The sequence below is a fragment of the Sphingobacterium sp. SG20118 genome (assembly GCF_044740685.1).
Taxonomy (GTDB): domain Bacteria; phylum Bacteroidota; class Bacteroidia; order Sphingobacteriales; family Sphingobacteriaceae; genus Sphingobacterium.
In genome coordinates this window covers 2,306,861-2,364,531 of the sequence record NZ_CP172826.1, presented here as the reverse complement: position 1 = coordinate 2,364,531, position 57,671 = coordinate 2,306,861, and the positions used below count along the sequence as shown (strand labels likewise).

The following is a 57,671-nucleotide window of genomic DNA, read 5'->3' as shown; positions in this document are numbered from 1 at the left end:
AATAACCAAGCGAGCGATATGTGTACTGCTTAGGCCACTGATAAATAGATTGTTTTTCCACTCGGGCATACGATCTCCTGTATAAAATGTAATTCCACTTGGTGACAAAACAGGGTCCCAGTAATAAACAGGTTGTTCTAATCCTTCTTTTTGTTGAATAGGTTCACCAACTTTTTCTCCGCTGTACTCTAAACCGTAAGTGATAATTGGCCAACCATAGTTTTTACCTGCTTCAATACGGTTCAACTCATCTCCACCTCGAGGGCCAAATTCTGTTTCCCAAAGGTCTCCAGTTTCAGGATGAAGGGCTAATCCTTGTACATTTCGGTGACCATAGCTGTAAATTTCGGGTCTGACATCTGCTTGGTTCGCAAATGGATTTCCGGATGCAGCCTCGCCATTTGTTGTAATTCTGACGATCTTACCCAATCCTGATTTTAGGTCTTGGGCCTGAGGTCTTGTCTCTAGGTCCGAACGCTCTCCGGTACTTACAATTAAGTTACCTGATTTATCAAATAAGATGCGACCTCCGTAATGAAGTTTTCCTTTATATTTAGGTGTCGCACGGTAAATGACCGTTGCATTTTCTATTGTTTTCTCATCATCAGACAATCTCCCTTTACCAACAGCCGTTAAATTACCTTCTGCCGAAGGTTCGGCAAATACATAATAAACCATGCGATTAGTTGCAAAAGCTGGATCAATCGTCAATCCCAATAAACCACCTTGACCATCTGCATCTACTTTAGGAAGTCCTGTAATAGGTTCAGAGACTTTCCCATCTGTTGTTGCAATTCTAAAAGTTCCTTCTTTTTCAGTTATAAGTAAACGTCCATCTGGCAAAGCTGCAATACCCCAAGGCGACTTTAAGGTAGTATTCAATACAACACCTTCAAATGCGGTGTTTGTCTTGACGCCCTGGATACGCGTCTGACCTTCAAATGCGGGTTTGTACTTGGTATTAGCTTCCTTTGTTTCTACTGCAGGATATATGCTATCTACCGCGTTTGCTTCTGCACTATTACTAGTGCCATTTGAACAAGAGTATAGGGCCAGAGAACTAATGAGTATGGTGGCTAGTTTATTTTTCATAGACAAGTCGAATTGTTTCATATCTTATAAAAATATAAATAATTTATCACAAATGATGTATCGGAAAATGTTATCATGAAATAAATCCTTTAACATACTGACGTGTAATCTCATGTTTAGGATTGAGCAGCACATCTTCAGTTTTTCCAAATTCAAGAATCTCACCTCCATAAACAAAAATGATATAATCCGAGACGCGACGCGCTTGCCTTAAAATATGCGTGACCAATACAATGGTATAATCTTTTTTCAATTCAATAAGTAGGTTTTCGATTGTTTGGGTAGAGATGGGATCTAAAGCAGATGTAGACTCATCTCCTAAGATGATTTCGGGCTTCACTGCTAAACCGCGAGCAAGACATAACCGTTGTTGCTGCCCTATGGAAAGTCGTGTTGCAGATTGGTCCAATCGATCTTTCACTTCTTCCCAAAGTCCAACGTTCTTTAATTGTGTTTCCACGATTTCAGAAAGTTCCTTCTTATTCTTAGTTCCATGTATACGTGGTCCATACGCAATATTGTCGTATATGGACATGGGTAAGGGAAACGGCTTTTGCGAGAGCAGACCCATTTTTTTTCGGATATGGGTTACTTCAGCGTTAGGTGCATAGATATCCTCACCGTTGACAAAAACCGAACCGGATACCTGAACACCTTTTGTATCATCAATCAACCGGTTCAACGTCTTGAGTAAAGTCGTTTTTCCACAACCCGATGGACCAATAATTGAGGTGATGCTATTATTGGGTAGTGATAAATTGATGTTTTTTAAAATATGATGACCATCAATATGGATATTTAGATCTTGTATTTGAATATGGGGCTGAAACCATAGGTGCTACAATTTGTGTTTGTTTTGTTTCGATGATAGGATATGGGTGCATATAACTATAATTAAAATGATAAGCGTTAAAATAAGTGCTGATGCGTATGCGCGACCTTGAACTTCTGGAATAGGGCTACTCAATTGAAAAAATATAGCCAATGGTAATGTTGCTGCAGGCTCATCGATGTAACGAGGCAAATTGTCACTGAACCCAGTTGTTAACAAGACTCCGGCAACATCACCTATAGATCGTCCAAAAGCCAGTAGGATTGCTGTAAAAATTCCCTGTTTAATATGTAAAATGAAAACTTTGGCAACCTCCCAATTGGTTGCACCTAAGGATAGTGTAACATGTTTTAAGTCTGTTGGCACGGTTCTGATAAGCTCATCCACCGTTCGGACTACGATGGGAATGGTCAAGAGTGTAATCGTAATGATGCCACCTAGCAAGGATGCACGGATCCCGAAATAAACCATAATTGTAAAACCAACTGCTCCATATACAATGGAAGGGATACCATATAAAATATCGAACATCAATTTTGAATATTGCGCCAATTTTGAGGATGTTTTGATATATATATTTAAAAACAAAGCTATTGGAACTCCAATAATAGTTGCCAATAAGGTTGCCACTCCTGCAAGATAAAGGGAACCAAGAATAGCGTTTAGGATTCCTCCTTCTTTGCCCATATAGAAACCGCCCTTCGGTAACTGGCTTACCATTTCCCATGATAGATAAGGTAATCCCTTATAGAGGATAGTGCCGATGATAAAGAAAAGCGATCCTGTAACCAACATGCCTGAAAGTCGCATGAATCCTTTTGCTATCTTTTCTTTTAAAAGTCTTGTTTTAAGATTATCCATTATGCTTGCCCTCCAGTCTATTGAGTATGATGCGAGAAATTAAGTTAAATCCAAAAATAATGACGAAGAGCAGTAAGGCGGAAAACATAAGTGCCGAATCGTATAAAGGAATAGACATCATCTCTCCAAAATTATTTGCAATTAATGCCGGAATAGGGTAGCCCGCATCAAAAATTGAAGTGGGTATTTTAGGTACATTACCACAAACCATCAAAACGGCTATGGTCTCGCCAAATGCTCTGGATATAGCAAGTACAATCGCAGCTATGATTCCTGGCTTTGCTCTTCGCAGAATTACTTTTTTGGCAGTCTCCCATTTGGTAGCTCCCAAAGATAACGAAGCAGCTTTAAGCTCTGCAGGCACTGTTTTCAACACCTCAACCATAATACTGATCATGATAGGGAAAATCATAACAGACAGAACAATACCCCCAGCTAAAATGGTATAACCTGAGGTAGAAACTCCAAATAGGGGAGCAATGTAGGATTGGATAGCGGGCACAATAAATAACACTCCCCATACACCGTAGAGTACTGGAGGAATAGCGGCCAAGACATTGATGAGTGGCAAAACTATGTTTTTTAATGTGTCTGAGGCGTACTCTGTTAAATATATGGAAGTTAAAATACAAAGTGGACAGGAAATTAACAAAGCCACTAAGGTAACACTCAAGGTGCCCATTATGAAGGGAAGAAAACCAAAACTGCCTTTCATAGGTGCCCAGATATGATTGGTTAATAACTCCCAGATGTTAAATGATTCGAATAGTGGAATAGACTTAATAGTCAAACCAACACCGATAATAAGGACTACAGAAAGTGAAATGAGCAGCAAAACAAAACTTAATTGTTTTGCGATTGAATTTTTGATTAACCTTGTTCGTAACATATTATAGCTTATTCAGTTCTTTATTCATTAATAATTCGGTTAATGGTACATATCCATTTTCTAATAAATAACTTTGCGATTTTTTCTTTAAGATGAATGAGATGAATTCTTTAACAAGTAAATTATTGGGTTTATCCTTTGTAATAAAAGATAGGTCTCTTGATGGCGGACTGGGGTATTGATTATTGCTTACGGCATCTGTCAATTCATCAATAGTTTGATAAAAATTTTCATTTTCACTGATGCGACCGTCCTCATTAAGGTCAATAGGAAGGACATCTATCTGCGGCATCACTTTTTTTGTTTTCAAGTCATACACATAATTGATATTATTGAAGCCTATTGCATTTTTATCGTCTTTAATCGCTTGAGCAATGCCTGGATCTCCAAATATACCGACGCCCTTTAAATCCTCCTGCTTACTCTTAAAGAAGTTGGCCCATGTTTCAGCTGCTCCTGCAGCGTCTGCTCTTGTATAAATGATCACTGGGTCTTTCGTGAAGCGTGAATCAATGTCATTCCAAGTTTTATATTTATCATTAATGAAGATGTTTTTTAATTCACTCTGGGTTAATCCACGTTCTTTAAGAAGACTATAATTTGGATTATTTGCGTTTATTGTACAGATTACCGCGTCTTTTGCAACATGTATTGGGTAAGCTCCTTTTTTTATTTCTTCAGCATGCAGGTCACGAGAAACAAGGCCAATATCAACCATACCTGACAATGCATCAGCGATACCTTTCCCTGCACCTCCGGCAGAAATATTGAAGCGCACATTAGGATTTTCCTTTTTAAAATCTTCACTCCATAATACGACCAATGGGTAGAGTGCAAATGCCCCAGACAATGAAATATTCCCTTCGAAACCTCGCTCTTTAGAATAACCATTTTCAATTTTTGGAGCGCACGAATTAATATTGACAAACAGCAAAGAGCTTATAATAAATGTATTAACCTTGTTTTTTATCATTTTATGTATGTCTATCGGGTTGGTCTACAATAATATTTTTGACAAATATATATTAATTTAATAGATTTTATAGATTATATGGTTTTTTTTTCTACTTTTGGACAATTACTAATAGAGGAAGACCAAATAAATACAATTTCAGCATATGCAAAGTTTCCGTACAGAACTTGAAAACCCTGTGGTTGAACAAGAGATTATTGAGTTAGAGAAAAAAATCAGACTTTTTCAAGAAGGTAAAATTACCGACGAAAAATTTCGTTCACTGCGGCTCGCAAGAGGGGTCTATGGCCAACGTCAGCCCGGTGTACAAATGGTTCGTATCAAATTGCCTTTTGGGAAAGCAACTTTCAAACAAGTGATAAAAATATCAGATGTCTCTGATGAATATGCGATACGCAATTTGCATATCACAACAAGACAGGATATCCAGATTCACTTCGTTAGTTTAGATCGCACACCCGAATTGTGGGCAAAATTGGCGGAAGATGATATTACTTTAAGAGAGGCTTGTGGAAATACGGTCCGAAATGTAACAGCTTCACCTACTGCCGGTATTGACCCTAAAGAACCTTTTGATGTTTCTCCTTATGCTCAAGCTGTTTTCGAATTTTGTTTAAGAAATCCGATATGTGCAGAAATGGGTAGAAAATTTAAGATGTCGTTTTCATCTTCGGATGATGATACTGCTTTTTCTTATATCCATGATCTTGGTTTTATCCCTAAAATTAAAGTTATTGATGGTCAGGAAGTACGTGGTTTCAAAGTGTTGCTGGGAGGCGGATTGGGTGCACAACCTTTTTTGGCTTACTTGGTACACGAGTTTTTGTCCGAAGATCAATTGATTCCTTTCGTTGAATCTTCTTTACGTGTATTTGATCGTTATGGCGAAAGAAATAATAGAAACAAAGCTCGTTTTAAATATTTAATACAAAAATTGGGTATTGATGAGGTGCTCAGATTAATTGCTGAAGAGCGTGTTGCTAATGATTTGAAATCATTTACGATCGATCGTACGACAATCTCTCAACCTGTCATTCCAACGAATAGCGCTATTGCCCCTCTTGATCTTGATTCGGATGCTGCCTATAAGGTGTGGCAAGAAACGAATACTTTTGAACAGAAGCAAAAAGGTTATTATGGTGTTTTTGTGAAGGTTTTAACGGGCGATCTTCCTACCGAAAAAGCAAGGATTTTAGTTGCAGGATTGGAAGGCTTAGTTGCTGACGAGATTCGTTTTACACAAAATCAAGGCTTACTGTTGAAGTATGCAACGGCGGTTTCGTTACCTCATATCTATAAACTATTAACCGAACTAGAGCTTGCTTCTCCTGGATTTGAAAGCACGACTGATGTTACAACTTGTCCTGGGACTGACACCTGTAACCTCGGTATTTCGAATAGCACTGAAATGGCACGGGTCATCGAAACCTATATTCGCGAATTTTATGCTGATTTCGTTTACAATCGTGAATTGAAGATTAAAATATCTGGATGTATGAACTCTTGTGGTCAACATGGTTTGGCTCATTTGGGGTTCCATGGTAGTTCTGTTAAAGCAAATGGTAAAGTAGTACCAGCGGCTCAAGTGATGATTGGCGGTGGTACGGTTGGCGACGGCGTGGGCCGTGTGGCAGAGAGAATTATTAAAGTCCCGACCAAAAGGGTATTGCACGTGGTTGATCTGGTATTGACTGACTATAAAAATAATGTCCAGGAGGGGGAAAATTTTCATGCTTACTACGATCGCCAAACAAAAAGTCACTTTTATACATTGCTGAAGCCATTAGCGGATCTGACAACATTATCTGATGATGAATATATCGACTGGGGACATCAAGATACTTTTGAAACAGCCATTGGAGTTGGTGAGTGTGCGGGTGTCATGATAGATCTTGTAACAACGTTGATTTATGAAGCTGAGGAAAAAAGAGATTGGGCACTTTCAGCTTATTCTGAAGGAAAATATGCCGATGCTATATATCATACCTATAGTTCATTTGTAGGAAGTGCTAAAGCATTATTATTGGATAAGGGTGTCAATGTTAGTACACAGCATGCTGTTATACAGGAGTTTCAAACTCAGTTTGTAGAGCAGGAATTATTTGAGTTAGAAACTCCATTTCCAGAGTTAGTGTTACAAATAAATAAAAATGAACCTTCACAAACATTCGCAGACACGTATATAAAGAGTTTAAATACTTTCTTTGAGACGGTGTATGCCTATAGAAATTTAGTGAAAGTCAATTAATGAGGAGGTTAGAAGATGAATATTAAACCCAAAGTTACCTTGGTCGGAGCTGGCCCTGGAGATCCCGAATTAATCAGTTTAAAAGGAATTAAGGCTATAAAATCTGCTGATGTAATTTTATATGATGCATTGGTGGATGAAAGTTTATTGGATTACGCAAGTGAAACGTGTACAAAAATATATGTTGGAAAACGTGCAGAACAATTGTCTACTTCGCAAGATCAAATCAATCAATTGTTGGTAGATTATGCCTTAACGCATGGACATGTGGTACGCTTGAAAGGTGGGGATCCATTTGTTTTTGGTCGTGGAGGAGAAGAATTAGATTTCGTGAATCATTATGATATTGAAACAGCGGTAGTTCCAGGTATTTCTTCTAGTATAGGATTAACTGGTCTTCAAAAGATTCCTTTGACTTATCGTGGTATTAGTGAAAGTTTTTGGGTAATAACTGGCTCTACGACGTCGGGAAAGCTTTCGGATGACTTATACGCTGCTGTTCAAACGAATGCGACTGTTGTCGTGCTGATGGGTTTTGGTAAGTTGACTGAAATAGTAGACCTATATAAACAGCATGGAAAGGAAAACCTTCCTATTGCCTTAATACAGAATGGTTCTTTGCCCAATGAAAAAATCATCATCGGTACGATAGCTGATATTTTGGATGAAACACAGGAAAAACGTATTGGTGTACCTGCAATTATTATTTTAGGGGAAGTAGTTTCTAAACACCCTAATTTCAAACAGATTGTTCAAAAATTTGCAACGGTTTAAATGAATACACTATTTCCAATTTTTATAAAACCAGATCAAATTCAAATCCTATTGGTAGGAGGCGGCCCTATTGGATTAGAAAAATTTCAAGCCATTATCCAAAATAATGAAAATGCTAACATCACGGTTGTCGCTTCTGAAATATGCAGTGAATTTAAAGCTGTTTTATTACAGTATAGCCATATCATTATTGCCGAACGTGATTTTATCCAAGAGGATCTACAGAGAAAGCATATCGTGATTTTAGCAACAAACAATCATGAACTTAATGATGCGATAAGAGATTTAGCGACAGCACAATGCATACTTTTAAACGCTGCTGATAAACCAGCACTATGCGATTTTTATCTGGGATCAATTGTTAAAAAAGGAAATTTGAAAATTGCGATCTCTACAAATGGAAAATCACCAACAATTGCAAAGAGAGTGAAGGAGTTTCTACAGGAAATGTTACCGAATGAAATTGATGAAACATTGGAATTAATGAATCAATTGCGCGAGCAGCTCAAAGGGGATTTTCAAGAGAAGGTCTCCGCACTGAATAAACATACTAAATCGTTGATTGAGAAAGATGGAAATTACTAAAATTAAAGCGATTTTATCCGGTAAAAATGGTGTAGAATTACTTCAGGCAATTGCGGAGCAATATCCCGGCCAAGTAATTTTTTCGACGTCTTTTGGTATTGAGGACCAAATCATTACGGATTGGATCGGTAATAAAAAGCTGGATATTAAAATATTCACTTTGGATACGGGTCGATTATTTAAAGAGACCTATTCGCTTTGGAGCAGAACTTTGGAACGTTACGGGATCGCGATTGATACGTATTATCCCAATACCGAAGAGATTCAAAAATTTGTATCGCAAAAAGGTCCTAATGCCTTTTACGAATCGGTAGAAAACAGAAAGACATGCTGTTATATCAGAAAGATAGAGCCGCTACAAAGAGCTATAAAAGGTGCGAAAATTTGGATTACAGGTATTAGAGCTGAGCAATCGCTCAATCGTCATGACATGGAGTACATCGAATATGATGAGGTGAACGATATCATCAAGATTCACCCTTTGTTTGATTGGACTTTTGAAATGATAAATAGTTATGTAAAAAGTGAACGTATCCCATATAATGTCTTACATGATAAAGGCTTTCCAAGTATTGGATGTGCCCCTTGCACAAGAGCGATACAAGATGGTGAAGATTTTCGTGCTGGTCGTTGGTGGTGGGAAGACCAAAGTAAAAAGGAGTGTGGATTACATGTGACAACAAAATAAAAGAAGATTAAATGGATTATTTAGATCAACTAGAAGCAGAATCAATTTATATATTACGTGAAGTAGCTGGACAATTTGAGAATCCTGCATTATTATTTTCAGGAGGAAAAGACTCCATTACATTGGTTCACTTGGCTTTAAAAGCATTTAGACCTGGTAAATTCCCTTTTCCCTTAGTACACATAGATACGGGGCATAACTTTCCAGAAACGATTGCATATCGCGACTGGTTGATTGACCAAATCGGGGAACGTCTAATCGTTGGGCATGTGCAGGATAGTATTGATGCGGGTAAGGTCGTAGAGCAAAAGGGGAAAAATGCGAGTAGAAATGCATTACAAACCGTTACACTTTTGGACACTATAGCCGCAAACGGTTTTGACGCATGTATAGGTGGCGCCCGTCGTGACGAGGAGAAGGCAAGGGCAAAAGAACGTGTTTTTTCAGTACGCGATGAATTTGGCCAGTGGGACCCTAAGCGTCAACGTCCGGAGCTCTGGAATATTTTCAATGGTAAAATAAATAAGGGAGAGAATGTACGTGTATTTCCAATATCAAACTGGACAGAACTGGATGTTTGGAATTATATTAAACGTGAAAACATAAAACTGCCCAGTATTTATTTCAGCCACGAACGGGAGGTCATTACAAGAAATGGTCAATTAATGGCAGCGGCATCTTTTTTAAATATGGACGCTGATGATATCATGGAAACTAAATCTGTGCGATTCCGTACTGTAGGTGATATGACTTGTACGGCAGCTGTTGACTCTCAAGCAACTGAACTGGATGATATAATAGCTGAAATAAAAGCTTCTACAGTTAGTGAGCGTGGTGCGCGAATGGATGATAAAGTATCGGAAGCTGCCATGGAAGATCGCAAAAAACAAGGATACTTTTAAGGTAAAGCAGGGATTTGAAAACTATAATTTAGCAAATGAAAATTTTAAAATTTATAACGGCAGGTTCTGTTGATGATGGTAAAAGCACCTTGATCGGCCGTCTCCTATATGATACAGATTCCATATTGGATGATCAGTTAGAGGCTATCAAAAAAGCTAATCGTAAAAATAATGATGGAACTGTTGATTTAGCTATTTTAACAGATGGATTGAAAGCGGAACGTGAACAGGGGATTACCATTGATGTGGCTTATAAATACTTTCAGACAGAGAAACGTAAATTCATCATTGCAGATGCACCTGGTCATATACAATACACGCGCAATATGATTACAGGAGCCTCTAATTCTGATTTAATCATCATATTAGTGGATGCTAGAAGGGGAGTGATCGAACAAACAAAGCGTCATTCTTTTTTGGCAAAACTATTGTCTTTGAAAAAAGTGCTCGTGTGTATCAACAAAATGGATATGGTTGATTATAATGAAGAGGTATTTAATAACATCAAGGCTGACTATCAACTTTTAGCTGACAAATTAGCATTGACCGATGTTGATTTTATGCCTGTTTCGGCCTTGAAAGGTGATAACATTGTATCTCCTTCAGAAAATACGGCCTGGTATACTGGCCCTTCCTTATTGTCTTATCTAGAAACTATTGAATTCCAAGAGTCTGAGGGGCAGGCATGGCGTTTACCCGTACAATGGGTGGTAAGGCCGCAAACTGATGAATTGCATGATTACCGTGGTTATGCCGGTCGTGTAGTAGGCAATGGATTGAAAACTGGAGATGATGTTATGATTTTACCCTCATCTATCAGAAGTAAAATTAAGCGCATAGAATTGGCTGGAGACCATCTAGAAAAAGCTGAAGATGGTCAGTCGGTTATTGTACATTTAACCGATCAGGTGGATATCAGTCGGGGAGATACTATTGTCTCCGTTCAATCCCCTGGGTTTGTGGAAAGAAGTTTTGAAGCGAATATCTGTTGGTTTGATAATAAACCATTGGATACATCTCAGGTTTATTTATTCCAAAATTTTGGACGGATAACAAAAATAAAAATTAATGAAGTTATTCATAAGATAGACATCAATAGCCATGAATATAAATATGGAGATGTGATTGCCTTGAATGACATTGGACGTGTGCACATTAAAGCTGCGGAAGATCTTTCTTTTGATATCTATCAAGAGCATCAAGCAACAGGACGAGGTATCATCATCGATCCACGGACCAATTTAACTGTTGCGGCTATCATGATTGAGTGTGTAGCTTAACTTATTCATAAACAAAAAGGTTCCCTTCTATAAAGAAGGGAACCTTTTTGTTTGTTCATATTATTAATCTTTATTGCCAACCTCCACCTAGCGCTTTGTAAAGCACTAATTGATTTAAGATTTTCTCTTCTAGAATATTCACTTGTTCAATTTGTGCCGCAAGTGACTCTCTTTGACTGGTGATGATTTCTAGGTAATTGATTCGACCAGCTAAAAATAAGTCGTTCGCAGAGTTTACGGATAATTCCAATGCAACTACTTGTTCATTTTTATGTTGAAAACGATCGACAATATGATCTTCGGTCAACAAGGCATTTGAAACCTCGTTGTAGGCCTGCAACACAATCTTTTCATACTGTAAAAAAGAGATCCCGTAGTTACCTTTGTAATGCTCATACTGAGTTTTCAATTCTCTTTGGTTGAAAATAGGCGCTGTTATACCTCCAAACAGACTGTATGTTGCCGATTTGTTAATATCGACCAATTTATCAAGACTGAAGGAATTCAGACCTACAAACGGGGACAATACAATAGTTGGAAGAAAGGCTGCCTTTGCTGCGTGAACCTCTTGTTCTGCAGCTAACATTTGATGTGAAGCTTCACGAATATCTGGCCTTAAGGCTAGCATCATCGCAGGGGTCACCCGAAGCCAACTTATCAAATAAATGCACATCCTCCAAATTAAGCGCCGTACGTTGAATCGGCTCATTGATACGGCCTATTAGGAAGTTAATGTGATTTTCAAGGATACTAATTTCTTGTCTTGTTTTTGAACGATCTGATTTTGAATTTGCTAAAATTGCCTTGAATTGTTGAACAGCCAACTCGGTAGCCCGTCCAGCCTCTTTTTGTACTTCAATAATGGCTAAGGCTTTTTCCTGTAATTTTAAATTTCTTTCAAAAACAGCCAATTGATTATCCAAACTGATGAGCTGATAGTAGGCAGAACTAATATTGGAAACTAATTCTGTTGCTATCAATTGCTTTCCTTCTATCTGCGCTAGGTAATTTTCGTAAGCTGATTTTCTTTGTTTTTTCAATTTTCCCCAAACATCAATCTCCCATGAGCTACGGAGACCAACAAAATAATCTGGTACCGCAGGCGATGGAATTTTTTGGTCTGCTGTTAAATTTTCAGAAAAATTACCATCATAATTTCCAATCCCTTCTTCGGTATAGAAACCATATTTTGTCAAACCTGCACCAACTTCTGCATTTACTTTTGGATAAAGAGCGGCTTTTTTCTGTTTGAAACTTGCTTGTGCCATTTCAATACGTGTAATAGCCATTTGCAGGTCATGATTGTATAATAATGCCGAGTCAATCAGGGCAATGAGTTTTTTATCCTCAAATACTTTTCTCCAAGGAATTTGTGCTATTGATTCTTCAGTCCGCTCTATTTCAGGAGTAAATTTTTCCGGTAAAGTGGATGTCTGTTTTGGTATTAGATTTTTAGGAACAGAACAGCTTGATATGAGAAATAAAGCAATTACAATGGAAGTTACGGTTACTGCTTTTTTCTTATTTATCTTTGGTTTGCGTTTGGAGCAGAGTACATATAATGCAGGTATGATCAATACACCTATTATAGTACCGATTAACATACCCCCAACAGATGCTGTACCAATCGTTCTATTACCAATAGCACTTGCGCCTGACGAGAACATTAATGGAATCAAACCTGCCACAAAAGCAAATGAAGTCATTAAAATTGGTCTTAATCGGGCAATAGCACCATCGATGGCTGAATCTATTATGGACATGCCTTGCTTATGTTTCAGAACGGCATACTCGACAATTAATATGGCATTTTTACCCAATAGACCAATGAGCATAACAAGAGCTACTTGAGCATAGATGTTATTTTCCAAACCTAAAAGCTTCAAGAATATGAATGCACCGAACATACCTGCGGGAATACATAAGATTACAGGTAGGGGCAATAGGAAGCTCTCGTACTGCGCAGCTAATAAAAGGTATACAAATAGTAGGACCAATGCAAATATGTAAATAGTCTGATCTCCAGAGGCTATCTGTTCCTTAGTCATACCGGACCATTCAATACTGTATCCCTGTGGTAGCGTTTTTGCGATTTCTTGAATTGTCTCAATAGCTTGGCCGGTACTGTATCCAGCAGTTGGTTGACCATTGATCATAGCACTTGTAAACATATTATAACGGGTAATCTGTTCTGGACCAAACACACGCTTCATAGTGACGAATGCCGAGTATGGAACCATTTCTCCATTGTCTGTTTTTACAAAAAGATTTAAAACATCTTCAGGTTGTTTTCGATAATGGGCATCAGCTTGTACCATCACTTTATACATCTGTCCATATCTAATGAAATTTGTCGCGTAGAAGCTACCCATTAGTGTTTGCAATGTATTCATTGCGTTATCTACTGATATTCCCTTCTTAGCTGCCAAATCATAGTCTATTTCGAGCATATACTGAGGGAAGTTGACGTCAAATCCAGAAGAAACACTCTCAATTGACTCACTTGCACTCAGCTTTTTCATAAAATCCTCTAATACAATAGCTGTTTTATTCAAATCCTCTGTTCCTGTTTTATCTAAAAGGCGTACTTCAAAACCAGCAGCATTTCCAAATCCTGGAACAGTGGGAGGTGGGAAAAACTCAATCTGGGCATCAGCAATATGAGCTGTCTTCTCTTTCAGCTCGTTCATGACATCATCAACAGTTTGGCTTCGGTCTTCCCAAGATTTTAGGTTAATCATTCCCATACCATACGAAGATCCTGATACTTCGGTTAATATACTGTATCCGGCAAGTGTAGAAACTGTTTCGACAGATTCTAAACTCCGAGAGATACGATCTACTTCGTCTAGTGCTTTTTCCGTTCTATCGACAGTGGCACCAGGAGGAGTTGTTACACTTACATACACCATACCCTGATCTTCTGTTGGGATGAAACCTGATGGTAGGATTGCACTTGTACCCCATGTGGCGATAAATGATATCACCAACACAAGCACTGTAAGTCCTCTACGACCCACCGTTTTGGTTAGAAATCCACGATATCTACCTGCTAACTTATCGTATGCACGATTGAACTTTTTAAAGAAGCGTGTCAACCAAGTATTTTTCTCTTTTTGGTCATGTGGATTTTTGAGCAAGAGCGCACATAGTGCCGGTGTCAAGGTTAATGCATTGATACCGGAAATAATAATAGCTGACGCTAATGTAAGTGAGAATTGTCGATAGAAAATACCAACTGGACCATCTAAAAATGCCACTGGTATAAATACTGCCGACATGACAAGTGTAATGGCAATTACGGCAGAAACCCACTTCTTTCATCGCCGCGAGTGTTGCTTCCATTGGAGGAAGGTTTTCTTCTTCCATCTTTGCGAAAACTGCCTCAACAACCACAATACCATTGTCAATTACAATTCCAATTGCCAATACGAGTGCAAAAAGTGTCAATAAATTGATCGAGAAGCCAAGCATTTGCATACAGAATAATGAACCAATCAAACTCACTGGAACAGCCAAAATGGGAATTAATGTTGCTCTAAAATTCTGTAAGAATATGAATACCACAATAAACACGAGTAAAAATGCTTCTAACAACGTTTTGATAACACTTGAAATAGACGCATCCAAAAAGCGAGAAACGTCGTAACCCATGGTGTACTTCATACCTGCAGGGAATGTTTCTTTTTGCAATTCAGCCATTCTATCTTTAACACTCTTGATTACATCTTGCGCATTAGAACCTGGCAATTGCTTCAACATAATAGACGCTGATGGCCTTCCGTCAGTTTTGGAAACCATCTCATAATCTAATGAACCAAATTCAATCTCTGCAACATCCTTAATTCTAATGATTGAGCCGTCCGCATTTGCGCGGATTGGCACATTTGCATATTCTTCAGGTTCAGAAAATTTACCCGGATAACGCAACACGTATTGTTGCATGTTCACCATTTTATCCGAACTGATACCCGTCTGTCCAGGAGCGGCTTCGATATTTTGCTTCCTTAAAGCCTCAATCAATTCATCTGTGGATATTTGATAAGCCGCTAGGCGGTCAGGTTTAACCCAAACACGCATCGCATAATCTCGCATACCCATAATTTGAGCAAAACCTACACCTTCGATGCGTTTCAACTCTTTTAATACATTGATATCCGTAAAGTTGTAAATAAAACGTTCATCAGCAGTTTCATCTTCTGTATAGAGATTTAAATACATCAACATACTATTTACTTCTTTTTCGGTTGTTACTCCAGCTCGTGTTACCTCCTCAGGTAGCTCATCTAAAACCGTTGTAACACGGTTCTGCACATTCACGGCTGCAATATCGGGGTCTATTCCAACTTTAAAGACTACTTGAATAAGCGTTGTACCGTTATTAGTTGATACGGTATTCATAGAAGTCATGCCCGCAACGCCATTAATCGCTCTTTCCAGCGGGATTGCGACGGCATTGGTACTGACTTCTGCATTAGCTCCAGTATAATTTGCCGTTACAACAACAGAGGGAGGAACAATATCTGGAAACTGCGTTACAGGCAGCGTAAATAAAGCCAATAATCCTAATAACGTTATAAATAATGAAATTACTAACGATAAGATTGGCCTTTTTATATAAACATCAAACATAAAATTTTTCTAAAACAAACTATTATAACTTATTGGAAATAACCTCGACCTTCATACCATCTTTAAGCGCTTGTATACCTTCATATACAATTTTATCGGTGTCCGATAATCCTGCATTTACAATATAATAGTGACCTACACGCTGTCCAGCCTCGAAAGACTTCATCGAAACCGTATTATCCTTGTTTAATATATATACATATGTTTTATCTTGAATTTCAAATACAGATTTCTGATGGACAAATCTGGTGTCACCTGTTTGAATTGGTACAGATATTTTCCCTGAAGCACCATGTTTCAACATTCCCTGGGGATTCACAAATCTCGCACGCAATGAGATTGATCCTGTATTTTTTTCAAATTCACTCTCTACGATTGCAGCTTTTCCTGGATATGGATATGTATTCCCGTCTGCCAAAATTAATTTTACATCTTTATTAAATGAGTTTTGATTGAATGAAGAGTCGGACACAATACTGAGGTACTCATTCTCTGAAATATCAAAATATACATTCACTTCTTTAAGAGAGGATACGGTAGTCAACAGTGAACCCTGTGCTAAGAGCGAACCTTCTTTCAGGGGAATCCTGTCAATTTTGCCATCAAAAGGAGCACGGACGAGTGTATAATCTAATTGCGTTTTGGCTTGTTGCATAATTGACCTTGCCTCTTCGACTTTAGATTCAGCTGCTGTATGTTGAAGTTGAAGCAATTCAACTTCTGTTTTACTTACAATATTTTTAGCCGCTAGATCTTGTGTTCTTTCTAATTCAAGAACCACCTTTTTCACATCAGTCAACGCGGTATTAAAATTTGCTTTAGCACGTGCATAATCAGCCTTATACTCTTCATCGCTAAGCTTGAACAATACTTGACCTTTCTTAACTGCAGCACCCTCATCTATATAAATATGCTCTAAAAAACCACTTAAACGCGATCTTAATTCAATGTTTTTAACCGACTGTATATCAGCAATATAATCTTTATATATAGTAGTATCCATAACTACTAAAGTGGAAATAGGTACTTTTTTTAGAGATGTACTAACTTGTTTATCATTACTCTTAGCCGTACAAGCAGATAAAATCGCAAGGCACGACAAAGCATACCAAGACATGGAACTTTTTTTCATATGAAATTTAAATTATTAAAAATAGATTGACAATAGACTAAACATCTATATCATAGTGTGTTGTGACCTATTTGATCACCGTAGAAAATAGGGTAGGAGTTAATTTAGAATAAACTATATCGGTATAAATACTGATAATAGCCTGATAAGCAGGAATTTTTCTTGCTGTAAAGTGGGTGTTTTTTATGTTTTAGTATGGAGTATGCTGAATATAAAATTCCTAAAACAAAAATGAAAATGGATAGAATCTGATGATTGAAATTAAATATGCGATAGTCATCAAATTGAACTTCTGAATCTTTTTCGGGAATTTCAATGGGAATATCCAATACGTCATCCAAAACAAATTCAAGTAGTGAATCCCCAGTAAAATATTGGATTGCAGCATTTGTTGCACGCGCATTAGTGTTGACGCCAGCCTCGTAAAAAAGGATGTTCAAGTAACCAAATAACGCCAAGAAGTGAAATATTTTAATCCACATAAAAAACAAATATATAAAATCAAATAGTTATGTTGGAACATCTACATAAATATTACAAAAGTTAAACATAAGCTTAACATAGCATAAAGAGCATAATGCGGTAATTTGTAATAGCTGAGAATTGCATTAAAATTTTCTACAAGACAAATGTCCATTTTATTTAAACCACGTTTTTCAAATTTCGGACTCATTTCTAATCATGTTATAAACGTCATCAACAATACTATGTAGATTTCGGGAATTTGATTTAATTGAACTGGGTTTTGTTAAAATAAAATGTAAACTTAAAACTAACCGGAGATTTGAATTGAGACTACAAGTGCATCTTATAATCAGCACTTTAACAAGTCGTATAATATATATTATGTTAAATAGAAATTATTTTCACTCCTTATTACCCCAAAGATTTTGCCTGAAAAACATTCTAAATCATCAAATGGAAGTCAATTTATTTCATAATTGATCCGTTTTAAGTTAAGATATCAGAGCCAATAGCCAAACTAGAACTGACCATACCTCTAAAGAACTATAAAAACTTAAGAGTCGACAAACGTGCATATACTTATTTTTCAAGTATTTGACTTTCATAGCTAGTTACAATACTTTTGGATATCGGCTATTAATTTGTAAATTTAGGTATCGATGACCTATAAATGTATAAATCGTATGAAAAAATCAAAATGGATCATAGACTCAACACATTCCTCTGTTCAATTCCGTATCACCTACTTGGTAATTGCTTCAATTAGAGGAAGTTTTAACACGTTTGATGGCTTTGCTGAATGGGGTGAGCATTTTGAAAATGCAGCAATACAATTCAATATCGATGCGAATAGCATCAATACTAATGTAGAAGAACGCGATAAGCATCTAAAAAGTTCAGATTTTTTTGATACTGAACACTATCCGACGATTGCCTTCAAATCCACTCATTTTACAAAGATAAAAAATGAAAAATTCAGATTAGAAGGTTATTTGACCATGCATGGTCATACAAAACTTGTGGAATTAAAGGTTGAGTACAATGGTAAGATTATAGATCAGCATGGCCAGGAAAAGATTTCATTTGAAGTTACAGGTAAAGTTAGCAGATGGGAATTTGATATGAAATATAATTCTGTCTTAGAAGCAAATAGCCTGTTGATTGATGAAGATATTGATATTTCAATTCACTTATTGCTGAGTAAACAACAATAAAAGTATTATTTTGCACGCATAAATTTATATTTTATTAAAATGGCGCACGAACTTTTAAAAAGAATAGCGAATCAAGAGATTATTTTCTCCGATGTTTTAACTTATATAGCATCTCAATATGTGTACACTCCTACTGCGTTTACAAATGGGAATCAAGTTAATGAGGAAACAGAAAATCAAGGTAGTGCAAAAGTGTTGGCTTTTGCCAAAATAAATAATCTGGACAAGAATCAAACATTGGCATTATTCGCAGAACATTATCAAGCAGTTTTAAATGATCCAAATGGTGATAATCATCAAAATATACGGCAATTCATGCATAATGGATGGGACGCGGTCTCCTTTAGTGGTGTTGTTTTGACTAAAAAATAGGTTTTAATCGATAGGCCGTTGTTAATCACAATAACCTATCGATTAAAACTTAATGAGAATGCTCTCCTGAGTTCGTCATTTTTGCTAACAAAAAGAAAGCTCCTTTCTGAACGATCTTAGTATCTTCACTTATTTCTTTTACAGGCGTAATAGCAGTAAATCCACGTGAAGACACTCCCTTAACAACTGTTATTCTTTCATATTCATTTCCAGTACTTTCGTGGTTGTGATCTTCATGCTCCCCCTTCTTTGCACTTTCGATCTGTTCATGACTAGGTTGTTCTTCCTTTAATATAAAGATGTAATCTTTACCTTCGGTACTAACAATGCACTCTGCAGGAACGGCTAAAGATTTGGAATCACCAATGATAATGGTTCCCTGCACCTGCATACCATTAATTAACCCCTCTTTGTTGCCTAACACCTGTGCATGAACGGCTATAGCATTAGTCTCTTTTTCAAATGCTTGTCCTAACTGATCGATTTGTGCTTCGTAAGAAACATTTGCATTATTGACAGGAGAAAATAGAATTTTTTGTCCTTTTTTAACTTTCGAAAAATCCTTTTCATATACATACATATCCACATGTAAAGCGTCATTGTTTACAATCTCCAAGATTGGTGAAGATGCCTCTATACGTGTCCCTATCAATCCTTGAATGGATGCCACAACTCCAGTAATAGGAGCCTTTATCGTAATCTGTGAGGATATAAGTAAAGAGCCACCTCCAGCAGATAATTGCCTCGATAGACTGTTCTTCTGAGCCTTCAAGTTCGCAAGCTCTACCTCTACTTGTTGTAATTTCTTTAGCGGTGCAGCGTTTCCTTCTACCAACTCTTGCTGACGATTAACTTCTATTTGCGTCAAGGAAATTTGATTATTAATCAGCTGTAATTGTTCTTGCATCTTAATAAGATCCGGGTTTAGAACTTTACCTAAGACTTGTCCTTTCTTAACAAAATCTCCGGGTCTTGCATATAACTCTTCCAATACTCCACCGTATACTGATGTAACATATGCCTTCTTATCATTAGGAACATCAAGTACACCGTTTAGTACTAAACCGTTACTTAACATCTGATAGGTTAGTTTTGTATATGTAAGACCTACTTGCTTCTCTTGTGCTGGTGTAAGCGTAAGTGCTTCTTCTTCCTCGTGTTCGTGAGTTCCTTGCTCCTCTGTGCCCTGCTTTTCACTGGAAGAATTTGTTTGACAACTAACAGCAATAATACTGCTAGTGAAAAATAAACTATATCGAATTAAAAACTTTAGTTTCATGATATTTAATTTGAATGGTAATATTGATACTGAATCACACTTTGATTGTACGCATTCAAAGCTGTTAGATAATTAATCTTGATATCAATGGATTGTGATAAAAATTGGATAAGATCTGCGTAACTGATTTCACCGCTTTGATAAGCCAGATTGGCCGCCTTCATAATTCCCTCAGATTGTTTTAATCCAGATTGTTCATAAAACTGCAGTTGTTTTTCATTTTTGATGATTTCTTTTTTTGCATTCCCCTCCTGTGCTGTTAGGGTCAATTTTAGTTGCTTCAATTCTTGCTTTTCTATTGCGGTCTCCAATGCAGCTACCTTTACTTTATTTTGATAATATTTATTAGAGAAAAGAGGCGCATTTACCGTTATTGAAATTCCAGTTACAGGATTGCGCTGTCCCCAAAGTTTTTGAGAAAATGCTCTACCTGAAAAATCAGGTAATTTTGCTTGCTCTTCCATTTTTGTATTCGCCTCTGCTATTTCAATTGTTTTTTGCTGTATTTTAACTAAGGGGTGCTCTCCTACGGAATCTGGATATTGAATCGTGCTAATTTTCTGTAATGAGGCTTTTATAGGTAAAATAAGGGTGTTATAATTTAATAAAACACTGAAATTTTGAGCAGCCATTGCTAAATCTTGCTCATTTTGCAGCATTATTGTTTTATTCTCTTGCCATTTTGTTTCTGCAGCCATTTGTTCCAATCCTGCTGCCTCTCCTGTTTTGACACGAAGTTTTGCAGATTCATATAACTTTTGATGGGTGCTATCCAGCTGTAGAAAAAAAGACTGTCTTGCTTCAAGATAAATAAGTTGATAATAATTCTGGGATACATCTCGTATCAATTGCTTTCTGGCATCCTCTCGTTGTTCTAAAACCATTTGGGAAGTCTTTTTTAAAAATTCTTTTCTGGCTTTGTAGAAACCTGGCCAAGCAAGGTCCTGACTTATCCCAATCTTCCAGAGTCCGTTTGGCTCTAAAGGTGAAAAATCTTCATTTTCAACAAAGACACCTGTTTTTGCATCAAAAGATTTCTGTTGATCAAGCTCTGATTTTTCAACTTCTAATGCTGTGTTTTTAAAATTAAGATTTGCATCTAATGCCTGTGCGATAGCATCCTCCAATTGAATCCGTTTTATATTTTCTTGAGCAAAACTGACATTGGAGAACGAAATAAACAAGATAACAATAGAAGTTAGGATTGTCGATTTTCCTATTTTCATTTTTTTTGTATTAAAAAATAGAATATATAAACATGGTAAAACAAAAAGTGTTAAGAAAGTGGCAGAAAGCAATCCACCTATAACTACGGTTGCTAATGGCTTTTGTACTTCTGCTCCTGCTCCTGTGCTTAAAGCCATTGGCAGGAAACCCAAAGAGGCTACAGTAGCTGTCATTAGAAACTGGTCTTAAACGAATTTTCGTTCCTTCCCATACGCGCTGAAAGACATCGGATACACCTTCTTTCTCCAATTGATTAAATGTAGAAATCAGTACAATTCCATTTAATACCGCTACACCAAATAGCGCAATGAATCCAACACCGGCAGAGATACTAAAAGGCATATCTCGAATCAGGAGTGCAAAGACACCACCTATAGCACTCATAGGAATTGCAGTAAAGATTAATAAAGATTCCTTAAATGATCTGAATGTCAAATAAAGGAGTATAAAAATAAGCAATAATGCTCCAGGAACGGCTAAGGCCAATCTTTTTGTTGCTGCATTGAGATTTTCAAAAGTTCCTCCAAATGTATAATAATAACCTGTTGGCATCACATCCATTTGTGTCAGCTTGCTTTGTATTTCATTGACAACAGAAGTCACATCTCGATCTTTAATATTGAAACCGATAACGACCAGCCTTTTACCGGACTCTCGACTTATCTGTGCCGGACCATCTTTTATGTCAATTGTTGCCAGCTGACTCAATGGGATTTGCTCTCCGTTTCCCGTCAAGACAGGAAGATTTTCAACATCAGCCATCGATGTTTTGAAAGCACTATCTAAGCGTACAACTAAATCAAACTTTCTTTCATTTTCATATATCGACCCTGTGCTTGTACCTGCAAAAGACATCGCGATTACCTTATTCAAGTCATTGACGGTGATATTATGTAGCGCTAACTGTGTCCGGTTATAAACAATGGATATCTGAGGTAGCCCCGTTGTACGTTCTATCTGCGGTGCTGATGCTCCGTCAACACTTTGTACGACTTGTCCTACACCACTTGCGATTGCCGCAAGTGTATCAATGTTTTCACCAAAAATTTTAATGGCAACATCTTGGCGCACACCTGTCATCAATTCATTGAAACGCATTTGTATGGGTTGAGAGGCCTCGAAAAAGACACCAGGTATTACGGATAGCGAGTCCAACATCCGATCTGCTAGTCCTGTATAAGTATCACCAGACTTCCATTCTGACATAGGCTTTAAGGTAATGATCATATCGGTTGCTTCCGGGGGCATAGGATCGGTAGGAATCTCTGCACTTCCGGTCTTACCTACAACAAGCTTAACTTCAGGGAATTTTTTGATAATTTTTGCTGCTTGCATAGAAGTTTCGATACTCTGAGAGAGGGATGATCCTTGTGGTAAAATACAGTGGAAAGCATAATCTCCCTCTTGTAATTGAGGGATAAATTCGCTGCCCATTTTACTGAAAAGGAATCCTGAAAAACCCAATAATACGATTGTCAATATAATTAATGCTTTCCTTAAGCGAACAGCTTTCTGAATAAGTGGTGTATACCACATTTGCAATTTAGCCATCATCTTATCTGCAAAAGTTTGTTTGTTTTGAGGCTTTTTGGATAAAAACAAGGCGCTCATCATTGGAATGTAGGTCAATGACAAAAGCAGGGCTCCTATAATGGCAAAACTGACCGTCTGTGCCATTGGTCCAAACATTTTTCCTTCTACGCCTACTAGTGTCAGTATTGGGATATAGACAATTAAAATGATGATTTCGCCAAAAGCGGCACTGTTACGTATTTTTGAAGAAGATTGATAGACTTCTTCATCCATTTCAACCTGAGACAGTACATGTTGACTTTTTCTAAGCCCCAAATGGTGCATAGTTGCCTCTACTACAATAAGTGCCCCATCTACGATAAGTCCAAAATCAATTGCTCCTAAACTCATCAAATTTGCGCTCACACCAAATACACGCATCATTCCCAATGCAAAAAGCATGGATAATGGAATAGCTGAGGCTACTATTAAACCTGCTCTTAGATTTCCTAAAAAAATCACTAAAACGAAGATTACAATTAAAGCACCCTCTATCAAATTCTTTTGTACTGTACTTATTGCACGATTTACAAGGTCTGTACGGTCGGAAAATGCCTCTACGACAATATCCTGAGGCAGAGATTGCTTGATCCGCTCCAACTTTTCCTTCACAGCAGCAACTACTTCAGCAGAATTTTGTCCTTTAAGCATCATAACAATTCCACCTACAGCTTCTTTTTCGCCGTTGTACGTAAGCGCTCCGTATCGAACAGCTGACCCTTCACGGATCTCAGCCACATCCCTAATGTAAATTGGAAAACCATTTTTATTTTTCACGGCGACATTTCCAATGTCTTCCATTGATGTTAGCAGTCCAACCCCTCTTATGAAATATGCACTAGGTTTCTTATCGATGTAGGCACCACCTGTATTTTGATTGTTTTCTTCTAAGGCAGTGAAAATTTCATTGATTCCGACGCCTGTAGCTTTTAATTTATAGGGATTAACAGCGACTTCATATTGTTTTAATTTACCTCCAAAGCTATTTACTTCAGCAACGCCTGGAGTCCCATATAATTGTCTGGCGATAATCCAATCTTGCATTGTTCGTAAATCTGCAGCAGAGTATTTGGACTCAGCCCCTTTCACAGGGTGAATCACATACTGATAAATTTCGCCCAGTCCAGTACTTATTGGTGCTAATTCCGGACTTCCAAGACCATTTGGAATGTTTTCTTTTGCTTCCAATAACTTTTCATTAATCAATTGGCGAGCAAAATAAATATCGACATCATCATCGAATACAGCAGTGACTACAGATAATCCAAATCTTGATATGGATCTTAATTCTACTAGATCGGGTAAATTATTTAATTCTTGTTCAATAGGGTAAGTTACAAACTGTTCCACTTCTTGAGTCGCCAAAGCGGGAGAAACTGGTGATGATTTGAACCTGATTATTCGTAATATCTGGATTTGCATCTATCGGAATGTGCAAAGCGCTCCATAGCCCCCAGATGATCCATATCAATGTTAAGAGTCCAATAATAAGTTTATTACGGATACTGAACCTGATGATTGCGTTCAACATAATATTCTATTTTAAAATAGCTGTACAAAAAGCTCATAACAAATTATGAGTGCATGAATTGAAGTTCGTTAGAACTTAAAAAGAAATATTACTAAACGAGCTGTGGAGGTTGCCAGATACTGGAGTAATTAAAGGAATAGAAATTATTTTCATATGCGATTTCACCCTTTGAATGCAGAAAGATTACTACAAAAGATATCGCGGTAATTGGTTCAATATTTAAGACAATTGAGCAGCAGGAACATATGCAAAATGGGGAACAATTATCGGTATGATTTAGGTCCTCATGATTAACATGCCTAGCGCCAGTTTCCTGTCCATAAGAAAATACCTGTACCTGGTCGGCACAAGGAATCAACGTCAATGCGATGAAATATAAGCTTAGTATATAGACCAGTATCTTCAAATTCTCTAATTGAATATACTACAAAAATAATAAATTAATCAAGAATATGAAATCAATCTTAAGTTTTTAATTTTCACACGTAACTGGAACTTTTTATAAAAAAAATGTAATGAAATAAGTTTTATTTTTATATATTAGCAATTCAAAAGGGAAAATTTACTAAATTACATGTCAAACACTTTTAATGAATTCATAAATTACGTTGAGAAACGCAATCCAAATGAACCAGAATTTCTACAAGCTGTAGAGGAAGTTACAGAGGATTTAATTCCATTTATCACTAAAACTCATCCAGAATTACTTAAATTAAAGATTTTAGAAAGATTAGTTGAACCTGAACGCGTTATTTCATTTCGTGTGGCTTGGTTAAATGATAAAAATGAAGTTGAGATCAATAGAGGATATCGCGTTCAAATGAGCAGCGCTATAGGCCCTTATAAGGGAGGGTTGCGCTTTGCTCCTTCTGTCAACTTAAGTATTTTAAAATTCTTAGCATTCGAACAGGTATTCAAAAATAGTTTGACTGGATTACCTATTGGAGGTGGTAAAGGTGGAGCTGACTTTAATCCAAAAGGAAAATCAGACGCTGAGATTATGCGTTTCTGTCAAAGCTTTATGACCGAGCTGTTTAGACACATTGGTCCTGATACAGATGTCCCTGCTGGTGATATCGGTGTAGGAAACTCGTGAAATCGGCTATTTATTCGGACAGTACAAAAGATTGCAAAATGCATTTACGGGCGTATTAACCGGTAAAGGAAGTGCATGGGGTGGTTCTTATACACGTCCTGAAGCAACAGGTTACGGATTACTTTATTTTGTTGAATGTATCTTTGATTTTAATAATCAGGATTTGAAAGACAAAACGGTTGCGATATCAGGTGCGGGCAATGTGGCTTATTACGCCGCGGAAAAATCAATTCATTTAGGAGCGAAGGTTATTACTCTATCAAATAGTCAAGGAACCATTTATGATGAAGAAGGTATAACCTCAGAGAAATTAGTATACATTGGGACAATTGGTCGCGATTTAGATCAGTATATTCTTAAATACCCAAATGCGAAATATTACACCGATAAGAAACCATGGGATTTTAAATGTGATATCGCACTTCCATGTGCAACGCAAAATGAATTAACTAAAGAAGATGCACTTACTTTAATTGGAAATGGTTGTCAATGTGTAGCTGAGGGTGCCAACATGCCATCAACGGCAGAAGCAATAAAGATTTTCCACGATGCAAAAATTAGTTTTGCGCCTGGTAAAGCTGCTAATGCTGGCGGGGTGGCAGTATCTGGATTAGAAATGTCACAAAACTCTATTCGTCAACAATGGACAAAAGAAGAAGTCGATTGTAAACTAAAAGATATTATGGTCAATATACATAAGACTTGTGTGAAATACGGTCATGACAAAACCTATATCAACTACTTAAAAGGGGCCAATATTGGTGGATTCCTGAAAGTAGCGAGAGCAATGAAAGAACAAGGAATCGTTTAATAATACGTTGTATTTTTTCCATAAAGCGGTTAATCCTTCTATCGGATTAACCGCTTTTTTTTTATTTACTTTGTAAAAATTAGTAACATGAGAATATTAGCAGAATTACCACATCCTGAATGTAAGATATCCATCTTTGGAATGAACCAAAAGTTCATCATCAAGTTTGAACAAGGGACTTTAGAGCAGTCTTATAAAATTGCAGAGACCGATATTGTTGGCGGAGTCAATGGCGTTTTCGAATTACTAGATGATGCTTTTATATCGGAAGTGCTCATTAACTTTAATACGATGCGAAAATCCTTTTTAAATGCCTTTGAAAGATATGATTCTTAAGTTTACAAAATAGAGTTAAATTAATAGAAATCAACTTATTAGCTTTGTAAAAATGCTTAAACAAAATATAATTTGGCTCTAATAGGGCCTTAGTCGTGTTTAATCACTTAATACATGAACTATAGATTTATATAAATCACTTAAGTTGCTGTAAAATAAAGCGATAGTATTTTAGACAAAATATAATTTGGTCTTTAAAAAATGAGAATCCATAAAAAAAGCATATCTCAAGAGATATGCTTTTTTTATGGATTTACTTATTCTTTAAAAAATGATTGATTGTTTTTGGAACCATGTTTTCTATCGGTCCACCGTTTCGCCATACATCACGAACGATGGTAGAGGAGATGTGAGCCAACCCACTCCTGCTCATTAAGAAATACGTTTCTATATGGGGTGCTAAAATCAAATTATTTTGTGCAATGCTATTTTCAAATTCAAAATCTGCCGTATTACGGAGTCCTCTAAGCAAAAAATTAGCACTGACAAGTTTACAAAATTCAATGGTCAAACCTTGAAAAGAAACAACTTCGACTATATCCTTATTTTTAAAAACAGATTGAATAGTTGTCAATTTTTCTTCAACAGTCAGCAGACCTTGCTTTGCACTGTTCACACCTATTGCAATATAGATTTTATCAAAAAGAGGAAGAGCGCGCTCCACGATATCTTGATGTGCCAAAGTAAATGGATCAAACGACCCGGCAAAAACAGCAATTCTCATAGCTTATAATGTGTAAAATGAAAAGGAGGAATAGCCATATTTTCTTTTTTCTATAAAATTTGGATGTGGATCCATTTCCCTAGTCGAAGGATGTTCAACCACTAGCAAACCTCCTTGATTTAGCAATTGAGCATCAATTATGAAATGTGCTAACTGTGGTAATTTTGGTATATCATATGGCGGATCGGCAAATATGAAATCGTATTTCCCCTTAGCAGTTTGAATATATTTAAATACATCTGCTTTTTTAGCCTTAATACTTGTGATATTCATCTTTTTTGCTGTATCTGTAATATATTGAACGCATTTAAAATGCAGATCAATAGCATCAACAGAACCAGCATAACGAGAGGCTAGCTCAAAGCTTATATTACCTGTTCCGGCAAAAAGGTCCAAACAATTTAACCCGTCAAAATCAATGCGGTTTTGTAAAATATTAAACAAAGCTTCTTTTGCAATGTCGGTAGTTGGTCTTACAGGTAAATTTGTAGGTGGATTAAGACGAATGCCACCATATTGTCCTCCTATTATTCGCATAATATCGCGTCAAATAAAGTATTGAAATTACGTTGTTGCATATCCTGTTTAACTTGAATCTTACTTTTAGATTCCAAATACCCAATTGTGCTTGAATATTTCTCTAAGCATCTAAGATAGTTTTCGTTAGGTATATCTCCAGAAACCAACACTTTAGACACTTGATCTCCTAATGAAAATTGTTGCAAAACATTTAAAACATAGTAATTTAAATCCTCCGCAAAATGAACATCAAACGAGTTATATAATATAAATTGCCCATTTTGAAATACATACAAATCCACTAAATGATCAGAAACAAAATGGACACCTAGGACTGACCCTCTGATTGGCACAAGATCTTGTGCCTGGTCTAAAATGATACTAAACTCTGGATATATTTCAGCATCTGGAAAAAGTGCCTTCCACCTGTTGTATAAGGTTAAGTCATATTCAAATACAGCTACTATTCCAATGTTTTTCATTTCATGTGTGTGAATATGACCAGGAACATGTTCAACAAGGTATGGCGCATAATCAGTTAGCCTATCTGCTTGAAAGACTTCCTGGGGAATAAAAGTCAAGCTTTGATGAGGCATCACCACTTTAACATATCGAAAAGGTAAACTCAGGATTTGAGTAGCCTCCAGTTTCGGGTTTTCTGCATCATATTCCATCAACAGTTTCAGATTTAACTGGCTATCTGTTACGCTTATGACATCTTTACTAAAACCTGCTTTTGCAGATAATATATATTCTGGCAAAAAATGGATATTAAACTCCTCAGATATATAATTCATATTTACACTTTCCAATTTCAATTATTAATGTATAATCTAACAAAATTAACTTTTCTAAATGATAAGACAAACCTTTTAGATAACTTTGATGGTGCATATTAAAGAATTATTGATCCAACGCTTCCCTTGGACGGCGACTCCACAGCAAAATGATGTTTTCGAATTGCTGGCTGTATTTTTGAATTCCTTTCGTACACAGGATTGTTTTGTTTTAAAAGGTTATGCCGGAACAGGTAAAACAACGATTATCTCTGCGCTAGTTAAAACACTACCTTATATTAAGAAAAAAGCGATTTTACTCGCACCCACGGGGCGTGCCGCTAAGGTGATGAGTCATTATTCTGGGAGATCTGCACTGACTATCCATAAAAAAATATATCGAAAAAAAAATGCAGTATCATTTATTATGGATTTTTCTTTGGCAGAAAACTTACATGAAGATACCCTATTTATTATTGATGAATCTTCGATGATCTCGAATGAAAGTGTCAATATGTTTTCAAAAAGTTTATTGGATGATCTGGTGAAGTATGTGCGTAGTGGAAAGAATTGTGCGATTATGTTTGTTGGAGATACGGCTCAATTACCACCAGTAGGCTTATGGGAAAGTCCGGCATTAAATCCAGCATATTTAGAAAATGAATTTTACTTTCATCCTTATAGTTTTGAACTGACTGATGTAGTGCGACAACAAAAAAATTCGGGTATTCTTTTTAATGCCACTAAAATTAGACAAGAAATAAACCTTGAGGAGTTAGAAGGAACTTATCCATTTCCTAAATTCATAACAAGTGGATTTAAAGACATTTACAGGATGACAGGAGAACGTTTAATTGAAGGGATTAATTATGCTTACGATAAATTTGGCATAGAAAACACGATGATTATCTGTCGCTCAAATAAATCTGCCAACCTCTATAATCAGCATATCCGAAACCAAATATTATTTCGTGAAGAAGAAATTACTGGAGGTGACCATATTATGGTTGTCCGCAACAACTATTTTTGGTTACAGGATAATGGCATTGAAAATGGTTTTATTGCGAATGGCGATATGGCTAAAATAAGGAAAGTCAGCCATGTGCATGAGCAGCACGGATTTCGCTTTGCAGATATCACATTCGAATTTATGGATACTCAAAATCAAGAACCAATTACTTGTCGCGTTATTTTAGACAGTCTATATACCGACAGTCCAAACCTCCCCTATGAAGATCAAAAAAAACTATATGAGGCCGTAGCCAGAGATTACGAAGATATCTTCTTAAAACAAGATCGTTTGGAAGCGATTAAAAAAGACCCTTATTACAATGCTTTGCAAATAAAATTTGCTTTCGCTATTACCTGTCATAAAGCTCAAGGTGGGCAATGGCCAGCTGTTTTCGTTGACCAAGGTTACCTGACCGACGAAATGTTGACGACAGAATTTCTTCGCTGGCTATATACAGGGATAACAAGGGCTACTGAGGAACTATTTTTAGTAAATTTTAATGAAAAGTTCTTTTCTTAGCCTTCATTAACTAAAATTTTACAAGACTTACTTCTTTCTCATGTGATAACTTAATACTTTTGACTTTTAAATTTCATATAAAACCAAAGAATGAATAAGATTTACTTATTCTTAGGACTGTTGCTCACATGTTTTTATGCCACAGCCCAAGAATCAACCTCACCGCCTAAAGCGAATTATCTGTTAGCATCAAAATTTTCGCCAGATAAGCTTAAAAAAATGATTTTTTCCACAACGATTAAACCCAATTGGATAAATTTTTCTGATCGCTTTTGGTATGATTTCACCACTCCTCAAGGAAAAAACTGGTATTTAGTGGATCCAGCAAGCAGTAAAAAGGAGACCCTTTTTGACAATGAAAAATTAGCAGCACAAATTACCAAAATTGTTAAAAATCCATTTGATGCGCAGCACCTGTCCCTTCAGAATTTAAGATTCACAAAAGATGAAAAGAAAATCAGATTTGAAGTTGCTAGTACTCAAGATACTTTAAAGTCTAAAGAAGAGATTGAAAAGCTCAAGGTGAAAACCGATACCCTAAAAAAGAAGCTTTTCTATCTGGAATATGATTTAGCAACACAAAAGGTCATCGAGCTGAGCGACAAAACCAAAGAGAAAAAAGCTTTATCTTGGGCAACCTTCTCCCCTGACACCAATACCATTTACTTTGCAAAAGATTTTAATCTATTTTGGATGGATCGCGCCAACTATGAAAAAGCGGTAAAGAATGAAAAAGACAGTACGATTATAGAACATCAAATAACCAAAGATGGTCTTCAGTATTATGCTTGGGCTGGTGATGAATACAGCACGACAACAGGTGACGATAAAAAAGAGGAAGATTTTGTTAAACGCAAACGTATATGGATGAATTGGTCCCCTGACGGTAAACATTTTGTCATCACTCGTAAAGATAACAGAAGTTTAAATCCATTATGGGTTATCAATAATGTAGGAAGTAAACGCCCAACATTAGAGACCTATAAATACCAAATGCCTGGTGAGACGGACTCGACAGAAACTCAATTATATATTTTCAAAGCTTCTGATAAAACTTATAAACAAATAAAAGTTGATGCTTTTAAAAATCAGACATTAAGCAATTGGTCAAAAAACACGGATAAGAATAGCTATAGAGGTGACTATTTTATCAACTATTGGTTAGGTAACAATGATGCATTTTACATTGCTCGATCAAGTCGCGATTTAAAACGTATTGACTTGTTACAGGTGAATATAGATGGAACAACTAAAGTATTAGTAGAGGAGCGTTCCAACGTTTATCAAGATATCAAAAAACCATTATTAATTAATAATGGTGCTGAATTTATCCACTGGTCTCAACGCGATGGTTGGGGACATTTTTATCTTTATGATAATCAGGGAAACTTAAAACAGCAATTGACAAGTGGCTCATTCAATTGCGAGGAGATTACAGGATCTGACTTAACAACAAGAATGTTATACTTCACTGCAAATGGTAAAGAGAATAATGAAGACCCTTATTATTTACATCATTATAGTGTGGGTTTCAATGGCTCAAATCTAAAATTATTAAACCCTGGTAATTTTGATCATCAGGTCGATGTCAGTGAAAGCGCTCGCTATTTTGTTGATAATTTTTCTCGCGTAAACAGCGTTCCTGAAATAGCATTATTTAATACCAATGGAAAGAAGCTAATGACGTTAGAAAAAGCAGACCTTTCTTTACTATTTGCAGCTGGCTATAAATTTCCACAACCTTTTAAAGTTAAAGCAGGAGATGGTATTACAGACCTGTATGGAGTGATGTACAAGCCGTTTGATTTTGATAGCACAAAGACCTATCCTATAGTTGAATACATCTACCCAGGTCCACAGACTGAGGCAGTAAATCAATCTTTCGGCAGAAGCATGGATAGAATCGATCGCTTAGCACAATTTGGGATGATTGTCGTTACTGTTGGTAACCGTGGTGGTCATCCGGCAAGATCTCAATGGTATCATACATATGGATATGGCAACTTAAGAGACTATGGATTAGAGGATAAAAAGGTCGCTGCAGAACAATTAGCGGATCGGTTTAAGTTTATCGATATTAATCGCGTTGGTATCACTGGACATTCGGGCGGGGGATTTATGTCTACAGCTGCTATGTTGGTTTATCCTGACTTCTTTAAAGTAGCAGTTTCTGGCGCTGGAAACCACGAAAACAACATCTATAACAGATGGTGGAGCGAAAGACATCATGGTGTTACAGAGAAAATAAGTACTAAAGGTGATACAACATTTACCTATCAGATTGACAAAAATACAGATTTAGCGAAAAATCTAAAAGGCAAACTATTAATTGCTACAGGAGATATTGATAACAATGTGCATCCTGCCAACTCTATCAGAATGGTCAATGCTTTAATAAAAGCAAATAAACGTTTTGATTTCTTGTTGCTACCTGGACAACGTCATGGATTTGGTGATATGACCGAATATTTCTTTTGGAAAATGGGAGATTATTTTGCAGAATACCTTATTGGTGATTCGAAAATCGAAGAAGTTAATATGATTGAAATAAACAGAGAAATACCATTGAGTAGATAATCAATGATTACAAAACAAAAATTAGAAATTTTTTCCGCTATCTATACGCAGTATCAGGTAGCGGATTTTTCTTTGAATATATTGCGTGGGTTATCCTTGTCCGATCTATTGATATTGTCCACCTATCAAGAAGATAAACAGCTTGCTTTTAGAAGTGCTTGGATGTTTGAGACCATTGTCTTAAAAGAAAAATCACTGCTAGATCGAGATCTTAGCCAGCTTCTCATCAAAAATATCAGGGCATTGGAGAACTGGAGTTGCGCAAGGTGCCTTAGTAAAGTGTTGCTCTACTTGACCTCAAAGAAAGCAAAGTACACCCTATTGACTAAAGAAGAAAACGAGACTATAATAGAGGTGTCTTTCAATTGGTTAATAGACCCTACCTGCCCAATTGCTGTACTAACAAATTGTATGGATATCTTAAATCAAATGAGCGAAAACCATACTTGGGTTAAAGAAGAACTATATGCGCAAGTTGAATATCAACTCAGAATAAACCCAACTCCAGCAATTAAAAGTAGGAGTCTAAAGATTTTAAAAAATCGCAAGAAATAGTTTTACGCCCTAATAAAAGATAAATCCTCTGTAAGCATACGAAAATATACCCACTCTAATAGGATTTGACCCTTCGATTGATTCCATTTCTTAGAAGAGTTGGATTAAATACAGCTCATTTCGAAAATTATTTAAATCACTTTGATTTAATAATCAGATAATGAAAGATTAGATTAAAAAAGAGTATTTCCTTTATTTGTGTATACCCTACCAATGTGTTTAAAAGCCGCTTCAGTACATTCCCTTCCTCTCGAAGTTCGCATTAAATAGCCTTCTTGAATCAAGAAAGGTTCATATACTTCTTCAATAGTTCCTTCATCTTCTCCCACAGCAGTTGCAATAGTCTTGAGACCAACCGGACCACCTTTAAATTTATCGATAATTGTACTTAAGATACGATTGTCCATTTCATCCAACCCGTTTTCATCTACATTCAGAGCATTTAAAGCATATTTCGCGATTTCACGTTCAATAGAACCTGTACCTTTAATTTGTGCAAAATCACGAGTTCTCCTTAAGAGTGCATTGGCAATACGAGGCGTACCTCTGCTCCTTCTAGCGATTTCGTAAGCACCCTCGTCACTGATAGGTGTCTTTAAAATGTCTGCTGACCTTAAGACAATGGTCGTTAATAGTTTTACATCGTAATATTGCAAGCGAGCATTGATGCCAAAACGCGCTCTTAAAGGGGACGTTAACAATCCTGAACGGGTAGTTGCACCAATAAGCGTAAACGGATTCAGAGATATTTGCACAGATCGTGCATTCGGACCTGTTTCCAACATGATGTCAATTTTAAAATCTTCCATCGCTGAATATAGATACTCTTCTACAATCGGGCTCAAACGGTGAATTTCATCAATAAATAATACATCGCCTTCTTCAAGGTTGGTCAGTAAACCCGCTAAATCACCTGGTTTGTCCAGTACTGGTCCAGAAGTAATCTTTATGCCGACCCCCATTTCATTGGCAATTATATTGGATAGCGTTGTTTTACCAAGTCCGGGAGGCCCATGAAGTAATACGTGATCTAATGACTCCCCTCTCAATTTTGCAGCCTTAACAAAGATGTTCAGGTTTTCCAAAATCTTTTCCTGCCCAGTAAAATCCTCAAACGCCTGCGGTCTTAATACACGTTCGATATCCCTATCCATATGATTTAAGTTTTCCGCATTCGGATCTAAGTTCTCATTCATTTACGCTCTCCTTTTATTCGATTTATTTATATTTTCGCGTCCAACTAGAAATTTTCAATTGGATAACACCGAAAAAAGCTTCTTTAAAAATACTTGTGCTCATTTTTGAAGTTCCCTCTGTACGATCAGTAAATATAATAGGTACCTCATCTACTTTAAAACCATATTTAATCGCGGTAAACTTCATTTCAATTTGAAATGCATAGCCAACGAACCTAATTTTATCAAGTGGTATTCGCTCTAATACTCTTCTCCTAAAACACACAAAACCCGCGGTAGCGTCCTGAATGTCAATGCCTGTTACAAAACGTACATAAACAGAAGCAAAATATGACATCAACACCCTACTCATGGGCCAATTCACTACATTTACACCTTTGATATAACGAGAACCAATACTCATGTCGGCATTTTCTATACAGTTTTGACGTAGGCGAATCAAGTCATCCGGATTATGGCTAAAATCAGCATCCATTTCAAATATGAATTCATATTCTCGTTGTAAAGCCCATTTAAATCCATGTATGTAAGCAGTGCCTAAGCCCAACTTTCCTTTACGTTCTTCAATAAACAAGCATTCATGAAATTCATCTTGAAGTGATTTCACGATGTTAGCTGTTCCATCAGGAGAACCGTCATCGACAATTAAAATATGAAAGGGTACGGGAAGAGAGCATACTTTACGAATTATTTTTTCGATGTTCTCCTTCTCGTTGTATGTAGGTATGATAACTAAACTATCGGCCACTTTATAAACATTTTGTATGCTGTAAAGTTACTAATTTTATTGGGATTCTTATTGACCTATTGGAGCATTAATGGCAGATGGATGGAAAATAAAAAGTCCGCTATTTTGCAATAGCAGACTTTTATTAACCAATTATAAACTTAAATTATGAGACTACAAATATAGACTAAAAGAATGTAAAACAAAACCTATTAAACCTTTAATAGTTGTTGATAACACAAAAATTACAAACCACTTGATTAGCGGTCTACTTCTCCCAGTACAATATCCATCGACCCCAATATTGCAATCAAGTCGGCAATCAAATTTCCCTTCCCCAGTTCAGGTAAAACGGAGAGATTATTAAAGCTCGGCCCCCTTGCCTTCACCCGTTTAGGGATATCAGATTTTTCCTGTGTTACAAAATAAAAACCTAATTCTCCCTTTGGGTTTTCAGCTCTTACATAATAATCCTGGGCTTTAAGGTTGACTTTTTTTGGCACCAATGCGCGCGGATCAAATGTATTGGTACGCGGAAAATCTTTTAATAAACGCTCTAAACATTGTTCTATAATTTTGACAGATTCCTTTACCTCATCCACACGAATCTTGTATCGATCCCAACAGTCGCCCAAACTCCCCATTTCACCTTTTCCAACAGGTATTTCAAAATCGATTTCTGGATATACGGAATAGGCATCTATTCTTCTCAAATCCCATTTGATTCCCGAAGCGCGAAGCATCGGTCCCGACACACCATAGTTGATGGCAACATCTGCAGGTAGGATGCCAATATTTGCAGTTCGTGATATAAATATTTGATTTTCAGTTAGCAACTCATCCAACTCCACCAATTTAGGCTTGAAATAGGTAACAAATTCAGCACATCTTTCTTCAAAACCAACTGGTAGGTCATAAAATAAACCGCCTACCCAAATGTAATTATATAACATACGTGAGCCTGAAACCCATTCTAACATATTCATGATATGTTCACGATCTCTAAAGCACCACATAAAAGGTGTAAATGCACCGATATCAATGCCATAGGTACCGATGCCAATCAAATGTGAGGCAATGCGATTTAATTCACAGACTAATACCCGTATATACTCCACTCTTTTTGGAATCTTGTCATCAATACCGAGCATACGCTCTACTCCCATAACAAAAGCATGGCTATTATTCATGGATGATAAATAGTCCAAACGATCGGTGAACGGTATGGTTTTACCATAACTCATGGATTCTGCATGTTTATCAAAGCAACGATGTAAATAACCCAAATGCGGAATCACTTCTTTGACAAGTTCACCGTCAGTTATCAACTGTAAGCGCAGAACACCATGTGTTGAAGGATGCTGAGGCCCCATGTTGATGATCATCTCTTGTGAACCAATGCTTTCTAGATGTGCTTCGTATTTTTTAAACGCAGCATTGTACTTCGTATTCGACATATGCAGTAATCGAGTTCTTATTTATTTAATAGCAATTCCATGATAACTCTCTGGGTCTTGATAGTCTTTTCTTAAAGGATATCCCTCCCAGTCATCTGGAAGTAGGATACGTCTAAGATCGGGATGGCCGATGAAAAATATTCCCATGAGGTCAAAAGCTTCTCGCTCGTGCCAGTCGGCAGTTTTCCATACGGTAGCAACAGAAGCAAGCTCTGGTAGTTGATCAACATTACGGTTGTTTTCCTTCATTACCTTTAATACCAATGTATGTAAATAAGGAATTGAGGTCAAATGATAAGTAATCATAAAGCCCAATTCACTCAGATCAACAGCCGTAATATTATTTAAAAAATCAAAATAGAGTCCCTCTTCGTCCCGTAAAAAAAAACAAATTTCTTCCAGAAAGGCAGCATTCACGAATATCGCTGATTGCAATCCTGATTCTTCTATTTTCTCAATGGCTTCATCCCCAAATCTGGCAACGATTAAGGTTGAAATTTCTTTCGTATTCATTATTTAAGGTGCTAAGCGAACTATTTTCCAGGAATCAGATACTTTTTGAAAGGCTATTCTATCATGAAGACGACTTGAACGGCCTTGCCAAAACTCAATATAAAGAGGCTTTATCAAGTAACCTCCCCAAAACTCAGGACGCGGTACGAGCTCTTGATTTTCAAATTCGTGCGCAAGATTTGCGACTCTTTCTTCTAGGAAACTGCGATTGGGAATTGTTTCACTTTGTGGTGATGCAATGGCTCCAAGACGACTTCCCTTTGGCCTAGATTGAAAATATTCGTCAGAATCCTCTTCCGGTAGTTTTTCAATAAGTCCTTCTATACGTACCTGACGTTGTAATTCTGGCCAAAAAAACAGAGTCGCCACATGCGGATTGGCATTCATTTCAGTACCTTTACGGCTATTGAAATTAGTGAAAAAACTAAAACCATTATCTTTTAGATCTTTTAGTAAAACCACGCGCGACGAAGGCAATGACATATCGCCTACTGTAGACAAAATCATAGCATTAGGTTCAAGAACCTCACTATAAATAGCTTCGTTAAACCATTTTTCAAATTGTACTAAAGGATCATTGCTCACGTCGCTTTCAGACAGGTTGCCCAAGGCATAATCTTGTCTAATTGCGGCAATATCTTTGTGTTCGATTGCCATGACTTTGAATTTTTATATGTCACAAACATACTAATTTCACTTATTTTTATCTACTAAACTCGTATAAATTAATTATCAAAATGACTTTGGCATTAATTTTATTGTAATATATGTCTAAAACAAATGCAAATGTTTAACGAACTCGATCCTCAAACAGGCTGTTTATTAATATCAGAACCTTTTATGCTCGACCCAAATTTTGAACGGTCGGTCATCCTATTATGTGATCACGATTCTCAGGACACAACCTTAGGATTTATTCTCAATCATAAGGTTATTGGTTGTGTTGGAGATTTAATCAGAGAAATCGCAACATGTACCTTTCCTTTACATATAGGTGGGCCCGTTTCCCAGAATGAGTTATTTTTTATCCACTCCCGTTTTGATTTACTTCTAAGTGGGGAGGAAATAAATGATAATATATATTTTGGAGGAGATGCAGAATTATTATTTAGCTTAATAAATGAAAATAAGATAAATCAAGAAGATATCAAATTTTTCTTGGGGTATTCAGGCTGGCAATCAGGCCAATTAGATAAGGAAATCAAAGAAAATAGTTGGGCAGTTCAGAATAAATTTTCCGCTGCATTGGTCTTTGAGAAAGACACCGAACTACTTTGGAAAGAGGCTGTTATAAGCTTGGGTGCGAAGTATGCCCATGTTGCCAATTTCCCACAATTACCAAGCTTAAATTAATTTGTTATTTCGACGTAATTTTTATGAATAAAATGTAATCTTCACTATTTTTTAGTATATTTGTGACATTAAGCAGAGTCCTTACGTTTTAAAACATTTCAATTTATCTTAATTCGAGATATGGCTTTCACCTTTTGAATTTATTTAATGCGATGACTTTTGTTTACTTAAACTGCCGCAGATTCAGTAGTTTAATATGGTTTAATATTAATTTTAAATAAATAAATGAGTAGTTCAGAAAGTTTCAGCAAAAAAGAAAAAGAGAAAAAAAAGTTAAAAAAGAAACAAGATAAGGAGCAAAAGAAAGAAGAGAGAAAAAACAATACCGACAAAGGTAAAAGTTTAGAAGAAATGTTTGTATATGTTGATGAATATGGAAACATAACTACAACTCCTCCTGATCCAACAAAAAAACAGAAAATTAATGTAGAAGATATCGCAATATCAACTGCTAAATATGAAGCAAACCCAGAAGATTTAATTAAATCTGGTATTGTGAATTTTTACAATACAGACAAAGGTTTTGGTTTCATACGTGATCTAAAAACTCAGGATAAAATATTTTTCCACGTTAATGGTCTGATTGACGCTGTTAAAGAGAATGACAAAGTAACTTTTGAAACAGAAAAAGGATTAAAAGGTATGAATGCCGTAAATGTTAAATTACAAAAATAACATTAAAAGGATAACATAGGAAAAAGGGGATTTAATTAATTAAATCCCCTTTTTTTGTCATTATACTATTTTAACAACTTAACTTCGTACAAATCCTTACGCCGATCCTTCATCACTTTTACGGTCCCGTATTCATGTAAATCACGAAGTGCATAAAGATCCACATCGGCAATCAGTACCATTTCAGTATTCGGAGTCGCCTCTGCTTTAATCGCATTATTTGGAAAAGCGAAATCCGAAGGTGTAAAAACAGCAGATTGTGAATACTGAATATCCATATTATTTACCCGAGGCAGATTACCAACCGAACCCGCAATAGCTACATAACATTCATTTTCAATTGCTCGCGCCTGTGCGCAACTCCGTACACGTATGTAACCATTCTGTGTATCGGTCATAAAAGGAACAAACAAGATTTGCATTCCTTGATCTGCTAATATACGGCTCAATTCGGGAAATTCTACGTCATAGCAGATTAGTAGTCCAACTTTACCACAATCTGTATCAAATACCTTTACTTCACTCCCTCCGACCATACCGTAATATTTCGATTCATTAGGAGTGATGTGTATCTTCTTAAAAGAATCCAGTTTACCATTGCGATGACAGAGATACGATATATTATAAAGTTTTTTATTTTCCATGATTGGCATAGACCCTGCAATTATATTGATATTGTAGGAAACTGCAAACTGTTGGATTTTATCGATAATTTCCGCCGTTTTTTCGGCTAATTTTTCCATCGCCATGCGTTCTGGAAGTTCATTATAAGGACTCATCAAAGGCGAATTGAAGAATTCTGGAAACATAATGAAATCCGTTCCATAATCACTTACCGTATCGACAAAAAATTCTATTTGATCATAAAACGCTTCTATATTATCAAAAAGGCGCATCTGCCACTGTACCAATCCCAATCTTATCGTCTGCTTGGTTGTTGAAATAGAGCGTGTTTCCGATTCGTAATAAATGTTGTTCCATTCTAATAGAGTTGCAAACTCCATAGACTCGGAGTCTTCAGGCAAATAATGTTTTAATATTTTTTTGACATGAAAATCGTTGGACAGTTGAAAAGTGAGTGTTGGATCATAAATCTCCTTTCTTTTGACTTTTTCAATATATGTTCTCGGACTCATCTTATCCGAGTAGTTGTGGTAATTTGGAATCCGACCACCTGCCACGATAGATTTTAAGTTCATTTGTTCGCATAATTCCTTTCGCGAATCATATAACCGTCTTCCAAGCCGAAGGGCACGATGGTCTGGGTGAACAAATACTTCTATACCATAAAGAGTATCTCCATCATTGGTATGTTTTGAAAATTTACCATCATCGATGATTTCATAATAACTATCAAAAATATTACTCTTCTTCGAATTGAGAATAATGGATAAAGCACAAGCCACAACATGACCGTCAACCTCCACACACAATTGTCCTTCTGGAAATAAGTCAATTAAGTCAACAATATTCTCGCGCGTCCAGATTTCGCCTACCCCCTGATAAGCTTCGGTCATGGAGCTCTTCAAATCAACATAGTCTTTTTTTGTCAAGTTTCTGACTTGAATATCCATATAAATCAAAATTAGTTTCCATCAATATACAAAAATCAATCCTAAATCATGTTCTGGCTGGTTAAAATAACTTCAAAAATCTATTTATAATAAGATACAATAGACTGTCATTGTCTGTAGCTATTGCTCTTTAGCTCTTATAAAGAAAAAGAGCTAAGACAATTAAGTCTTAACTCTTTTATAAGCGTATATTATCGGTGTATTACTAATACCGAAAAAACTATGCTTGACCAGTTGTGCCACCAAAAGGGAAAGCAACTGTTGGGTCGCCGCCGATTACTTGCGCATCACTAGTTTGATTTCCTGCTGCTGCAATCGCTTCAAAGCGAGTTACATTATCTTGTAATGCACCTAACAAACGTTTAGCATGTTCAGGCGTCAAAACGATTCTAGATTTCACTTTAGCTTTCGGAACACCTGGCATCACACGTACGAAGTCAATCACAAACTCTGTGTTTGAATGCGTTATGATCGCTAGATTTGAGTAGATTCCTTCAGCTACTTCTTCGGTCAACTCGATACTCAATTCGTTCTGATTTTGATTATTTTCCATAAAATTTATTATAAGTATTTAATATAAGTTTCTAATTATTTGCTAAATGTTCTAAAATCTTGTCCTGCTTCAATATTTAACAAGGTTTCATAAATCAAGAGGATGACATTATCTACATCTTCTTTATGAACCATCTCTACAGTTGTGTGCATGTAACGTAAAGGCAATGAAATCAATGCTGAAGGTACACCGCCATTACTATAAGCAAAAGCATCTGTGTCTGTTCCGGTAGAACGCGATGAAGCTTGACGCTGGAATGGAATCCCATTCTTTTCAGCAACCTGAACAAGCAATTTATTTAAATTAATCTGAACAGCAGGGGCATATGACAAGACTGGCCCTGCTCCTGACGATAAATCACCTTGCGTGATTTTATTGATCATAGGAGTTTGGGTATCATGCGTTACATCTGTCACAATCGCTACATTAGGTTTGATTCTTTGGGCAATCATTTCTGCGCCACGTAAACCAATTTCTTCTTGAACAGAATTAACGATATATAATCCAAAAGGAAGTTTTTTCTTGTTTTCCTTTAATAAACGAGCAACTTCAGCAATCATAAATCCACCGGCACGATTATCCATCGCACGGCCTACATAATAACGGTCGTTTAATATACTAAATTCATCTTCGTAGGTAATAACACATCCTACATGAACACCTAAAGCTTCTACTTCTTCTTTAGAAATACATCCACAATCCAAAAAGATATTCTTTAATGTAGGTGCTTCCTCTTTTTCACCGGAACGTGTATGGATGGCTGGCCATCCAAATACCGCTTTTACAATTCCTTTATCCGTATGAATATTTACTTTTTTTGATGGTGCAATCTGATGGTCAGAGCCACCATTACGGATTACATAAATCAATCCATCTTTAGTGATATAGTTTACGAACCACGAAATTTCATCCGCATGCGCTTCAATCACCACCTTATATTCAGCTTCTGGATTAATTACGCCAACTGCTGTGCCGTAATTATCCGTAAATGTTTCATCGACATAAGGCTTTAAATAATCTAACCAAAGTCGTTGTCCCTCCCATTCAAATCCTGTTGGTGAAGGGTTATTAATATACTTTTCAAAAAAAGAGACCGAATCCTTTGTTACTATTGAAATATGTGTACTTTCTTTCTTCTTCTTATCTGCCATGCTCATTATTTAATTACCGATGTCAAATTATGAAAAATAATACTAACGACAAAAGTAAAATTTGAATTTCTTTAATCTTGGGCAAATTAAGGGGCATTTGTGCGACTTTTTATACGATTCTATATGATGAAGATAGGGAAAGAATGTTTCTACGCGTATTAAATAAAACACAAACGACCAAATTCTGAGAAACTGACGAATATCTGCAGCGCAATCATGATTGCAGAAAAATAACAAATCATGAACGAATATTTTTACGTTTATATCCACGTAATTATATCGTGAATCCAACCAAATTTATCTAAGTTTACGCTTGAAAAAAAATAATTAAACAATATGGAGAATTTATTCAGCGTCATACATTGGAATTTAGATCCTGAAATATTTAAGATAGGCAGCTTTGGTCTTCGATATTATGCTTTATGCTGGTTAGCCGCATTTGCAGTATCGTATATGATTATGCTCAAAATATTCAGAAACGAAAATAAGAGTCAAGAATTACTGGATCAATTGAGTATATATATATTTCTAGGAACATTAATAGGTGCTAGACTCGGACATTGTCTTTTTTACGAGTTCGATTACTATAAAGATCATTTACTGGAAATGGTATTACCATTCCGTTTCGTAAACGGTCAATTTCAAATGACAGGTTTTGCAGGTTTAGCAAGTCATGGCGGCGCGATCGGTATCCTTACTGCATTATATCTATTCTGCCGGAAGACTAAAACTGATTTTCTGTGGTTGGCAGATCGACTAGTGGTAGTTGTTCCGATAGCGGGTGCCTTCATTCGAATAGGTAATTTTTTCAACTCCGAGATTATCGGTACACCGACAGATAAACCATGGGCTATTATATTTGATCATGTTGACCAAGTTCCACGTCATCCTGGCCAACTTTATGAAGCGATTGCTTACATTATCATCTTCTTTATTATTGTTTACCTATTTAAAAATAAAAAGATGCAAAAACCTGGTACATTAATGGGTATCTTCTTTGTGTTGCTCTTCTCAGCTCGATTATACTTAGAAAGCTTCAAGATTGACCAAGAAGAATTTGAACAAGGGATGGCATTAAATATGGGACAGCTTTTAAGTATTCCATTTATATTAGGAGGTTTATATTTCATCTTTAGAAAGCCTAAAACATTGAAACGTTAAGGTATACAGTAATTTCCTGATATAAAAAATCTTAGCATTTAATTTGAGAAAACTGATGAAGTTGCTCATTTATGAATAAATATTTAAAACGATCATATAAAATATTTTATATGATCGTTTTTCTGTTTAATTAAACTTCGTTTGTATTTATATCCCGGAATGTCTCGAATGGCGACAAGATTAGCAGTAAATAAAAAAGGTTGAAAAACAATCGAAAGCTAAAAAGTAGTATCAGAAAGTTAGGCTTTTAACAAAGCGAATTTTTCAAGAATATAAGAGCGTTAAAAAGGGGGTTTTAACATCCCCTTTTTAACGCTATATTAGATTGGTAGTTATACTCATTAATTAAATATATAACGAATACCCACTTGAGCAGACCATCTAGAGGAAAGGTCTTGAACATAATAAGGAACATTACCGTTTATATTAGCTAATCTATAAGTCGGTTTCTTAGTGGTTCCTTCATATCCAGCGAATGTGACAGGTACAAAACTATTGTCCCAGAAACTTGTCGATCCACTATATTGTTTACCCCAATTGCCATTTAATAAATTCCCAACATTCATGACATCAACCGAAAGCTGTAATTTATTTTTTGTGCTACCGATATTCGTAAATAAATCTTGAACAATCTTCAAATCGAATTTATGCGAAAATGGTGATCTAGCTCCATTCCTCTCAGCGTATTGTCCCCTCCTAGATTTTAGATAATCATTTGATTCAATAAAGCCATTGAACGCGTCCCATTGTTGTTGTGGCGTTTGATCTTTATTTTGGACAAAAGTCATTTCAGATTGATTTTTCGGAATATACAGTAAGTTAAACTGATTATTAGTCGAAGATGCATAACCTGTTAAGTTACCTCCTGCTAGATAGGAAAATCTAGCTCCAGATTGTCCTGTATAAACCAAAGATACTGATGTGCCTAAGTTTTTCAAATATTCTTTCGAGAACGATAAAAACCCTATTACACGACTTCCTGTACTAAAAGGATTATGTGCTAAAGTCACGTTATTTGAACCGTTTACCGAAGCTACTCGATACCAATTCGATTGATTCTGGGAAGATGTACCTGAAATTAAATCCTTCGCTTCAGTATACGTATATGCTACCGATGCATCTAAACCGAACAAGAAACTTTTAGATAATGATGCCGTAGTAGACCACGAATATCCCTTATTGACATTATTCACATAAATAACCTCACTATAGTTATCTAATACACGACGGTTATTATTATTCGCATCATAAACTAGACGATTATCAGCTCCTTCTAATGTTCCAACTGGTCTCTCCAAATTTAAATCTCTAAAATTAAATGCACTTAAGTTTTTAGAGTAAATAAATTCTAACGTCCCTTTAATTCCGTACGGTAATACTTGATCTATCCCGCCGGAGAAGCGAGCTATCTGCGGTAATTTCAAGTTGCGGTCAAGCGCGGTAATATTTCCGGAAGGTGTAACAGTACCTTCATATTTAGGCAATTTGTTGACATCACTAATAAATGGAACATTTGCATCAGTACCATTGCCTAAATTATTTCCTCCCAATAATGCTCCACTTTGCGTAAAGGCACCTGCCGCCCATACAAATGGAACTCGAGAGGTAAAGATACCCATCCCCCCACGTACTATGGTAGAACGATCTCTGTTAACATCCCAGTTGAATCCTATTCTAGGAGAAAACATCAGTGCAGGACTTGGCATACGATTGGTTTTAACATCATATTGCTTTGCCAAGATGGAATTGTTAAAGTCAGTATTCTCCAGTGGTTTATCCATATAGATTGGAATATCAACTCGGACACCGGCAGTAATTTTTAAATTATCTTGCATTTGAAACTCATCTTGAACATAGAAACCCAATTGCACGGCGTTAAATTTAGCTCCCTGACGAGGATCGTCAGTGTTACTATAGCTAAATTGCATGCTGTTAGCCATACCTCGCTCAAAATTCTCTATTGCAGTATAAGGTGCTCCAGTTTCAGGATTAACATCTCCTACTTTAGAATCGCTAAAAACAAATGCCCCATTTGAATTTCCTGTATATGCATTATACATCTTATAGAATTCATTATGTGTACCAAATGTCAATGTGTGAAGTCCTTTATACCAAGTTAAGTTATTAGACAATGTGTAGACATCCTGATCCAATTGGTTGATATTACTAAATGGATCTGTACCCAAATAATAATTTCCTGTTACCGTTGTTGGTTCTCCATTTACTTCAATTTGCCTTGGAACATTGATGCGAACATTCGGAAATAAGGGATTTTTATAACTTCTCGCATCTCGTACACGTGAATAACCCGCAATAAAACTATTTGCTAATGAATTATTAATCCGGCTACTTAACTCCAAAGTAAGTGTATTAGATTTAAAATCTTTTAATACAGCACCATTACCAAAAGTCAGTGATGTACCCGTACGGGTATTGCCCACATCTGTACCATCTACATAATTGTATCTTAACGATAGTTTATTTTTTTCGTTAATATTCCAGTCCAAGCGTGTCATTATTTTATTGGACTTATTTTCGTCTACTAGGTCCGTAAAAGAGCCTGCATCATAGCCATATTTATTCAGAGCAATATCATAAATACGTTGGGCATCGGCTTCTAGTAGATTCGATCCAGTTGAACCAACCTGAAAGTTTTCTGGGGTATTGCTTTTTGTATGCTCGTAATTAACAAAGAAAAATAATTTATCTTTAACAATTGGACCTCCAAGGCGTACCCCATAAGTTTTCTCAGAAAAATTGGCTAATCTACTACCTTTTTCATCATCTTTTAATAAAGCTTTTGGTGTCTTTCCAGTTAAATCTTGATTTCTAAAATAGTGATAAACTGAACCTTGAAATTGATTGGTACCCGACTTGGTGACAGCAGAAATACCTCCTCCAGCAAATCCACTTGAACGGACATCAAAAGGTGCTACCTGAACAGACATTTGCTCAATTGCATCCAAGGAAATTGGATTTGTACCGCTACCTCCGCCGTTTAGTCCGTTCGAGTTAAGACCAAACACATCATTAGTAACTGCCCCATCAATAGTAAATTGATTGAACCTATTATTCATACCTCCAATCGAAACAGATTGTCCTTTCACATCAGCTTGTGGTGTCAATCTTGTAAAATCCTCAATTGAACGAGAAACAGTTGGTAAATTTTCCATCTGTTTTCTAGAAATAGATGTTTCGGCACCAGTTTTCAAGTTTTTTGACCCAGCAGTTCTCGTAACAGCAACCTCATCAAGCATAGTTTCCCCAGTACCAAAAGTGCCATTTATTACATAAGGCTGTCCCAATTGTATGAAAACATCATTGTAGACGATAGGTTGTTGACCTACATACGTAATCTCTACTTTGTAAGGACCACCTACTCGCATTGCGGGAAGATTAAAGCGTCCTGCAGAATTTGATGAGCCAGTGTACGTTGTTCCTGAGGGTACGTGGATTGCCTTAATTGTTGCTCCCGTTGTTGTTTGACCGCTAGCTTGTTTAACTAAACCAGTCATACTGCTCGTAGTGACCTGTGCATGTATTGTACCATAACTTGCTAAAACAAGTGCAAAAAAAAGTAAAGGTCTTTTCATAAAGAAAATTTTTGTTAATAATATGCCACAAAAGTATAAAGAGAATTTAACATTGGAAGCACTTAACAAAAACTTAACATACTCATAACAAGAATGTTCAGGCTATATATTTTTCATTTAAATAACTAAAAATTGAAAAAATGAGAATTTTAACAATTTTTAACATTTAATTTTGCAATTATAATACTTGACACTTTCAATTATTACAAAAACTATAATGCAATCGATTGTGTTAATAGACGATTTTGAAGACAAATAAAATCATGAACGATTATGTTTTGTAATATTTACTACCAAATAAAACAAACATAGCAGTTTTCTGTTATGTGCCTTTTCTATTATGCTTGAATAACCATTCGTACATTTCATCTCGATGGAAAAGACGTTCTACACTTCCATGTGTCCCGCCGGGAATAATCGTTAAAGTTACATCAGCCTCTGGATCTGCTTTTTTAATTGCGTTCACAATTTTTTTAGATTCGGACATGGGTACTGCACGATCGCGATTACCATGTTGCACCCATAACGGTACTTGGGCAAGGTTATCTGCATATTTAACACTACCTCCTCCACAGATAGCAACTGCCGCTGCTATTCTGTCAGGATATTTACCGGCAACATCCATAGTACCATACCCTCCCATACTCATTCCACATACATACACGCGGTCAGGGTCAGCATTATAGTGTTCAATTACATAATCAACGATTTCAATTACTTTATCTGGATCCCATCCACCTGTTGATTGTGGCGCAATGATAATCCCTGGCACTTCTTGACCTTTATTCATTGCATAAAGTACGCCATACCGTTTTACACGATCTAAGTTAGTTCCAGAAAGACTTCTTCCATGTAGAAACACCAAAATAGGTTGCTTTTCTGGTTGTTCTTCCCCCTCAGGTAGGTTCAATAAAAAAGGGTATGCAGTTTCACCTTCTACAGCCTTCAATTGCGCTTGGCAAACCAAGTTCATCATACCGAAGAAGAGTATGAAAACGACAGTTAAAATACCAAAAATAGGTTGATTATATTTTTTTGTCAAATACATAAGTAACAAAAATACATTTTATTCTGAATCAGCAAAATATATATTAATCTAAATTAACTTCTTTATTATAGAAAATTCGAGGTAATTTTAAACTTTCACAAGTAAAACATGTCCTTAAAAATTTTACATACAGCAGATTGGCATTTGGGCAAACGATTGGATTATTTTTCCCGATTTGAAGAACAAAAAGCGGTCTTGGAAGAAATCATTCAAATTGCTGAGGATGAACAGGTGGATGCCGTCATTGTAGCGGGTGATTTATTCGATGCATTCAACCCTCCAGTAGAAGCCATTGAATTACTATATACCACACTTAAACGTTTGACTAAAAACGGTACAAGACCAGTTATCGCTATTGCAGGTAACCACGACTCACCGGATCGCGTGGATGCACCAGATAGTTTAGCACGAGATTGTGGTATAATCTTCGCAGGAAAACCTAATATGGAGTTTAGTCCTTACCAAATAGAGCAGGGATTTGAGATAATTAAAGGTGATAGCGGATTTTTGGAAATTAAACTTCCTCATATCGAGTTTCCGCTGCGTCTCATCGTAACGGCATTTGCTAATGAACATAGGCTCAAAGAATACCTTGGTGAAGATGAACAAGAAGGACTCAATGAAGTACTAACGAGGAAGTGGCAATCATTGGCCAATCGATATTGCGATGATAAAGGTGCGAACCTATTGGTTTCACATTTGTATATGAATAAGAAAGGTGGTCCAGTGCTCGAAGAACCCGATGGGGAAAAACCATTACGTATTGGGTTTGCAGATACCGTTTTTACAGATTGTATCCCCCATCAAATTCAATATACAGCACTAGGTCATCTACATCGTTACCAAGAGATTGGAGGCCACTGTGCCCCTGTTGTTTATGCTAGCAGCCCACTTTGCTACTCATTTTCAGAGGTGGGTCAAGATAAGAAAGTGGTCATCTTAACTGTTGAACCCAATAAAGAAGTAATTTATAAAGCTATTACGATATGTTCTGGCAAGAAGTTAATGCGCAAAAGATTTGATTCTGTAATTACTGCTATCGACTGGCTTACAAGTAACCAGGATTGCTTAGTTGAACTAACACTTGTGACTTCAACATCTTTGACCCAAGCCGAAAAGAAGTATCTTGAAGATAGCCATCAGGGAATCATCTATCTCATTCCAGAAGTTAACAATTCCAAAAGTTTAAATCAAGCAATGAGTATATCAAGGAGGAGCAAAAGTATTAATGAAAATTTCACTGACTATTATCGTTTCAGAAACAATGATCAATTACCATCAACAGAATTGTTAGATTTATTTAATGAAGTTTTAGGCAGTCAAAACGAGCAGGAGAATTAGTATTATGTTGCCATTATATCTGTCGATAGAAGGATTATATTCCTATCAGACTAAACAAGAGATTGATTTCACGTCTTTAACTGCTGCTGGCCTATTTGGCATATTTGGCAAGGTAGGTTCTGGAAAATCAACCGTCCTTGAGGCTATTACATTTGCATTATTTGCAAATACCAACAGGCTCAATACCAACAATAGGGCGTATAATATGATGAATTTGAATTCCAATCAATTACGTATTGAATTTCATTTCATAGGGAAAGAGAATAAAAAATATGCATTTGAAGCTTCTTGGCGGAGAAATAGCAAGCAGTTTGAAAAAGTGACCACACCAATTAGAAAAGCATATGTTTTTGAAAATGGTGAAAAGATACCCTTGGAGAGTACAGATGCTGAAGAGATATTAGGCATTTCCTATAAGAATTTTAATCGTACTGTTATTGTTCCACAAGGGCAGTTTAAGGAATTTTTAGAACTTAAGGGAGCAGAACGATCCGCTATGATGAAAGAGCTTTTCAATCTGGATCATTATGACCTATTTTACAAAGTTGCTTCTTTGAATAAAGAAACTGATCTTAAAATTCAAAATATTTCAGGAGCAGTTCAAATCCTGGATGAATATACAGCTGAAAATATCGAGGGATTGGTAACACAGCTATCGAAAGAAGAATCAACTTTAGCGCTAGTTTCCAAAAAACATGCAAATTTAGATCAGCAATATCAAAAATTGCTAGAAGTACAATTACTTTATCGAGAGATTGCATCTAAAAAGGAGATATTCGCTAAACTTAATGCCAATCAAGATAATATTGCAACTTTAAAAAGACAGATTCAAGTTTTTAGACATGTCGAGCGAATCTTTAAATACCTATTTGAAGATTTAAGAAAAGATCAACAAGTAGCCATCCAATTGCAGACAGATACTGAACATGCTCAGAAGCAAATGGATGGAGTGAGCACGAAACTATTGATTACAAATCAAGAACTTACGAAAACAGAGCTTCTCTATAATAAACTTGACAGCAGAAAAATAGAAGTTGAGGATTTAAAGAATATCATTCAGATTCTACAGTTGCAACATGATATTGCATCGGATACAGAGCGAATAGCTAAAGGGCAGGTTCACCTTCATTCAGTAGAAAAAGAAATTGCAGATAAGTTAGCTCTAATTCAAGATAGGCAGTTTGAACTAAAGCAGTTAAAATTGAGTCGTATTCCGAGCGACTTGTTGATTGTAATAAATGACTGGTATAGTAAACAAGAACAATTAGTTAAAAATCAACGAGATATAAAGCTTGAATTAACAGGTAAACAGACTGATACTCAAACTATATTGCAGCAATTTTTGACACAGGGCCTGGATTCCAAAACATGGTTAGAAAATCTGTCACAGAAGGAAACCCTGTTGTCAATTGAGTTGGAAAAACTACAAATCGAAGCAAATAAAGCACTGGTGCAACAGCAACTGGCCACTTATACGCATGCTTTGACAAATGGACAAGCCTGCCCGCTATGTGGATCTGAACAACATCCACATATTATGCAGACAGAGGATGTTTCCATGCACCTTGATTCTTTGAAGTCACAGAAAGTTGCTTTACTTGCAGAAGTACAGCTAGTACAGCAACAGAAACAGTATTTTATACAGGTAGAAACCAATCTAATTAGCTTAAAAAAAGACGTAAAAACACTTCAAGCTAAATTACAGATCATTTTAACTGATCAACAAGCCCACCTCAATCAATTTATTTGGGAAGATTTCACCCCTCATGATCGAACTGCATTTGAAAAATGGAAACTGCAAGTATCCGAAATAGAGAAAAAATGCACAGCTGTTGAAGAAAAACTTACAGAGCTCCAAAATGAGCAAGAAATTCTCAAAGGTAAAAGAGATAAATACAATAATGTACTTAACAGTATCATACTTTCTAAATCAACAATAGAAGGAAGGTTGACTAGCCACTTACAGTTGATCAAACAATTAAATGTATCAGACTACCAACAGTTACCTCTTTCAGATATTGAAAATCGAATTGTACAATCCATTAAGTTTATCAATGATACTGAGCAATCATACAAGAAGTTATCTGATGAAGTTAATCGTCTTAATGTGGAAGAAGCAACTTGTTCAACGGCAACTAAATCTTTGAAACTACAATTGAGCGGAATTCTTTTACAAATCGATAATCAGCAAAAACAGATCAATGATTTGCTAAAACAACATAATTATTCGTCTGCGGTAGAGGTGCAACAAATTTTAGCACAACAACTTGATTTAGATAAAGAAGAAACACGCATTAAACAATTCGAAGAGCAGTATGCGATTATACAGGCTGCATTACTACAATTGGAAGAAAAGGTACAACAAGAAGCTGTGGATATATCTCAAATTACAGCTATAAGTCTCGAATTGCAGCAAGTAAAACAAGATAAAGAAAAACTGATTGGACAATTGCAATCTCTCAAAGACCAAGTTTTAACCGCTCAAAAAAAGTATGCTGAAAAATTGCAATTACAGGTCGAGTTTGATAAACTTAATCTTAGAAGTAAAAATCTGAATGTTCTTTCAAATCTTTTTAAGGGAAATGGATTTGTTGACTATATCTCGACCCAATACTTAGAGGATCTGTGCCTGATTGCAAATCAACGATTTGAGAGATTGACACGCGGTCACCTAAAATTAATGATAAATGCGGATAATGATTTTGAAGTAATAGACCATCTGAATGGTGGTAAATCAAGGTCTGTCAGGACATTATCGGGAGGTCAGTTTTTCCAAGCCTCTCTCTGTCTTGCATTAGCATTGGCCGAGAGTACACGCAGTCTCAACAAAAATGAAAAGAATTTCTTTTTTATTGATGAAGGGTTTGGAACTCAAGATACAGAATCCGTTAATCTAATTTTTGAAACACTTAACTCGCTGCATAAAGAGAATCGTATTGTCGGTATAATATCACATGTCGACGAGCTTCAGGAGCGTATTCCTGCTTCCATCAAAATTGTTAAAGACGAGCATCAAGGTAGCCTAGTTGTCCGAAATCATTAAGATTTTACTATCCCGATGATTGATAGCATTATAAAGGGATTCCATATTCCCTTTATAATGCTTTATTTACGTTATAATTCTTGTTTGTAAGACATTTCGAGATTGATGATAACATCTCGTAGGTCACCTTCAACAAATGATAAATTTCCAACTACTAAAACACCGCGAGTGCCACCGCTCTTTTCTGTGATACCATAAACCGTATTTTCATCGTCAGGGTTCGAATCCCCTTCATAACGATAGATGTAATCAATTTTATAGTTGGTTGGATTTGCAATTAAAGGCTTCAGCTCAATATTATAATCAATAACATAGCCGTCATCTTTCAATTTTTCCAACGCGACAGTAGCAGAATCATATTTATTTCTATATTCCATAATTGTATATATTATATATAAAATAACAACCCGTAAAGAAAAGAGTTTTAGCGTTTATTTATTTTTGGTGAACATACCGATAATGTCATCAATAGCACTCCCATCTTTATTCTTATCAAAGAAATCCGAAATTTTATCTGTCAATCCTCCAGATGTAGGATTCTCATTTTCAACTTTTTTATCTCCACCAAATATATTTCCAAGCATTCCACCCAAGCCACCAGAAACTTGCGTTATTTCCTCCTAAAAAACCGCCCAAGATATCACCTAACGGATTGTTATTGCCATTTTGTGCCTCATTAAATTTCTCCTTACCTAAATAACCCATTACAATTGGCGCTATAGTAGCCAATACACCTGTTATTTGAGCGGAACTAAAACCACTTTTTTGAGCTAATCCTTCAGCTACATATTCTGTCTTGCTACCAAAAATATGTTGAACAATCTTATTGCCATCATCCGTAGGACCTTGTTCGATTACTTCATCTACATGGTCCAAAATGGCGCCATCGTGTTTAGTGTCCAAAGCGTCTGCAAACCCCTTTGCTTGATTACTGTCACCTTTACTTTGGTTATATTTAATCGCTCCCGCAATTAAGGGGACAGCAATTGCTAAAATCCAGGTCGCCTTAGTAGAATCTATTCCTAATTTTTTGGACAATCCAGCAGCCATTTTATCACCTAAACCGCCTGTTATTAAATCTGTCATTCCCATAATTAATTTATTTAAGTATAATAAATATGGAGAGGCAATAATTAAGCCAATGCACGTTCAGCATGGTGTTATATAGAACAAAAAAAGAGGTCCTCGGACCTCTTTCAAATTATTTGTATGCAAATAATTATTTTTTGTAATATTTTAAAGCTTCAGGAAGCAATTTTTGTATATCGCTGATGCGTCTAGCGTCACTTGGGTGAGTGCTCAAGAATTCAGGATTACCTTTAGTACTACCACTCGCCATACGTTCCCAAAATTTAACGGCTTCACTCGGGTTGTAACCTGCCATCGCCATGATCACAAGTCCCATACGGTCTGCTTCAGACTCATTTCCTCTCGAATATTTTAAAGAGGTCAATTGACCACCAATACCATATGCAGCATTAACGATTCCAGCATAAGAACTACCTGAGGTAGCTACTCCTAAAACGTTTCCAAGAGCCTGTGTAGCATATTGTCTAGACATTTGTTCCATCGAATGTCTTGCGATCGCATGCGCAATCTCATGCCCCATTACTGTAGCCAACCCAGTTTCATTCTGCGTAACAGGCAAAATACCTGTGTAGATAGCCACCTTCCCGCCAGGCATACACCAAGCATTTATTTCATCACTTTGTACAAGGTTAAATTCCCAGTTGAAATTAAATTGATCTGCTATTCCCTGCTGAGTCAAATATTGATTAACAGCTATTGCTAATTTATTTCCTACTTTTTTGACCATTGTAGCTTGACTAGTACCCGTAATAACACGTGTTTTAGACGAATTTAAAAATTGTTTATACGAAGAAGCGGCTTGCTCTTGGATCTGACTATCGCTAACCAGACTTAACTGTTTACGTCCTGTAATAGGAACAGTCGAACAAGATGCCAAAGTAGCTCCAATTAAGAACATACTTGTATATTTAAAAGCCTTTTTCATATTTTGTTTTATATACTGCTTAAGAAAATAGTAAATGCAATTCTTATGCCTAAGTGCCCTTTTTCCTTTTAAAAAGATAAACTTTAGATTCGTGTCCTTTCAGTAAACGCTCGATATTCTTTTGATGGGTGATTAAGATCAGCGCACAAATAGCTATCCCATAAAGCAATACAGAAGGTATCGAAGTTTTAAATAGAAATGCTATACTAAATGGAAAAGTGAAACCAGCCATTATGGAGCTCAATGATACGTAATGTGTCGTTAATAGAATGATACTAAAAATCGATACACATAACAATGCTGCTGGCGCATGAATAGCTAAGATCATTCCAAAGAGCGTGGCTACACCCTTTCCTCCCCTAAAACCCGCAAAAATTGGAAATAGATGACCTAAAACGGCAATTACACCAAGGGCTAATTGATAATTCACAAATTGAATGTTGCTGGTACTTTGCCCAACTTCAATTAAATAAGCAAGATTCGTAGCGGTATAACCTTTAAAAATATCGACAAACATCACCACAGCACCTGCTTTAGGACCTAAAACACGAAAGGTATTAGTTGCACCAGCATTTCCGCTTCCATACTCCCTTACATCAACACCGTAAAACGCTTGCCCAAACCATACCGCAGTAGGAATCGAACCAAATAAATAAGCTAGTAATACTGCACTTACTAAATAAATAGAAATCATTAATTATTGTTAAGTCCTAAATTAATTTGGCTTTTAAACTTAAATCCAAACTTTTGACAGAATGTGTCAATGCCCCTACTGAGATATAATCTACACCTGCAGCTGCATAGTCTTGAAGTGTTTCTTCTGTAATTCCTCCAGAAGCCTCAGTGACAAATCTTTCTGCAATTATATCGACCGCTTTCCTTACATCAGCAGGGCTAAAATTGTCCAACATGATGCGATCAACCTGTCCAAAGGTAATAACTTCATCTAGTTCGTCAAAATTTCGAACCTCAATTTCGATATCAATAGGCTTATTAAGGGTCGTTCTATAAGCATTGGCGCTTTCTAGAGCCTGTGTTATACTACCGCTATAATCCACATGATTGTCTTTAATCAAAATCATATCGTACAGACCAAAACGATGGTTGGTACCTCCACCAATCTTGACGGCTTCCTTCTCTAACAAACGAAGTAAAGGAGTTGTTTTACGTGTATCCAAAATTTTTGTTTTGGTACCTTCTAATAACTTGGCATAACGATGAGTCGTCGTCGCGATTCCGCTCATGCGTTGCATCACGTTCAGGATCAAACGTTCTGCTATAAGAATGCTATGGATTTTCCCTTTTAAGACAAAAGCGATCTCACCTACTTTGACTGCGCTCCCATCTTGGATGAAGACTTCATAAGCCAGCGTAGCATCAATCTGCTTGATGATTTCTAAAGCAACTTCTACTCCAGCAAGAATACCATCTTCTTTTACGATCAATTTAGCCTCACCTATCTTATCTTTTGGTATGGTCGATAGCGTTGTATGATCGCCATCCCCCACGTCTTCTAAAATAGCCTCGTGAACAAATTTTTTTATATATTCCTTTTTTTCCATCATGAATCCTCACAAATTATATAGCGAAGATGGAAATTTAAATTTTATTCAAGAAAATAATTTGGAAATATTATTTAGAAGCCTGTTTTTCAACTCGAAATTCTTCGATTGTTTCGATATTTTTCGATAAACTGACTTTAACAAAAAGTCGAAATGAATTTTTATTACTTGTTAATTGATAAACGTAATAACTATAATTGGTTTTATTCGTTATTTTTTGCAGCAACTTTACCGTACTTGGTTTATTTTTTGAGAAGAAAGATTGCAAAAGCATTTCCCCTTGAAATTTGGAATATAACCCATCTTCATTTAGGATGGATAAGGTCACATTCGACCCAAAAAAGCGCGCTAAATTTTTAGCACTCCCAGCCCTCAAATGCAACAAAAGAGCATCATTCATATCAGACATATCGGGTGCCAAAATATATGGTGAGTGATAGCAAACTTTAGCGTATCCGCTATTGTTGTTAACAAACAAATGCATAAACATGCAAACGGAAAAGCAAATAATTAATGTAATTTTCTTCATTTAAACAAAACAATTTAAAACACCGTTTCGTCCGAGAACTTGCTCAATAGTAATAAGTAAGACTAGCTATAGTGATTTGATAAATAGGCAACACAAACAGTGCCAAATTTATATAAAATTTACATTAAAAAAACATTAAATTTTCATTCCCGACCCTATAGTCTTGAATTATCAGTTGTTTTAAATTATATTTGCTTATATAATTATGGAAAAAAAAGTAGCACTATTAATCCTAGACGGATTAGGATACGGAAAAGAAGATGAGTCCGATGCAGCATATGCAGCGAATACACCCTATTTAGATTATTTAAAAGCAACCTATCCTAATTCAAAACTAGAAGCTTCAGGGGAAGCCGTTGGATTACCTGAAGGTCAGATGGGAAACTCTGAAGTAGGACATATGAATTTAGGCGCTGGACGTGTTGTTTATCAAGAGCTAGGGCGTATACACAAGGCAGTTCGCGATGGTATCTTCAATACAGATACAACTATTCAAGACGCATTTAAATATGCTTTAGCGAATAACAAGAATGTACATTTTATAGGCCTATTGTCTGACGGTGGCGTACATGCACATACGAGTCACTTACGTGGACTCTGTGATGCTGCAAAGCATGCAGGGTTGACTTCAGACCAAGTCTTTATTCATGCATTTCTAGATGGACGTGATACCGACCCTAATTCAGGATTGACTTATGTAAAAGCTTT

Annotated in this window: 50 protein-coding genes and 5 pseudogenes (2 of these 55 running past the window's edge); 19 read left to right on the top strand and 36 right to left on the bottom strand. The window is 36.4% G+C overall.

Annotation, left to right across the window (positions count from 1 at the left end; genetic code table 11):
* The 5 genes from ACFX5U_RS11045 to ACFX5U_RS11025 form a co-directional block, all read right to left on the bottom strand.
* Nucleotides 1-1,092: the 5' portion of a PQQ-dependent sugar dehydrogenase gene (locus ACFX5U_RS11045; RefSeq protein WP_038702572.1), read on the bottom strand. It extends 141 nt beyond the left edge of the window; the window shows 1,092 of its 1,233 coding nt (coding positions 1-1,092); its start codon is at nt 1,090-1,092; its stop codon lies off the left edge, out of view.
* Between the two features lie 73 nt (nt 1,093-1,165).
* Complete coding sequence (locus tag ACFX5U_RS11040) at nt 1,166-1,909, bottom strand: phosphate ABC transporter ATP-binding protein (protein WP_400263583.1); 744 nt, start codon at nt 1,907-1,909, stop codon at nt 1,166-1,168.
* 21 nt (nt 1,910-1,930) lie between these two features.
* Complete coding sequence (locus tag ACFX5U_RS11035; RefSeq protein ID WP_038698461.1) at nt 1,931-2,785, bottom strand: PstA family ABC transporter permease; 855 nt, start codon at nt 2,783-2,785, stop codon at nt 1,931-1,933.
* The gene (pstC, locus tag ACFX5U_RS11030) at nt 2,778-3,674 is read right to left on the bottom strand and encodes a phosphate ABC transporter permease subunit PstC (RefSeq protein WP_038698460.1); all 897 of its coding nucleotides are present in this window, start codon (nt 3,672-3,674) and stop codon (nt 2,778-2,780) included. The genes ACFX5U_RS11035 and pstC overlap by 8 nt, the downstream gene beginning before the upstream one ends.
* A gap of 1 nt (nt 3,675) precedes the next feature.
* Nucleotides 3,676-4,647: a PstS family phosphate ABC transporter substrate-binding protein gene (locus tag ACFX5U_RS11025; protein WP_400263484.1), complete on the bottom strand. Its 972-nt coding sequence runs from the start codon at nt 4,645-4,647 to the stop codon at nt 3,676-3,678.
* A 145-nt stretch (nt 4,648-4,792) separates the two neighbouring features.
* Here ACFX5U_RS11025 and ACFX5U_RS11020 point away from each other — a divergent pair, with 145 nt between their 5' ends.
* Genes ACFX5U_RS11020 through ACFX5U_RS10995 form a run of 6 tightly spaced genes read left to right on the top strand, consistent with a single transcriptional unit; the run spans nt 4,793 to nt 11,124 of the window.
* A complete protein-coding gene (locus ACFX5U_RS11020; RefSeq protein WP_038698456.1) occupies nt 4,793-6,895 on the top strand; it encodes a HEPN domain-containing protein in 2,103 nt (700 codons plus the stop codon).
* A gap of 15 nt (nt 6,896-6,910) precedes the next feature.
* Nucleotides 6,911-7,669, top strand: coding sequence for a uroporphyrinogen-III C-methyltransferase (gene cobA, locus ACFX5U_RS11015; RefSeq protein WP_400263483.1), 759 nt, complete (start codon nt 6,911-6,913; stop codon nt 7,667-7,669).
* Nucleotides 7,670-8,254, top strand: a complete 585-nt coding sequence (locus tag ACFX5U_RS11010) for a bifunctional precorrin-2 dehydrogenase/sirohydrochlorin ferrochelatase (protein WP_038698452.1) — start codon at nt 7,670-7,672, stop codon at nt 8,252-8,254.
* The gene (locus ACFX5U_RS11005; RefSeq protein WP_038698450.1) at nt 8,241-8,942 is read left to right on the top strand and encodes a phosphoadenylyl-sulfate reductase; all 702 of its coding nucleotides are present in this window, start codon (nt 8,241-8,243) and stop codon (nt 8,940-8,942) included. Before ACFX5U_RS11010 ends, ACFX5U_RS11005 begins: the two co-directional genes overlap by 14 nt.
* 11 nt (nt 8,943-8,953) lie before the next feature.
* The gene (cysD, locus tag ACFX5U_RS11000; RefSeq protein WP_400263482.1) at nt 8,954-9,844 is read left to right on the top strand and encodes a sulfate adenylyltransferase subunit CysD; all 891 of its coding nucleotides are present in this window, start codon (nt 8,954-8,956) and stop codon (nt 9,842-9,844) included.
* Nucleotides 9,845-9,879: 35 nt separating this feature from the next.
* On the top strand, nt 9,880-11,124 hold the full coding sequence (locus ACFX5U_RS10995; RefSeq protein WP_400263481.1) for a sulfate adenylyltransferase subunit 1: 1,245 nt from the start codon (nt 9,880-9,882) through the stop codon (nt 11,122-11,124).
* A 70-nt stretch (nt 11,125-11,194) separates the two neighbouring features.
* On the opposite strand, the gene ACFX5U_RS10990 is transcribed toward ACFX5U_RS10995, so the two are convergent.
* From ACFX5U_RS10990 to ACFX5U_RS10970, 5 genes and pseudogenes are all read right to left on the bottom strand, one after another.
* Complete coding sequence (locus tag ACFX5U_RS10990) at nt 11,195-11,755, bottom strand: TolC family protein (protein WP_400263480.1); 561 nt, start codon at nt 11,753-11,755, stop codon at nt 11,195-11,197.
* On the bottom strand, nt 11,724-14,405 hold the full coding sequence (locus ACFX5U_RS10985) for an efflux RND transporter permease subunit (protein ID WP_400263479.1): 2,682 nt from the start codon (nt 14,403-14,405) through the stop codon (nt 11,724-11,726). Before ACFX5U_RS10985 ends, ACFX5U_RS10990 begins: the two co-directional genes overlap by 32 nt.
* A gap of 88 nt (nt 14,406-14,493) precedes the next feature.
* Nucleotides 14,494-15,756 (bottom strand): annotated as a pseudogene (locus ACFX5U_RS10980) (efflux RND transporter permease subunit); the annotation flags it as partial.
* A 22-nt stretch (nt 15,757-15,778) separates the two neighbouring features.
* Nucleotides 15,779-16,888 carry an efflux RND transporter periplasmic adaptor subunit gene (locus tag ACFX5U_RS10975; protein WP_038698442.1) on the bottom strand — a complete coding sequence of 370 codons (1,110 nt, stop codon included), beginning with the start codon at nt 16,886-16,888 and terminating at the stop codon, nt 15,779-15,781.
* A 104-nt stretch (nt 16,889-16,992) separates the two neighbouring features.
* Nucleotides 16,993-17,370: a hypothetical protein gene (locus ACFX5U_RS10970; RefSeq protein WP_038698440.1), complete on the bottom strand. Its 378-nt coding sequence runs from the start codon at nt 17,368-17,370 to the stop codon at nt 16,993-16,995.
* 666 nt (nt 17,371-18,036) lie between these two features.
* On the opposite strand from ACFX5U_RS10970, the gene ACFX5U_RS10965 reads away from it, so the two are divergent.
* Nucleotides 18,037-18,567 carry a YceI family protein gene (locus tag ACFX5U_RS10965; protein WP_038702571.1) on the top strand — a complete coding sequence of 177 codons (531 nt, stop codon included), beginning with the start codon at nt 18,037-18,039 and terminating at the stop codon, nt 18,565-18,567.
* A 39-nt stretch (nt 18,568-18,606) separates the two neighbouring features.
* Nucleotides 18,607-18,939 carry a HopJ type III effector protein gene (locus ACFX5U_RS10960; protein WP_038698438.1) on the top strand — a complete coding sequence of 111 codons (333 nt, stop codon included), beginning with the start codon at nt 18,607-18,609 and terminating at the stop codon, nt 18,937-18,939.
* Nucleotides 18,940-18,988: 49 nt separating this feature from the next.
* Here ACFX5U_RS10960 and ACFX5U_RS10955 read toward each other — a convergent pair whose 3' ends face one another.
* The 6 genes and pseudogenes from ACFX5U_RS10955 to ACFX5U_RS10930 all read right to left on the bottom strand — a co-directional run bounded on the left by ACFX5U_RS10955 (nt 18,989) and on the right by ACFX5U_RS10930 (nt 24,954).
* Nucleotides 18,989-20,218 carry an efflux RND transporter periplasmic adaptor subunit gene (locus ACFX5U_RS10955; protein WP_400263478.1) on the bottom strand — a complete coding sequence of 410 codons (1,230 nt, stop codon included), beginning with the start codon at nt 20,216-20,218 and terminating at the stop codon, nt 18,989-18,991.
* Between the two features lie 5 nt (nt 20,219-20,223).
* Nucleotides 20,224-21,444, bottom strand: a complete 1,221-nt coding sequence (locus ACFX5U_RS10950) for a TolC family protein (RefSeq protein ID WP_400263582.1) — start codon at nt 21,442-21,444, stop codon at nt 20,224-20,226.
* Between the two features lie 75 nt (nt 21,445-21,519).
* Nucleotides 21,520-21,582: pseudogene (locus tag ACFX5U_RS10945) on the bottom strand (hypothetical protein); the annotation flags it as partial.
* Nucleotides 21,583-21,673: 91 nt separating this feature from the next.
* Nucleotides 21,674-24,439, bottom strand: a pseudogene (locus ACFX5U_RS10940) (efflux RND transporter permease subunit); the annotation flags it as partial.
* Complete coding sequence (locus ACFX5U_RS10935) at nt 24,339-24,548, bottom strand: efflux RND transporter permease subunit (protein ID WP_400263477.1); 210 nt, start codon at nt 24,546-24,548, stop codon at nt 24,339-24,341. The pseudogene ACFX5U_RS10940 and the gene ACFX5U_RS10935, both read right to left, overlap by 101 nt.
* Before the next feature lie 91 nt (nt 24,549-24,639).
* Complete coding sequence (locus tag ACFX5U_RS10930; RefSeq protein WP_400263476.1) at nt 24,640-24,954, bottom strand: DUF6660 family protein; 315 nt, start codon at nt 24,952-24,954, stop codon at nt 24,640-24,642.
* Between the two features lie 168 nt (nt 24,955-25,122).
* Between ACFX5U_RS10930 and gdhA the strand changes: the two are divergent.
* Nucleotides 25,123-26,455 (top strand): annotated as a pseudogene (gene gdhA / locus ACFX5U_RS10925) (NADP-specific glutamate dehydrogenase).
* Nucleotides 26,456-26,542: 87 nt separating this feature from the next.
* Nucleotides 26,543-26,791, top strand: a complete 249-nt coding sequence (locus ACFX5U_RS10920) for a hypothetical protein (RefSeq protein ID WP_038698432.1) — start codon at nt 26,543-26,545, stop codon at nt 26,789-26,791.
* A 253-nt stretch (nt 26,792-27,044) separates the two neighbouring features.
* Here the strand turns inward: ACFX5U_RS10920 and coaD are convergent, their stop codons facing one another.
* The 3 genes from coaD to ACFX5U_RS10905 are packed head-to-tail and all read right to left on the bottom strand — an operon-like array spanning nt 27,045 to nt 28,831.
* Nucleotides 27,045-27,515 carry a pantetheine-phosphate adenylyltransferase gene (coaD, locus tag ACFX5U_RS10915; RefSeq protein ID WP_038698430.1) on the bottom strand — a complete coding sequence of 157 codons (471 nt, stop codon included), beginning with the start codon at nt 27,513-27,515 and terminating at the stop codon, nt 27,045-27,047.
* A 3-nt stretch (nt 27,516-27,518) separates the two neighbouring features.
* The gene (gene rsmD, locus ACFX5U_RS10910) at nt 27,519-28,052 is read right to left on the bottom strand and encodes a 16S rRNA (guanine(966)-N(2))-methyltransferase RsmD (protein ID WP_038698428.1); all 534 of its coding nucleotides are present in this window, start codon (nt 28,050-28,052) and stop codon (nt 27,519-27,521) included.
* Nucleotides 28,043-28,831, bottom strand: a complete 789-nt coding sequence (locus ACFX5U_RS10905) for a DUF3822 family protein (RefSeq protein ID WP_400263475.1) — start codon at nt 28,829-28,831, stop codon at nt 28,043-28,045. Before ACFX5U_RS10905 ends, rsmD begins: the two co-directional genes overlap by 10 nt.
* A gap of 91 nt (nt 28,832-28,922) precedes the next feature.
* On the opposite strand from ACFX5U_RS10905, the gene ACFX5U_RS10900 reads away from it, so the two are divergent.
* The 3 genes from ACFX5U_RS10900 (at nt 28,923) to ACFX5U_RS10890 (ending at nt 33,473) form a co-directional block, all read left to right on the top strand.
* Complete coding sequence (locus ACFX5U_RS10900) at nt 28,923-30,341, top strand: ATP-dependent RecD-like DNA helicase (protein ID WP_280571733.1); 1,419 nt, start codon at nt 28,923-28,925, stop codon at nt 30,339-30,341.
* 90 nt (nt 30,342-30,431) lie between these two features.
* A complete protein-coding gene (locus tag ACFX5U_RS10895; protein WP_400263474.1) occupies nt 30,432-32,918 on the top strand; it encodes a DPP IV N-terminal domain-containing protein in 2,487 nt (828 codons plus the stop codon).
* A gap of 3 nt (nt 32,919-32,921) precedes the next feature.
* Nucleotides 32,922-33,473 carry a hypothetical protein gene (locus ACFX5U_RS10890; protein ID WP_400263473.1) on the top strand — a complete coding sequence of 184 codons (552 nt, stop codon included), beginning with the start codon at nt 32,922-32,924 and terminating at the stop codon, nt 33,471-33,473.
* A gap of 173 nt (nt 33,474-33,646) precedes the next feature.
* Here the strand turns inward: ACFX5U_RS10890 and ruvB are convergent, their stop codons facing one another.
* The 5 genes from ruvB to pdxH form a co-directional block, all read right to left on the bottom strand.
* Nucleotides 33,647-34,669, bottom strand: a complete 1,023-nt coding sequence (gene ruvB / locus ACFX5U_RS10885; protein WP_400263472.1) for a Holliday junction branch migration DNA helicase RuvB — start codon at nt 34,667-34,669, stop codon at nt 33,647-33,649.
* Nucleotides 34,670-34,691: 22 nt separating this feature from the next.
* A complete protein-coding gene (locus ACFX5U_RS10880) occupies nt 34,692-35,417 on the bottom strand; it encodes a polyprenol monophosphomannose synthase (protein ID WP_400263471.1) in 726 nt (241 codons plus the stop codon).
* A gap of 239 nt (nt 35,418-35,656) precedes the next feature.
* Complete coding sequence (locus ACFX5U_RS10875; protein WP_038698420.1) at nt 35,657-36,853, bottom strand: NADH-quinone oxidoreductase subunit D; 1,197 nt, start codon at nt 36,851-36,853, stop codon at nt 35,657-35,659.
* Nucleotides 36,854-36,874: 21 nt separating this feature from the next.
* A complete protein-coding gene (locus tag ACFX5U_RS10870; protein WP_038698418.1) occupies nt 36,875-37,366 on the bottom strand; it encodes an NADH-quinone oxidoreductase subunit C in 492 nt (163 codons plus the stop codon).
* A 3-nt stretch (nt 37,367-37,369) separates the two neighbouring features.
* The gene (gene pdxH / locus ACFX5U_RS10865; protein WP_400263470.1) at nt 37,370-38,023 is read right to left on the bottom strand and encodes a pyridoxamine 5'-phosphate oxidase; all 654 of its coding nucleotides are present in this window, start codon (nt 38,021-38,023) and stop codon (nt 37,370-37,372) included.
* Between the two features lie 129 nt (nt 38,024-38,152).
* Between pdxH and ACFX5U_RS10860 the strand changes: the two genes are divergently transcribed.
* Nucleotides 38,153-38,719, top strand: coding sequence for a YqgE/AlgH family protein (locus ACFX5U_RS10860; RefSeq protein ID WP_038698414.1), 567 nt, complete (start codon nt 38,153-38,155; stop codon nt 38,717-38,719).
* A 225-nt stretch (nt 38,720-38,944) separates the two neighbouring features.
* Nucleotides 38,945-39,394 carry a cold-shock protein gene (locus ACFX5U_RS10855; RefSeq protein ID WP_038698412.1) on the top strand — a complete coding sequence of 150 codons (450 nt, stop codon included), beginning with the start codon at nt 38,945-38,947 and terminating at the stop codon, nt 39,392-39,394.
* Nucleotides 39,395-39,459: 65 nt separating this feature from the next.
* Here ACFX5U_RS10855 and ACFX5U_RS10850 read toward each other — a convergent pair whose 3' ends face one another.
* The 3 genes from ACFX5U_RS10850 to ACFX5U_RS10840 all read right to left on the bottom strand — a co-directional run bounded on the left by ACFX5U_RS10850 (nt 39,460) and on the right by ACFX5U_RS10840 (nt 42,672).
* Nucleotides 39,460-40,968 carry a carbon-nitrogen hydrolase family protein gene (locus ACFX5U_RS10850; RefSeq protein ID WP_038698410.1) on the bottom strand — a complete coding sequence of 503 codons (1,509 nt, stop codon included), beginning with the start codon at nt 40,966-40,968 and terminating at the stop codon, nt 39,460-39,462.
* 220 nt (nt 40,969-41,188) lie between these two features.
* Entirely contained in the window at nt 41,189-41,521 is a 333-nt protein-coding gene (locus tag ACFX5U_RS10845; RefSeq protein ID WP_038698408.1) for a DUF3467 domain-containing protein, read from the bottom strand.
* Nucleotides 41,522-41,556: 35 nt separating this feature from the next.
* Nucleotides 41,557-42,672, bottom strand: coding sequence for a M42 family metallopeptidase (locus ACFX5U_RS10840; RefSeq protein ID WP_400263469.1), 1,116 nt, complete (start codon nt 42,670-42,672; stop codon nt 41,557-41,559).
* A 336-nt stretch (nt 42,673-43,008) separates the two neighbouring features.
* Between ACFX5U_RS10840 and lgt the strand changes: the two genes are divergently transcribed.
* Nucleotides 43,009-43,833, top strand: a complete 825-nt coding sequence (gene lgt, locus ACFX5U_RS10835) for a prolipoprotein diacylglyceryl transferase (RefSeq protein WP_400263468.1) — start codon at nt 43,009-43,011, stop codon at nt 43,831-43,833.
* A gap of 341 nt (nt 43,834-44,174) precedes the next feature.
* Here lgt and ACFX5U_RS10830 read toward each other — a convergent pair whose 3' ends face one another.
* Nucleotides 44,175-47,426, bottom strand: a complete 3,252-nt coding sequence (locus ACFX5U_RS10830; protein WP_400263467.1) for a TonB-dependent receptor domain-containing protein — start codon at nt 47,424-47,426, stop codon at nt 44,175-44,177.
* Between the two features lie 322 nt (nt 47,427-47,748).
* Nucleotides 47,749-48,402: a prolyl oligopeptidase family serine peptidase gene (locus ACFX5U_RS10825; RefSeq protein ID WP_144243405.1), complete on the bottom strand. Its 654-nt coding sequence runs from the start codon at nt 48,400-48,402 to the stop codon at nt 47,749-47,751.
* Nucleotides 48,403-48,582: 180 nt separating this feature from the next.
* Between ACFX5U_RS10825 and ACFX5U_RS10820 the strand changes: the two genes are divergently transcribed.
* A complete protein-coding gene (locus ACFX5U_RS10820) occupies nt 48,583-49,815 on the top strand; it encodes an exonuclease SbcCD subunit D (RefSeq protein ID WP_400263466.1) in 1,233 nt (410 codons plus the stop codon).
* Between the two features lie 4 nt (nt 49,816-49,819).
* Nucleotides 49,820-52,858, top strand: coding sequence for an AAA family ATPase (locus tag ACFX5U_RS10815; protein WP_400263465.1), 3,039 nt, complete (start codon nt 49,820-49,822; stop codon nt 52,856-52,858).
* Between the two features lie 71 nt (nt 52,859-52,929).
* Here the strand turns inward: ACFX5U_RS10815 and ACFX5U_RS10810 are convergent, their stop codons facing one another.
* The 7 genes from ACFX5U_RS10810 to ACFX5U_RS10780 all read right to left on the bottom strand — a co-directional run bounded on the left by ACFX5U_RS10810 (nt 52,930) and on the right by ACFX5U_RS10780 (nt 56,963).
* On the bottom strand, nt 52,930-53,235 hold the full coding sequence (locus ACFX5U_RS10810; protein WP_038698394.1) for a hypothetical protein: 306 nt from the start codon (nt 53,233-53,235) through the stop codon (nt 52,930-52,932).
* A 54-nt stretch (nt 53,236-53,289) separates the two neighbouring features.
* The gene (locus tag ACFX5U_RS10805; RefSeq protein WP_400263464.1) at nt 53,290-53,442 is read right to left on the bottom strand and encodes a hypothetical protein; all 153 of its coding nucleotides are present in this window, start codon (nt 53,440-53,442) and stop codon (nt 53,290-53,292) included.
* Nucleotides 53,414-53,950: a DUF937 domain-containing protein gene (locus ACFX5U_RS10800; RefSeq protein ID WP_400263463.1), complete on the bottom strand. Its 537-nt coding sequence runs from the start codon at nt 53,948-53,950 to the stop codon at nt 53,414-53,416. The genes ACFX5U_RS10805 and ACFX5U_RS10800 overlap by 29 nt, the downstream gene beginning before the upstream one ends.
* A gap of 127 nt (nt 53,951-54,077) precedes the next feature.
* Entirely contained in the window at nt 54,078-54,872 is a 795-nt protein-coding gene (locus ACFX5U_RS10795) for a M48 family metallopeptidase (protein ID WP_400263462.1), read from the bottom strand.
* A 49-nt stretch (nt 54,873-54,921) separates the two neighbouring features.
* Nucleotides 54,922-55,566 (bottom strand): glycerol-3-phosphate 1-O-acyltransferase PlsY, encoded by a 645-nt coding sequence (plsY, locus tag ACFX5U_RS10790; RefSeq protein ID WP_038698388.1) that lies wholly within the window; start codon nt 55,564-55,566, stop codon nt 54,922-54,924.
* A 16-nt stretch (nt 55,567-55,582) separates the two neighbouring features.
* Nucleotides 55,583-56,437 carry a carboxylating nicotinate-nucleotide diphosphorylase gene (gene nadC, locus ACFX5U_RS10785; protein ID WP_038698386.1) on the bottom strand — a complete coding sequence of 285 codons (855 nt, stop codon included), beginning with the start codon at nt 56,435-56,437 and terminating at the stop codon, nt 55,583-55,585.
* Nucleotides 56,438-56,504: 67 nt separating this feature from the next.
* On the bottom strand, nt 56,505-56,963 hold the full coding sequence (locus ACFX5U_RS10780; protein ID WP_400263461.1) for a DUF4783 domain-containing protein: 459 nt from the start codon (nt 56,961-56,963) through the stop codon (nt 56,505-56,507).
* Nucleotides 56,964-57,165: 202 nt separating this feature from the next.
* On the opposite strand from ACFX5U_RS10780, the pseudogene gpmI reads away from it, so the two are divergent.
* Nucleotides 57,166-57,671, top strand: a pseudogene (gene gpmI, locus ACFX5U_RS10775) (2,3-bisphosphoglycerate-independent phosphoglycerate mutase); it runs 1,028 nt beyond the window's last position.

Bases quoted from the DNA above. Each gene is read 5' to 3' on its own strand.
- ACFX5U_RS11035 (WP_038698461.1), bottom strand. From the start codon at position 2,785: ATGGATAATCTTAAAACAAGACTTTTAAAAGAAAAGATAGCAAAAGGA.
- pstC (WP_038698460.1), bottom strand. From the start codon at position 3,674: ATGTTACGAACAAGGTTAATCAAAAATTCAATCGCAAAACAATTAAGT.
- ACFX5U_RS11025 (WP_400263484.1), bottom strand. From the start codon at position 4,647: ATGATAAAAAACAAGGTTAATACATTTATTATAAGCTCTTTGCTGTTT.
- ACFX5U_RS11020 (WP_038698456.1), top strand. From the start codon at position 4,793: ATGCAAAGTTTCCGTACAGAACTTGAAAACCCTGTGGTTGAACAAGAG.
- cobA (WP_400263483.1), top strand. From the start codon at position 6,911: ATGAATATTAAACCCAAAGTTACCTTGGTCGGAGCTGGCCCTGGAGAT.
- ACFX5U_RS11010 (WP_038698452.1), top strand. From the start codon at position 7,670: ATGAATACACTATTTCCAATTTTTATAAAACCAGATCAAATTCAAATC.
- ACFX5U_RS11005 (WP_038698450.1), top strand. From the start codon at position 8,241: ATGGAAATTACTAAAATTAAAGCGATTTTATCCGGTAAAAATGGTGTA.
- cysD (WP_400263482.1), top strand. From the start codon at position 8,954: ATGGATTATTTAGATCAACTAGAAGCAGAATCAATTTATATATTACGT.
- ACFX5U_RS10995 (WP_400263481.1), top strand. From the start codon at position 9,880: ATGAAAATTTTAAAATTTATAACGGCAGGTTCTGTTGATGATGGTAAA.
- ACFX5U_RS10990 (WP_400263480.1), bottom strand. From the start codon at position 11,755: ATGATGCTAGCCTTAAGGCCAGATATTCGTGAAGCTTCACATCAAATG.
- ACFX5U_RS10985 (WP_400263479.1), bottom strand. From the start codon at position 14,405: ATGTCGGCAGTATTTATACCAGTGGCATTTTTAGATGGTCCAGTTGGT.
- ACFX5U_RS10975 (WP_038698442.1), bottom strand. From the start codon at position 16,888: ATGAAAAAAAGTTCCATGTCTTGGTATGCTTTGTCGTGCCTTGCGATT.
- ACFX5U_RS10970 (WP_038698440.1), bottom strand. From the start codon at position 17,370: ATGTGGATTAAAATATTTCACTTCTTGGCGTTATTTGGTTACTTGAAC.
- ACFX5U_RS10965 (WP_038702571.1), top strand. From the start codon at position 18,037: ATGAAAAAATCAAAATGGATCATAGACTCAACACATTCCTCTGTTCAA.
- ACFX5U_RS10960 (WP_038698438.1), top strand. From the start codon at position 18,607: ATGGCGCACGAACTTTTAAAAAGAATAGCGAATCAAGAGATTATTTTC.
- ACFX5U_RS10955 (WP_400263478.1), bottom strand. From the start codon at position 20,218: ATGAAACTAAAGTTTTTAATTCGATATAGTTTATTTTTCACTAGCAGT.
- ACFX5U_RS10950 (WP_400263582.1), bottom strand. From the start codon at position 21,444: ATGAAAATAGGAAAATCGACAATCCTAACTTCTATTGTTATCTTGTTT.
- ACFX5U_RS10935 (WP_400263477.1), bottom strand. From the start codon at position 24,548: ATGTTGAACGCAATCATCAGGTTCAGTATCCGTAATAAACTTATTATT.
- ACFX5U_RS10920 (WP_038698432.1), top strand. From the start codon at position 26,543: ATGAGAATATTAGCAGAATTACCACATCCTGAATGTAAGATATCCATC.
- coaD (WP_038698430.1), bottom strand. From the start codon at position 27,515: ATGAGAATTGCTGTTTTTGCCGGGTCGTTTGATCCATTTACTTTGGCA.
- rsmD (WP_038698428.1), bottom strand. From the start codon at position 28,052: ATGCGAATAATAGGAGGACAATATGGTGGCATTCGTCTTAATCCACCT.
- ACFX5U_RS10905 (WP_400263475.1), bottom strand. From the start codon at position 28,831: ATGAATTATATATCTGAGGAGTTTAATATCCATTTTTTGCCAGAATAT.
- ACFX5U_RS10895 (WP_400263474.1), top strand. From the start codon at position 30,432: ATGAATAAGATTTACTTATTCTTAGGACTGTTGCTCACATGTTTTTAT.
- ACFX5U_RS10890 (WP_400263473.1), top strand. From the start codon at position 32,922: ATGATTACAAAACAAAAATTAGAAATTTTTTCCGCTATCTATACGCAG.
- ruvB (WP_400263472.1), bottom strand. From the start codon at position 34,669: ATGAATGAGAACTTAGATCCGAATGCGGAAAACTTAAATCATATGGAT.
- ACFX5U_RS10875 (WP_038698420.1), bottom strand. From the start codon at position 36,853: ATGTCGAATACGAAGTACAATGCTGCGTTTAAAAAATACGAAGCACAT.
- ACFX5U_RS10870 (WP_038698418.1), bottom strand. From the start codon at position 37,366: ATGAATACGAAAGAAATTTCAACCTTAATCGTTGCCAGATTTGGGGAT.
- pdxH (WP_400263470.1), bottom strand. From the start codon at position 38,023: ATGGCAATCGAACACAAAGATATTGCCGCAATTAGACAAGATTATGCC.
- ACFX5U_RS10860 (WP_038698414.1), top strand. From the start codon at position 38,153: ATGTTTAACGAACTCGATCCTCAAACAGGCTGTTTATTAATATCAGAA.
- ACFX5U_RS10855 (WP_038698412.1), top strand. From the start codon at position 38,945: ATGAGTAGTTCAGAAAGTTTCAGCAAAAAAGAAAAAGAGAAAAAAAAG.
- ACFX5U_RS10850 (WP_038698410.1), bottom strand. From the start codon at position 40,968: ATGGATATTCAAGTCAGAAACTTGACAAAAAAAGACTATGTTGATTTG.
- ACFX5U_RS10845 (WP_038698408.1), bottom strand. From the start codon at position 41,521: ATGGAAAATAATCAAAATCAGAACGAATTGAGTATCGAGTTGACCGAA.
- ACFX5U_RS10840 (WP_400263469.1), bottom strand. From the start codon at position 42,672: ATGGCAGATAAGAAGAAGAAAGAAAGTACACATATTTCAATAGTAACA.
- lgt (WP_400263468.1), top strand. From the start codon at position 43,009: ATGGAGAATTTATTCAGCGTCATACATTGGAATTTAGATCCTGAAATA.
- ACFX5U_RS10830 (WP_400263467.1), bottom strand. From the start codon at position 47,426: ATGAAAAGACCTTTACTTTTTTTTGCACTTGTTTTAGCAAGTTATGGT.
- ACFX5U_RS10825 (WP_144243405.1), bottom strand. From the start codon at position 48,402: ATGATGAACTTGGTTTGCCAAGCGCAATTGAAGGCTGTAGAAGGTGAA.
- ACFX5U_RS10820 (WP_400263466.1), top strand. From the start codon at position 48,583: ATGTCCTTAAAAATTTTACATACAGCAGATTGGCATTTGGGCAAACGA.
- ACFX5U_RS10815 (WP_400263465.1), top strand. From the start codon at position 49,820: ATGTTGCCATTATATCTGTCGATAGAAGGATTATATTCCTATCAGACT.
- ACFX5U_RS10810 (WP_038698394.1), bottom strand. From the start codon at position 53,235: ATGGAATATAGAAATAAATATGATTCTGCTACTGTCGCGTTGGAAAAA.
- ACFX5U_RS10805 (WP_400263464.1), bottom strand. From the start codon at position 53,442: ATGCTTGGAAATATATTTGGTGGAGATAAAAAAGTTGAAAATGAGAAT.
- ACFX5U_RS10800 (WP_400263463.1), bottom strand. From the start codon at position 53,950: ATGGGAATGACAGATTTAATAACAGGCGGTTTAGGTGATAAAATGGCT.
- ACFX5U_RS10795 (WP_400263462.1), bottom strand. From the start codon at position 54,872: ATGAAAAAGGCTTTTAAATATACAAGTATGTTCTTAATTGGAGCTACT.
- plsY (WP_038698388.1), bottom strand. From the start codon at position 55,566: ATGATTTCTATTTATTTAGTAAGTGCAGTATTACTAGCTTATTTATTT.
- nadC (WP_038698386.1), bottom strand. From the start codon at position 56,437: ATGATGGAAAAAAAGGAATATATAAAAAAATTTGTTCACGAGGCTATT.
- ACFX5U_RS10780 (WP_400263461.1), bottom strand. From the start codon at position 56,963: ATGAAGAAAATTACATTAATTATTTGCTTTTCCGTTTGCATGTTTATG.